Genomic DNA, 57,671 nt, shown 5'->3' on the forward strand with positions numbered 1-57,671 from the left:
GCGCCGTGCGGCGACCCGGACGAGCGCCTCGGCGATCTCGGCGCGTCGTTGGTCGTGGTCCACGCGCTTGGGCATCGCCTTGTCTCCGCTCGTCGGTCCCTGTGCCGCCGGCCTCTCGGGCCGCCTTCATGGTACGCCGGTATCACCATCATGGTACGGTCGTATCACGAAAATGGACGCTCCGGAGGTGGCCCGCCGTGCCCGAGACCGTGACCCCCGCCCGCAATCGCGCCGATGTCGGCCGCTACGTCAACGACGCTTTGCGCGACCGCTACTTCGCGGCCTGCGACGCGGTCTACGCCCTGGGCGTGCCCGCCCGCGCGGAGACGGATGTGGAGACGGCCTTCGGGACCACCCACGTCTACCGCTACGGCCCCGCCGATCCCGCGGCCGAGGCCCGTACCCCGGTCGTCCTGGTGCACGGGGCGGGCTCCTGCTCCGCCATGTGGTACCCGAACACCGCCGCGCTGAGCGCCGAGCGCCCGGTGTACGCGATCGACACGCCCGGCGACCCGGGCCGCAGCGTGCAGCGCGCACCCCTCTCCCGGCCCGAGCACGCCGCACAGTGGCTGGACGAGACGCTCGCCGGCCTCGGCCTGGACCGCGTCCACCTCGTCGGTTCCTCCTACGGTGGCTGGCTCGCCCTGAACCAGGCGCACCGCCGGCCCGGCCGCCTCGCCTCCGTCACCTTGCTCGATCCCGGCGGGCTGGAGAAGGTGGGGCTGCGCTTCTTCGTCTGGATCTTCGCCAGCCTCTTCGCGACGTTCGCGCCCAAGGCGCTGCGCCCGCGCCTGGCGGCCTGGTTGGAGCAGCCGGTCCTCGTCGTGCCCGAGCTGCGTGCCATGATCCGCTCCGGCGTCCGCGCCTACCGCGTCCGCCGCCCGGCGCCGCTGCCCCTCGCCGAGGACGAACTGCGCACCATCGGCACCCCGCTCTATCTGCTGCTCGGCAGGCGCAGCCTGCTCCTGCACCCGGGGCGGCAGGTGGAGCGGGTCCCGCGCCTGATAGCGGGCGCCCGGGCCGAGATCGTCGCGAACACCGGCCACGGCCCGCAGATCGACCACGCGGAGGAGATCAACCGCCGCATGCTGGAGTTCATGGACTCCGTCGGCTGACGGCCGTCGGGGCCGCCGCCCACGGGCCGGACATACGAAGACGCCGGGCGGGCTGGAGGAATCCAGCTCGCCCGGCGTCCTGCGGACCCGGTGGGTCAGGCGGTCTCGCCGCCCAGGTGGTGGACCCGGACCATGTTGGTGGTGCCCGGGATGCCGGGCGGGGAGCCGGCCGTGATGATCATGGTGTCGCCCTTGCTGTAGCGCTGGAGCTTCAGCAGCTCGGCGTCGACGAGGTCGACCATCGCGTCCGTGTTGTCCACGTGCGGCACGACGTAGGTCTCCACGCCCCAGCTCAGCGCGAGCTGGTTGCGGGTCGAGGCGTCCGTCGTGAAGGCCAGGATCGGCTGGGCCGCGCGGTAGCGGGACAGGCGGCGGGCCGTGTCACCGGACTTGGTGAAGGCGACCAGCGACTTCGCGCCCAGGAAGTCCGCGATCTCGCAGGCCGCGCGGGCGACCGAGCCGCCCTGCGTGCGCGGCTTCTTGCCCGGCACCAGCGGCTGCAGGCCCTTGGAGAGCAGCTCCTGCTCGGCGGCCTCGACGATGCGGGACATCGTCCTGACCGTCTCGATCGGGTACGCGCCGACGCTCGACTCGGCCGACAGCATGACCGCGTCCGCGCCGTCCAGGATCGCGTTGGCGACGTCGGAGGCCTCGGCGCGGGTCGGGCGCGAGTTGGTGATCATCGACTCCATCATCTGGGTCGCGACGATCACCGGCTTGGCGTTGCGGCGGCACATCTCGATGAGGCGCTTCTGCACCATCGGGACCTTCTCCAGCGGGTACTCCACCGCCAGGTCGCCACGGGCCACCATCACGCCGTCGAAGGCCATGACGACCTCGTGCATGTTCTCGACGGCCTGCGGCTTCTCGACCTTGGCGATGACCGGCACCCGGCGGCCGACCTCGTCCATGACGCGGTGGACGTCGTTGACGTCCTTGGCGTCGCGGACGAAGGACAGGGCGACCATGTCGCAGCCCATGGCGAGCGCGAACTTCAGGTCCTCGATGTCCTTCTCGGACAGCGCCGGGACGTTCACCGCCGCGCCGGGCAGGTTGATGCCCTTGTGGTCGGAGATGACACCGCCCTCGATGACGATCGTCTTCACGCGCGGGCCGTCGACCTCGGTGACCCGCAGCTCGACGTTGCCGTCGTTGATCAGGACCTGGTCGCCCTTGACGACGTCGCCGGGCAGGCCCTTGTACGTCGTGCCGCAGATGGTCTTGTCGCCGGGCACGTCCTCGGTGGTGATGACGAACTCGTCACCGCGCACCAGCTCGACGGGGCCGTCCGCGAAGGTCTCCAGGCGGATCTTGGGGCCCTGGAGGTCGGCCAGGACGCCCACGGCGCGGCCGGTCTCCTCCACGGCCTTGCGGAGGCGGTTGTACCGCTCCTCGTGCTCCGAGTGGGTCCCGTGGCTCATGTTGAAGCGGGCCACGTTCATACCGGCCTCGATCAGCGTCTTCAGCTGGTCGAAGGAGTCGACGGCGGGGCCCAGGGTGCAGACGATTTTGGAACGGCGCATGGGGCAGATCCTATCGGTTTGTTTCGGAGCGGAATATTCGAGCTGTGGGAACGGCCAAGGCCATGCCGGTGATCAAGCGCTGACCAGGGCGTAAGCCTGGGTGGCGATCTCGAGCTCCTCGTCGGTCGGGACGACGGCCACCGCGACCCGCGCGTAGTCGGGCGAGATCAGCCGCGCCTCACCGGAGCGGATCTCGTTGAGACCGGCGTCCACGACCAGGCCCAGCTCCTCCAGGCCGGCCACGGCGGCCTCGCGCACGGGCGCGGCGTTCTCGCCCACGCCCGCCGTGAAGGCCACGGCGTCGACCTTGCCGAGCACCGCGTAGTAGGCGCCGATGTACTTCTTCAGCCGGTGCACGTAGATGTCGAAGGCGAGCGCCGCCCGCTCGTCGCCCTCGTCGATGCGCCGGCGGATCTCGCGCATGTCGTTGTCGCCGCACAGTCCGATCAGACCGCTCTTCTTGTTCAGGAGCGAGTCGATCTCGTCGACGGACATCCCCGCGTTGCGGGACAGGTGGAGGATCACCGCCGGGTCGATGTCACCGGAACGGGTGCCCATGACCAGGCCCTCCAGCGGGGTCAGACCCATGGAGGTGTCGACGCAGCGGCCGCCCCGGACCGCGGACGCCGAGGCGCCGTTGCCCAGGTGCAGGACGATGACGTTGACCTCGGAGGGGTCCTTGCCCAGCAGCTTCGCCGTCTCGCGGGAGACGTAGGCGTGCGAGGTGCCGTGGAAGCCGTAGCGGCGGACCATGTGGGCGTCGGCGGTCTCGACGTCGATCGCGTAGCGCGCGGCCGACTCGGGCATCGTGGTGTGGAAGGCGGTGTCGAAGACCGCGACCTGCGGCAGGTCGGGGCGGAGCGCCTGGGCGGTGCGGATGCCGGTGATGTTGGCCGGGTTGTGCAGCGGCGCGACCGGGATCAGCCGCTCCATCTCCGCCATCACCTCGTCGGTGACCACGGTCGGCGCCGTGAACTTCTGCCCGCCGTGCACCACGCGGTGGCCGATCGCGGCCAGCTCCGGGGAGTCCAGGCCCAGGCCGTCGGCGGTCAGCTCCCGGGCGACGGCCTTCAGCGCGGCGTCGTGGTCGGGCATCGGCTCCTGGCGCTCGCGCTTGGCGCCGCCCGTCGCCAGCGGGGTGTGCGCCAGCCGCGAGGTCTCCTCGCCGATGCGCTCGACCAGCCCGACGGCCAGCCGGGCGCCGTCGGCCATGTCGAGCAGCTGGTACTTGAGGGAGGACGAGCCGGAGTTGAGGACGAGGACGCGGGTGGCGTTGGCAGTCATGTGGGCTTTCCGTGTGGGGGTTCTCGGGGCTGTGAGGGGTACGGGAGCGGGGACGGGGCGCGCCGCCCCGTCCCCGGCGCCGTGTTACGGCTCGGTGCGCTCGCCGCGCTGCTCGCCCTGCGCCTGGATGGCGGTGATGGCGACGGTGTTGACGATGTCCTGAACCAGCGCGCCGCGGGACAGGTCGTTGACGGGCTTGCGCAGGCCCTGCAGGACCGGTCCGACCGCGACGGCGCCGGCCGACCGCTGCACGGCCTTGTAGGTGTTGTTCCCGGTATTGAGGTCGGGGAAGACCAGCACGGTGGCCTTGCCCGCGACCTCGGAGCCGGGCAGCTTGGTCTGGGCCACGGCCGCGTCGACGGCGGCGTCGTACTGGATCGGGCCCTCCACCAGCAGGTCCGGGCGGCGCTCGCGCACCAGCTCGGTGGCCTTGCGGACCTTGTCGACGTCCGCGCCGGAGCCGGAGGTGCCGGTGGAGTACGACAGCATCGCGATCCGCGGCTCGACGCCGAACTGGGTGGCGGTCGCCGCGGACTGGATGGCGATGTCCGCGAGCTGCTCGGCGTTCGGGTCGGGGTTGACCGCGCAGTCGCCGTAGACCAGGACCCGGTCGGCCAGGCACATGAAGAAGACCGAGGAGACGATCTGCGCGCCCGGCGCCGTCTTGATGATCTCGAAGGCGGGGCGGATGGTGGCGGCGGTGGAGTGCACCGCTCCGGAGACCATGCCGTCGGCCAGGCCCTCTTGGACCATCAGGGTGCCGAAGTAGGAGACGTCGGCGACGACGTCGTGGGCGAGCTCGACGGTCATGCCCTTGTGGGCCCGCACCTTCGCGTAGAGCTCGGCGAAGCGCTCGCGCAGCGGCGAGGTCTGCGGGTCGATGAGCTGGGCGCCGGCCAGGTCGATGCTCAGCTCGGCCGCCCGCTTGCGGATGGCCTCCTCCTCGCCCAGCAGGATCAGGTCGCACACGTCACGGCGCAGCAGCACGTCGGCCGCGCGCAGCACGCGCTCCTCGGTGCCCTCGGGCAGGACGACGCGGCGGCGGGCCGAGCGGGAGCGCTCGATCAGCTCGTGCTCGAACATCATCGGGGTCACGCGGCTGGAACGGGCCACGGAGATACGGTTCGTCAGCTGCGCGGTGTCCACGTGCCGCTCGAACAGGCCGAGGGCGGTCTCGGCCTTGCGCGGCGAGGACGTCTCCAGCTTGCCCTCGACCGCGAAGAGCTCGGCCGCGGTCGGGAATGAGCCGCCCGGCACCGAGACGACCGGGGTACCGGGGGCCAGCCGGCCGGCCAGCGCCAGGATGTCCGGGCCCGGCCGCTCGTCCAGGGTCAGCAGCACTCCCGCGATGGGCGGGGCGCCCGCGCTGTGCGCGGCGAGCGCGCCGACGATCAGGTCCACGCGGTCGCCGGGGGTGACCACCAGGCAGCCCTCGGTCAGGGCCGGCAGGAAGACCGGCAGCATGGCGCCGCCGAAGACGAAGTCCTTCGCGTCGCGCGAGAGGCCCGCGTCGTCGCCGAGCAGCACCTCGGCGCCCAGCTTCTGCACGATCTGCCGCACGGTCGGCGCGGAGAGCGAGTCGTCCTCGGGCAGCGCGTAGCACGGCACGGGCAGGCTCGCGGAGAGCTGCTCGGCGATCGCCTCGCGGTCGGCCGGGGCGACCCGGTTCACGACCAGGGAGACGACGTCGCAGCCCAGCGTCGCGTAGGCACGGTAGGCGTTGCGGGCCTCGGCCCGTACGGACTCGGCCGACTGCTCCTGGCCGCCGACGACCGTGATGACGGACGCGGCGAACTCGTTCGCCAGCCGTGCGTTCAGGGCCAGCTCGTCGGGGAGCGTGGTGCCGGCGAAGTCGGTGCCGAGGACCAGCACGTACTCGTACTGCCGGGCCACCGTGTGGAAGCGCTCGACGAGGCGGGAGACCAGCTCGTCGGTGCCGCGCTCGGCCTGCAGGGCGGCGGCCTCGCCGTAGGTCAGGCCGACGACGCTCTCGGCGGACTGCGACAGCCGGTAGCGCGACCGCAGCAGGTCGAAGAGGCGGTCGGGGCCGTCGCCGTGGAAGAGCGGGCGGAAGACGCCCACCCGGTCGACGTGGCGAGTCAGGAGCTCCATGACTCCCAGCTCGATGACCTGGCGCCCGTCGCCGCGGTCGGTCCCGGTCACGTACACGCTGCGCGTCACGCGTGCTCTCCTTGATGCTTCGCCGAGTGTTCTTCGGAAGAAAATAAACCCGTTAAGGTGGCCTTGCCCTCTTGACAATACCTGCGCCCGTGGATAAGGCGCGCGTCAGTGTGGTGTCGGGGGTGCGGCAGTACCGGCCGGCCCGTGAAACAATCGGCCCCGGCTCACATGTACCAGTAGCGAGCAGGAGACACAGCACGATGCGCATCGGAGTCCTCACCGCGGGCGGCGACTGCCCTGGCCTGAACGCTGTCATCCGCTCGGTCGTGCACCGCGCGCTTGTCGGCCACGGTGACGAGGTCATCGGCTTCGAGGACGGCTTCAAGGGCCTCCTCGACGGCCGCTTCCGCAAGCTCGACCTGGAGGCCGTCAGCGGCATCCTGGCCCGCGGCGGCACCATCCTCGGCTCGGCGCGCCTGGAGCGGGCCCGGCTGCGCGAGGCGTGCGAGAACGCCAAGGACTTCTCCCGCGAGCACGGCATCGACGTCCTCATCCCCATCGGCGGCGAGGGCACGCTGACCGCCGCGCGGATGCTCTCCGACGCCGGTCTGCCCGTCGTCGGCGTGCCCAAGACGATCGACAACGACATCTCCTCCACCGACCGCACCTTCGGCTTCGACACGGCCGTCGGCGTCGCCACGGAGGCCATCGACCGCCTCAAGACCACCGCCGAGTCCCACCAGCGGGTGATGGTCGTCGAGGTCATGGGCCGGCACGCCGGCTGGATCGCCCTGGAGTCCGGCATGGCCGGCGGCGCCCACGGCATCTGCCTGCCGGAGCGCCCCTTCGAGGTCGACGACCTGGTCAAGATGGTGGAGGAGCGCTTCGCCCGCGGCAAGAAGTTCGCCGTCATCTGCGTCGCCGAGGGCGCGCACCCGGCCGAGGGCTCCATGGAGTATGCCAAGGGCGCCATAGACCAGTTCGGCCACGAGCGCTTCGCCGGCATCGGCACCAAGCTCGCCGTGGAGCTGGAGAAGCGCCTGGGCAAGGAGGCCCGCCCGGTCATCCTCGGCCACGTCCAGCGCGGCGGCACCCCCACCGCGTACGACCGCGTCCTGGCCACCCGCTTCGGCTGGCACGCGGTCGAGGCCGCCCACCGCGGCGACTTCGGCAAGATGACCGCGCTGAAGGGCACGGACATCCGGATGGTGCCGCTGGCGGACGCGGTGACCGAGCTCAAGCGCGTGCCGGAGAACCGGATGGACGAGGCCGAGTCGGTCTTCTAGACCCCTCCCGCCACCCCTGACACGACTGTGGGCCACCCCTCGGGGTGGCCCACAGTCGTGTCAGAGGTCACTTCTTCAGCAGCTCCGCGATCCCCGCGAGGTCCTCCGCGCCGTGCCCGTCGGCCACGCGCCGCTCCATCAGGGCCCGCAGGGCGGTGAACAGGTCGGGCCGGATGCCCTGCTCCTCGGCCGTCGTGATCAGGTTGCCGAAGGCGGCCGCCTGCATGCCGATGTTCGACACCACCCCTTGCGTGTAGTCGCCCGTCCCGATCTGCTGGGCGGCGTGCGGGATGCCTTCCGCCATGGCGGCGATCCACGCGCTCAGCATCGGCGCGAAGTCGGCGGCCGGCACCTGCTCCGTGCCCACCAGCGCCAGGGCGTGGATGACGCCCGAGAACATCCCGTACATCCCGCTCAGCAGCGCGATGTCGTACAGCGCGGCCAGTCCCGCGTCGGTGCCGACGAACGTCGCCGCGCCCAGGCGCTCGAGCACCGGCCGGTGCGCGTCGAAAGCCTCCCGCGCCCCGCTGTACAGGACGAACGCCTGCTCCGTGCCGATGCCCGGCGGGACGGCCATGATGCCGCCGTCGAGGTAGGTGATGCCGTGGGCGGCGGCCCACCGGGCGCTCTCCCGGGCCTGGGCCGGGGTGCCGTTGGTGAGGTTGACCAGGGTGCGGCCCGCCAGCGCCGGCGCGACGGGGCCCAGGGTGGCGTGGACCGAGTCGTGGTCCAGCAGGCAGACCACGACGAGCTCGCCCGCCGACGCGGCGGCGGCGACGTCCTCGGCACGGACCGCGCCCAGGGCGAGGAGGGGGTCGGCCTTGGCGGCGGTGCGGTTCCACACGGTGGTGGGGTGGCCGTTCGCCAGGAAGGCGGTGGCCAGCGCCGTGCCCATGGCGCCGAGACCGAGAACGGTGACGGGGGAGGCAGAGGTGTTGCTCATGTGCTGAGGGCTCCAGGTGTGCGGTGCGAAACGGCTGTGGCGCGCCTCCATCAGATTTGCCGATGGGGCGCGCCACGCCAAGTACGCACCTATAAGTGGGCACTTACCTGGAGGTGAGTGGGGCTACTGCGCCCCGATCGACTCCAGCATGTTGAGCCGGGCCGCCCGGCGGGCCGGCCAGAGGGCGGCCAGCACACCGACCGCGAGGGCCAGCAGCAGGAAGACCGCGATCCGCGCCCACGGCACGACCATCTCGTACTGCGGGAAGGACGAGCGCAGCAGGTGACCGCCGGACCAGGCCAGGAAGATGCCGACCGCCACGCCCATGACCGCGCCGAACATCGCGATCGCCACGGACTCCAGCCGCACCATCCGCTTGACCTCGCGCCGCGCCAGGCCGATCGCGCGCAGCATCCCGATCTCCCGGGTCCGCTCGAAGACCGACATGGCCAGGGTGTTGACGACGCCGACGACGGCGATGACGACGGCCATGCCCAGCAGGCCGTACATCAGGTAGAGGACGTCGTCGATGTCGCCGGCCTCGGCACGGCGCAGGTCCTCCTGGCTCTGGACCTTGATGGCCGGGTTGCCGCCGAGGGTCTCCTTGATCTTCTCGCGGAGCTCACCCGCCTTACCGGGGGCGGCCTTCACCAGGACCTCGTCGTCGCGCACCCTGTCCAGGTGCGGGTCCACCAGGGAGGGGGTGGCCAGGACGGCGGCGTAGACGTCGTTCTCCGCGTAGACCGCGGCGACCTTGGGGGCGGCCTTCTTGCCGTCGTAGAAGGACATCGGCAGCGTGGCACCGACCTTCAGGCCGCGCTTCTTGGCGTACTCGTCGGAGACCGCGACCGTGCCGTCGCGCACATCGGCGGGGGAGCCGCTGACCCAGCGCACGTCGACCACCTTGCCGACCGCCGAGGGGTTGGTGGCGCGGACCAACGCCGGTACGTCGTCCGACTGGAAGCCGACCGAGCGCATCGGGACGGCCGCGGCGACGCCGGGCTCCTTGGCGAGGGTCCGGGCGATGTCGGGGGAGAGGCCGCCGAAGTGGCCCGAGGTGACCTTGTAGTCGGCCGTCAGGGCCTGCTGCCCCATCTTGGCCACCCCCTGGTCGGCGGAGACCGCGACCACGGTCAGGCCCGTGATCAGGGAGAGGCCGATCATGAGGGCGGAGGCGGTGGCGGCGGTGCGGCGGGGGTTGCGCAGCGCGTTCTGCCGGGCGAGCTTGCCGCTGACACCGGTCAGCCGGCCGGTGACCTTGGCGAAGAGGTGCACGAACGGGCGGGAGAGCAGCGGGGCCAGCACGATGACGCCCGTCACCGTCAGGGCCGCGCCGGCCATCGCCGTCTGCAGGCCCTTGGTGTCCTTGAGTGTGGTGACGTACAGCATGATCGCCACGCCGAGGCCGGCGAGCACGGCGCCGATGCTGTTGCGGACGACGAGGCTCCGCACGGCCGGCGGCTGCTCCACGGTGGCCAGCGCCTCGACGGGGGCGATCTTCGCGGCCTTGCGGGAGGGCAGCCAGGCGGCGAGCACGGTCACCACGACACCGACCGCGAGGGCGGAGAGCACGGCGGTCGGCTCGATGACCAGCGGACCGTCGGGCAGGCTCGCGCCGGCCGAGTTCAGCGCCGAGCGCAGTCCGACGGCGACGCCGAGGCCCAGGACGAAGCCGGCGGCGGAGGCCACCAGGCCCAGCAGCCCGGCCTCGATGAGCACCGAGCGCACGACCTGGCGGCGCGAGGCGCCCACCGCGCGGAGCAGGGCGATCTCCCGGCTGCGCTGGGCGATGAGCATGGTGAAGGTGTTGGCGATGATGAAGACGCCGACGAAGAGCGCGATGCCGGCGAACGCCAGGAAGGTGCTGCGGATCGAGCTGGTCTCGTGGTCGATGGCCTTGGACTCGTCGGCGGCCAGCTTCTTGCCGCTCTGCGCCTCGAAGGTCTGCGGCAGCACCTTGCGGACCTCGGCGGTCAGCTTCTCCTGGTCGGTGCCGGGCGTCGCGGCCACGACGACCTCGCTGAACTCGCCGGGCTTGCCGAAGAGCTTCTGCGCGGTCGGGGTGTCGAACAGCGCGAGGCTGCCGCCCGCGCTCACGCGCGGGTCGTCGGTCTCCACGATGCCGACCAGCTTCTTGGTCATCACGGGACCGTCGACGGCCAGCCGTACGGTGCCGCCGACCTTGGCGCCGGTCTTTTCGGCCGTCTTGGCGTCCAGGGCGATCTCGCCCTCGGCGGCGGGCCCGCGGCCCTTGACGACGGGGTAGCGGCTGTCCTTGCCATCCTTGCCGGGCACGTAGTTGGCGCCGGAGCTGCCCCATTCGCTGCCGGCGGGGTTGTTCTGCCGGTCCGCCACCATGGCGACGCCGTTCACGGACGGGCGCACGGAGGCCACGCCGGGCAGGGCGCGGATGGTGTCGACGACGCGGGAGTCCAGCGGCCGGCCGTCCGTGGCGGCGGTGCTGGGCGGGCCGGCGGTCACGGAGACGGCCACGTCGTCGAGGCTCTTGGCCATCTTGTTGCGGAAGGCGGCGCCGACGGAGTCGCTGAATATCAGGGTGCCGGAGACGAAGGCGGTGCCGAGCAGGACCGCGAGAGCGGTCATCATCAGCCGGGTCTTGTGCGCGAGGAGGTTGCGCAGGGCGGTACGGAACATGGTGTGGGGATCAGTCCTGGAGGTCGTCGGGTCCGGCGGGGATCAGCTCGTGCGGCCCTTGGCGTCGAAACGCTTCATGCGGTCCAGGACGGCGTCGGCGGTGGGCTCGCGCAGCTCGTCGACGATGCGGCCGTCGGCGAGGAAGACGACGCGGTCGGCGTAGGAGGCGGCGACGGGGTCATGGGTGACCATGACGACGGTCTGCTGCAGCGCCCGCACGGACTCGTGCAGGAAGCCCAGCAGTTCGGCGCCGGAGCGGGAGTCGAGGTTGCCGGTCGGCTCGTCCGCGAAGATGATCTCGGGCTTGGCGGTGAGGGCGCGGGCCACGGCCACGCGCTGCTGCTGGCCGCCGGACAGCTGGCTCGGCCGGTGCGCGAGCCGCCCGGACAGGCCCAGCGTCGCCACGATCTGCCGCAGCCACTCCGGGTCCGGCTTGCGGCCCGCGATGTCCATGGGGAGCGTGATGTTCTCCAGCGCGGTCAGGGTGGGCAGCAGGTTGAACGCCTGGAAGATGAAGCCCACCTTGTCCCGGCGGAGCCTGGTCAGCTGCCGGTCGCCGAGCGAGCCGAGCTCGACGTCGCCGATCCGGGTGGAGCCGGAGGAGATCGTGTCCAGGCCCGCCATGCAGTGCATCAGCGTCGACTTGCCGGAGCCGGACGGCCCCATGATCGCCGTGAATTCGGCCCGGCGGAACTCGACGGAGACCGAGTCCAGGGCGGCCACGCGGGTCTCACCCTGCCCGTAGACCTTGCTCAGCCCGGTGGCGCGAGCGGCGATGACGCCGGCGGGCGTGTGGGAGGGGGCGTAGGCGGCCGTGTGGGACACGAGGTCTCCTCCGGGAGGTGTGTGGGGGGTGGGAACGTTGGAATCAACAGTTCCAATTCTCGGAGCGGCAGCCTCGCCGGGCGTCAGCCGTACGGCCGGAAATCGGCGTCACACCCTGGGACTGTGGTGCCGGTGGGGCGTAGTACCGCAGACGGACGCCGTCATCCTCAAGACGCACCCGGCGGGTGGGTCAGCCCTTGACCGCGCCCCCGAGCGCGAAGCCCGCGCCCATGCGGCGGGCGATGAGCGCGTACAGCACGATCACGGGCGTCGAGTAGAGGATGGAGAAGGCCGCCAATTGGCCGTACGCCACCTGCCCGTAGTTGCCGAAGAAGGTGAAGATGGTGACAGAGGCGGGCAGTTGGTCGGGGGAGAGCAGCAGCATGAACGGGACGAAAAAATTGCCCCATGTCATGATGAAGCAGGAGATGGCCACGACCGACAGCCCCGGGCCCATCAGCGGCAGGATCACCCGCACCAGCGTCTGCAGCCGGCCCGCGCCGTCCGTCCAGGCGGCCTCCTCCAGGATGACCGGCACGCCGTCCATGAAGTTCTTCATCAGCCAGATCGCGAAGGGCAGCTGGGCCGTGGCGAGGAAGAGCGCGGTGCCGTGGACGGTGTCGATGAGGTTGATCCGCACGAACAGCCCGTAGACGGGCACCATGATCGCCGTCAGGGGCAGACAGGTCGCGAAGAGCACCCCCAGCAGATACGGCCGGGTGACGCGGGAGCGGTAGCGCGAGAGCGGGTACGCGGCCAGGGCGGCGCACACGATCGTCACCAGGGTGGCGCCACCGCACAGCAGCAGGCTGTTGAGCATGGGCCGGAAGGTGATGTCCTCGGTCAGCACCGCCGAGAAGTTGCCGAGCGTGGGGTCCTCGGGCGCGCGCACCCGCAGCCCCGCCCCGGCATCGGCCGAGGCCAGCAGGAGCCACACCAGCGGCACGGCGAAGGCGCCCGCCACGACGAGCAGCGCGGCGTCGGCGGCGAGCCGGTGGGACCGGTCGGGGCGGTGGCGGCGAGGGCGGCGGGCGAGGGGCGGGCGCATGGCACCTCCGGGCGCGACGTGCGCGGACAGCCGCTCGGAGGGTAGCGCGGCACGGGGGTGCGGGGGCAGGGGGCCGGGCCGCACCTCTCCCCGCGCCCTGTCCCCGGACCGGGGCCGGGGCGCTCGTCGCCGCGGGCGCCGGCGCCCGCCTACTTCGCCGGCGAGTAGATGTGGCCGGCGAACTCGGCGATCTGGGCGTCGGGCAGGTGGCGGGCCAGGTCGGCCTCGCTGATCATGCCCACCAGGCGCTTGTTCTCGATCACCGGGAGGCGGCGGATCCGGTGGCTCTCCATCTCGTGCAGAACCTCCTCGACGTCGGCGTCGGCGTCGATCCAGCGGGGGGTGCCCTCGCAGAGGTCGGCGGCCGTGCACTTGGACGGATCGTGCCCCTGGGCGAGGCACTTCACGACGATGTCGCGGTCGGTGATGATGCCGCACAGCCGCCCGTTGTCGTCACTGACCGGCAGGGCGCCCACGTTGAGCATCTGCATCACCTGGGCCGCGCGGGGCAGGGTCTCGTCGCGGGTGATCCACTGCGCGCCCGGGTGCATGATGTCCTTGGCCTTGGTCATGGTCTGTCCGCCTCCTCAGCAGGTGTCGGAGCCGCGGTCTGCCGGACGGCAGTCAGCGGGCGTAGACCAGTTCCGCGAACTCGGCGATCTGGTCGTCCGTGAGGTGCTGGGCCAGGTCGGCCTCGCTGATGATGCCGACGAGACGCTTGTTCTCGATCACCGGAATCCGCTTGATGCGGTAGTTCTCCATCTCGTGCAGGACGTCCGAGACGTCGGCGTTGGCGTCGATCCAGCGGGGGGTGCCCTCGCAGAGGTCGGCGGCGCGGCACTGGGAGGGCTCGATGCCCTCGGCGATGCACTTCACGACGATGTCACGGTCGGTGATGATGCCGCACAGCCGCTCGTTCTCGTCGGCGACCGGCAGGGCGCCCACGTCGAGGTCCTTCATCAGCTGGGCCGCGACGTCCAGGGTCTCCGTCTGGGAGATCCACTTGGCGCCCGGGTGCATGATGTCCTTGGCTGTCGTCATGATCTGCCTCCTCTGAGTGCGTATGCCTCTCGAGTCGTCCTGTCTTGGACAGCACTCTCATCGTCTCCCGCACCCTGGCCCCCGGCTATCGGAGGGTTACTCCGGTCAGGGGCACACCGCGCCCCCGGCCGGCCGGGCCGCCCTGCCCCCGCACGCCGGGGGCGTACGAACGCCCGTGCCGGGCGCGTGTCAGTGGCCGGTGCCAGACTGAGTTCCGGCCGGGGAAACCCGGCGGAATCCGTCGAAGGGGCACACCACCATGCTCACTACTGACTTTGTCACCGGCGCACCCTGTTGGCTCGACCTCGGCAGCCCGAACACGCGGGGTGCCGCCGACTTCTACGGTGAGGTCTTCGGCTGGGACTTCCGCCCCGCCGGGCAGGAAGCGGGCGGCTACGGTTTCTTCCAGGTGGACGGCAAGCACGTCGCGGCCCTCGGCCCGCTGACGGAGGAGGGCGCGAGCTCGGCCTGGACCGTCTATTTCCGGACACCGGACGCGGACGCCACGGCCAAGGCCGCCGAGCAGGGCGGCGGCACCGTGCGCGTGGCGCCGTTCGACGCGATGGAGGCCGGACGGATGGCCTGCCTCACCGACCCGCACGGCGCCGAGTTCGCCGTCTGGCAGCCCGCGGCCCTCCAGGGCCTGGAGAAGGTCACCGACCAGGGCTCCCTGTGCTGGGCCGAGCTCCACACCGGCGACCCCACCGCCGCCAAGGCCTTCTACCGCGGCCTGTTCGGCTGGCGCTCCGAGGACGTCAAGGTCCCCGGCATGACCTATACGGTCCTGTCCACCGCCGCCGGCGAGGACCAGCAGAAGGCGTCCTTCGGCGGCGTCGTCCCCTTCCGCGAGCCCGCCGAGAAGCCGCACTGGCTGCCGTACTTCGAGGTTCCGGACGTCGACCAGGTCGTCGCCCGGACCGAGGGAAACGGCGGCTCCGTGCTGATGCCGGCCGCCGACGCCCCCGACATCGGGCGCATGGCGTGGCTGGCGGACCCCTACGGCGCCCCCTTCGCGGTGATCAAGAGCGTGACGCCGCCGGTGGAGCCGACGCCTTCGTCGGGCTGACGGGCACCGGGCCGGCCGGCCCGGCGCCCGGAACCCGGCCTTACCGGACGAGCCCGATCGCCTCGATCTCGATCATCCACTCAGGGGCGGCGAGGGAGGAGACCTCGACGAACGACTCCGCGAGGTGGGGCTTGTCCGGGAAGTGCTCCGCGCGCAACTTCGCGTAGACGTCCTGCTGGGTGATGTCGGTGACGAACACGGTCGCCTTGACCACGTCGGCCAGGCTGGAGCCCGCGTTCGTCAGGACTGTCGACAGGTTGGCGAGCGCCTGACGGGCTTGCGCCTCGAAGTCGCCGGCACCGACCGTGGCCCCCTGGGCGTCGATCGGGGCCTGTCCCGAGGTGAAGACCAGGTTCCCGACCCGGACGCCGAGTGAGATACCGGCCGACTCGTACCAGTCGGGTTCCGCGGAGACGCGCACACGCTCGGCGGCGGGCTGTGTAACGGACATACTGCTGACGCTCCCTCAAAAACGATGCACACGATGCACACACGATGCACGCACGACAGCCACGGGATGACGAGATCCATTCCCGAGGATCGCGCCGGCGGGCGCGATGGCAGGATGTGAGGATGACGGCGAACGAGCCCTGGGCAGGGCTTCCCGGTGACCTGCTGGCGGCGAGGACACGGGTGTACGACCCGAGCGGCTTCGCTTGCTCACGGCCGGTGCCCGAACCGGAGAGTGCCGAGTACGCGGCCCACGGGTTCACGCTCGACGGGATGGCGGTCAGGTTCCGCGTGGCCAGGACCACCCCGACGAAGGTCGGCCAGTTCGTCACCGTGTGGCAGCGGTCGGCGGAAGGCCCGATCCGGCCGTTCGACGCCGAGGACGGGATCGATCTCTTCGTCATCAGCAGCCGTGACAGCGGCCACTTCGGACAGTTCGTGTTTCCGCGAGAGGTGCTGTGCGAGCGCGGCATCGTGTCCAGGAACGGCACCGGCGGGAAGCGAGGGTTCCGTGTCTACCCGCCGTGGGTGACCACGACCAATCGTCAGGCACGCGGCACTCAGGCGTGGCAGGTGAACCACTTCCTGCCTCTCGGGGAGAACGGGCCTGTCGACAGGGAACGTGCCCAGGCCCTCTACCACCCGTAACCAGAGGCTGTTCAAGGGGATTTACCTGTCCGAAACAGGCGCTCGGCAGAATCCCGCAGCGTGAAGATCGAACAGGTGGACTGGGCGGACCCGACAGCCGCCGCGCTGCGTGCCCGGCAGCGGGCCGAGATCGCGGAGAGATACGGCACCCCGGACAGTGAGCCCGGGGTGGCGCCGTCGGCGGCGGACATCGCGGCGTTCTTCGTGGCGTACGAGGACGGCGGCACCGCGGTGGGGTGCGGAGGGCTTCGCTATCTGGGGGACGGGATCGGCGAGATCAAGCGCATGTATGTCGCCCCGCCCTGGCGTGGCTCGGGTGTGGCGCCGCTGATTCTGCGCGGGCTGGAGGAGTGGGCCTCAGGGCAGGGATGGACCAGTCTCCGGCTGGAGACAGGGGACGGCCAGCCCGACGCCGTCCGCTTCTATACGCGTTCCGGCTATGAGCGGATCCCGAACTTCGGCGCCTATACCGGCGTGGAGAGTTCCTGGTGCTTCGAACGGCCGCTTCAGGTCTGACCCGGGCCCCAGGCGGTGTCAGGCCCGGGCCGCGCTCAGGCGGACGACGTAGACCTCCTCCACCACTCCGTCCGGGAAGAGCCCGGCCAGGTGGTCGCGCTCCTGGGCGAGGAACGCGCCGGAGCGCTCCTCGCCGTGGACGAGGAGGGCGGAGTGGCTGCCGAGGTTGGCCATGTGCGTGTCGAGGGACACGCGCCGGGTCCAGCGCATATGGCGGGTGACCAGGTCGAGGCCCGTGGGCAGCACGCAGGGCGTCCGGTCGTACGCGTCGCCGAAGAAGCGGCGCAGGCGCGCGTCCTGATCGGCGAGCCAGGGCAGTGAGGTGTCGAAGTCGTTCCACCACAGCGCGAGAACACCGCCCGGGCGCAGGACGCGCAGGGCCTCGGGGACCGCCCGGCCCGGGTCGGTCCAGTGCCAGGACTGGGCGTAGGTGAGAAAGTCCAGGGAGGCGGTGGCCAGCGGCAGGTGGTTGCCGTCGCCGCGGACGAGGGGAACTCCGGGCAGGTCGCGGCGGAACTGCGCGGCCATGCCGTCGCCGGGCTCGACGGCGACGACCCGCGCTCCGCGGGCGTGTAGGAGGGCGGTGGCCAGGCCGGTCCCCGCGCCGACGTCCGCGACCCGGGCACCGGACAGGGGGCGCCCGGCGATCTCCTCCACGGCGTCGAAGAGGGCGGGCGGGTACGAGGGACGGTTCGCGGCGTAGAGTGCCGCGACCGCGTCGAAGGCGCGGGCGCGCGGGGCATGCGTCATCGGATCATCCTCGCCCGTTCCCGCGCCGCCCGGTACCCCGTTCTCCGGCCGGGCTCAGGTCTCCTCCCGCAGCAGCCGGACGTACACCGCCGCGAACACCGCGCCCACCAGCAACAGCAGCAGCGCCACCGCGGTTCCGTAGCCGATCAGTGCCTTGAGGAACGCCTGGTCGTACATGAACACCGGCAGGGTCTGGCTGCGGTTGCCGGGGCCGCCGCGCGTCATGGCCCAGATGAGGCCGAAGACGGAGAGCGTCTGCAGGGTGTTGAGCATCAGGTTCGTGCCGATCGAGCGGCGGATCATCGGCAGGGTGATGTGCAGGAAACGGCGCGCCCCGCTCGCGCCGTCGACCTCCGCCGCCTCGGTGACGTCCCGGGGGATCTCCGCGAGGGCCGCGGAGTAGACCAGCATCGAGAAGGCCGTGCCGCGCCAGACGTTGGCGAAGGAGACGGCGAGGATGGGCAGCGTGAACAGCCAGTTCTGCTGCGGCAGATGCAGCCACTCCAGGATGGCGTTGAGGGTGCCGCGCCGGTTGAAGAAGGTGTAGAGCAGGAAGCCCGCCACGATCTCCGGCAGCACCCACGCCGCGATCACGATCGTTCCCGTCAGCGTGCGCACCCCCTTGGACGCGCGCCGCATCAGGGCCGCCAGGGCGAAGCCCAGCGCGTTCTGCCCCACGATCGAGGACAGGACCGTGAAGAGGAGGGTCAGCAGCACCGCGTTGTGGAAGTCCGGGTCCGCGAAGGCCCGGCGGAAGTTGGCGAAGCCGACGAAGGAGGCCGACGCCTGGCCGGTCAGCTGGGTGTCGGTGAAGGCCAGGTAGACGCAGTACGCGACGGGGCCGGCGAGCAGGAGCAGCAGCAGGGTCGTCGCCGGGGCGAGGGGCAGCCAGCGCACGGCGGTACGGGCGCGGCGGGCCACCGGGCCCGGGCCCGGCGGCACGGTCACGGTCGCGGCGTCCCCTCCCTCGACCGGCCCCCTCATCGCGTCACACCCGACGCGCCCGCGATCGACGTCAGCCGGTCGTCGTAGCGGCGCGCCGCCTCCGCCACGTCGGCGTCCCCGGTCGTCACCGACTCCATCGCCTCCTGGATCGCGTGGGAGACCTGCGGATACACCGGCAGCGCCGGGCGGTAGTGGGTGATCCCGACCAGGCTCGTGAAGAATTCGATGCCCGGCATCGACTCGCGGTACCGGGGGGCCGACGCCACGTCGTCCCGTACGGCGATCTGCCCGTCGCGCACGGTCCAGTCGGTGGCGTTGGCGGTGGTCTGCAGGGTCTCGATCACCTGCCAGGCCAGGTCCGCCTTGGTGGACTTGGCGCTGATGGACCAGGTCCAGCCGCCGGAGAGGCTGACGCGGCCCGGCGCCCCGCCGTCCTTCGTGGGGAAGGCGGCCCTGCCCATCACCTGGGACCACCGCGGCCAGGGCTCGGCGCCGGCGGGCAGCCAGTTCTTGGCGAGCCAGGAGCCGTCGAGGGCGATGGCCAGCTTGCCCGAGGGCAGCCACTCGGTGGCGACGACGGTGGCGACGTTGGGGTCGAGCGCGTCGGAGGGGTCGGGGCCCAGCTTCTCGGAGTAGACGGTGCGGACGAAGTCCAGGGAGTCCTTGAAGCCCTGGCCGCCCATCACCCACTTCTTGTCCGCGGGCCGGTAGAGGGGGTCGGGCCCCGTCCCGTACAGCAGCATCTCGAAGCCCTGCATGGTGGCGGCCTCGCCCGGGCCCTTGCCGGTGTAGACGTTGAGGGGAATGACGCCGGGGACCTTGCGTTTGATGGTGCGGGCGGCCTCGAGGACGTCGTTCCAGGTGCGCGGCCGCCAGTCCTGGGGCAGCCCGGCCTTGGCGAAGAGGGTCTTGTTGAACCACAGGCCGCGGGTGTCCGTGCCGTCCGGCACGCCGTACGTCCTGCCGTCCTCGGCCTTCACCGACGCCTTCGCGGTGCGCTCGAAGCGGTCCCACGCCTTCCACTGCGCCAGCTTGTCGTCCAGCGGTCTCAAGTAGCCGCTCTTGATGTCGGAGTTGATGAGAAACGTATCCTCACGGACGACGTCCGGGGCCGTCTTCGGGGACCGCATCATCTGCTGGATCTTGGCGTAGTAGTCGTCCTGCGACGCCTGGACGGGGACGAGTTCGAGCTTCTTGCCCGGGTGCTCCTTCTCGAACTGCTTCTTGATCACGGCCAGGTAGTCGTCCATGATCCGGACCTTGTTGTCCGTGCTGCGCGGGTAGGCGATCTTCACGGTGCCCGGATCGCCGCCCGAGCCACCGCACGCCGTCAGGGACGCGGTGGCAAGAGCGGTGACGAGGGTGGCGACGAGGAGTACGGGGGTGGTGGGGCGCACGGCACGACCTCCTGCACCTTGGGATGTCGAGTCCTAACGTTCCCCCGGCGGCCCCGCCGCACGCGTGCCGCCCCGCCCGGCCGCCCCGCGGCGTCAGCGTCGGCTGAGCCAGCTGTAGCGCAGCTCGGGGCGGCCCACCTGGCCGTACTGCGGGGCCCGGGCGGCGCGGCCGGTGTCCACGAGGTGCTCCAGATAACGGCGGGCGGTGATCCGGGAGATGCCCACGGCGGCCGCGGCCGCGCCCGAGGAGACGCCGCCGGGGCCGGCGGCCCGCAGGGTCTCGGTGATCGACTGCAGGGTGTCCGGGGCCAGCCCCTTGGGCAGCGCGGCCGGCTGCGGGGCGCGCAGGGCCGCCAGCGCCCGGTCGACCTCCTCCTGGCCGCCGGCCTCCCCGGCGGCGGAGTGGAACTCCGCGTACCGCACGAGGCGGTCGCGCAGGGTGGCGAACGTGAAGGGCTTGAGCACGTACTGCACGACGCCGAGCGAGACGCCCTCGCGGACCACGGCCAGGTCACGGGCCGAGGTCACGGCGATGACGTCGGCGGTGTGCCCGGCCGTGCGCAGCGAGCGCAGGAGCTGCAGGCCGTGCCCGTCGGGGAGGAAGAGATCCAGCAGGAGCAGGTCGACCGGCGTCCGCTTGAGGAACTGCGAGGCGTCGCCGCGCGTGTGCGCGACCCCGGCGACCGTGAACCCGGGCACCCGGCCCACGTACAGCGCGTGCGCGGCGGCGGCCACGGGATCGTCCTCGACGACCAGGACGCGGATCGGTGGCGCGGCCGCCGCTCGGGGCGGGCCGGCGCAGGGCCCGGTGCTCATGCGGTGGCTCCTTCGGGGGTACGGACGCGCAGCGGCAGCCGGACGGTGAACTCGGCCCCGCCGGCGGGGGAGCGGCCGAGGGTGACGGTACCGCCGTTGCGGCGGGCGGCCTGCCGCACGAGGGCCAGGCCGAGGCCGCGGCCGTGCGGTGCGATGCCGGGCGACTTGGTGGACCAGCCCCGGCGGAACACCTCCTCCACGGCCTCGGGGGCGACGCCGGGGCCCGAGTCGCCCACCCGCAGCAGCAGTTCACCGTCGCCGTCGGCGCTGTCACCGCTGTCATCGTCGTCGGCGCGGGCCGTGCGGATGGCCACGGTGACACGGGCGGCGCCGCGCGATCCCGTGGCCGCCTCGACCGCGTTGTCGATCAGATTGCCCAGGATGGTGACGAGGTCGCGGGCGGGCAGGCCGGGCGGCAGGAGGCCGTCGTCGATGTGGGTGTCGTCGGTCAGGACGAGCTCCACGCCGTGCTCGTTGGCCTGGGCGGCCTTGCCCAGCAGCAGCGCCGCGAGGACGGGCTCGGCGACGGCGGCGACGACGCGGTCGGTCAGCGCCTGGGCGAGCTCGAGCTCGGCGGTGGCGAACTCCACCGCCTCCTCCGCCCGGCCGAGCTCGATGAGGGAGACGACGGCGTGCAGCCGGTTGGCCGCCTCGTGGGCCTGCGAGCGCAGCGCCTCGGCGAAGCCGCGTACGGAGTCCAGCTCCCCCGACAGCGCCTGGAGTTCGGTGTGGTCGCGCAGGGTGACGACCGTGCCGCGCCGCTCGCCGCTGGAGACCGGCGAGGTGTTGACGACGACGACGCGCTCGGCGGTCAGGTGCACCTCGTCGACGCGCGGCTCGGAGGCCAGCAGCGCGCCGGTCAGCGACGCGGGCAGCCCGAGGTCGGTGACGCGCCGCCCGACGACGTCGCCGCGCAGGCCGAGGAGTTCGCGGCCGCCGTCGTTGACGAGCGCGACGCACCGCTGCCCGTCGAGCATCAGCAGCCCCTCGCGTACCGCGTGCAGGGCGGCCTCGTGGTAGTCGTGCATGCGGCTGAGCTCGGCGGCGTTCATGCCGTGGGTGTGGCGGCGCAGCCGGGTGTTGAGGAGGTAGGTGCCCGCGCCGCCCAGGGCCAGGGCGGCCACCGCCATGGCCAGTAGGGCGGCGACCTGGCGGCGCACCTCGGCGCTGATCGCGTCGACCGTGATGCCCGCGCTGACCAGGGCGGTCACCTCGCCGCCCGGCTCCTCGCGCACCGGGGCGACGGCCCGTACGGACGGGCCCAGCGTGCCGGTGTACGTCTCGGAGAACGTACGGCCGCGCAGGGCGGGGCCGGTGTGGCCGAGGAAGCGGTCGCCTATGCGGGAGGGGTCGGGGTGGGTCCAGCGGACACCACGCGGGCTCATGATCGTCACAAAGTCGACGCCCGTGTCGCGGCGGACCTGCCCGGCGTACGGGCCCAGCGCGCCGGCCGGGTCCGGGCCGCGCACGGCGGCCCGTACGGCCGGTGAGGCGGCGACGGCGGTGGCGGCCGCGGTCACCTGGCGGCGGGCCGCCTCCTGCGCCTGCCGGCGGTCGGAGACGTAGGTGAAGACCGCGCATCCGGCCACCACGACGGCGACCAGCACGATCTGCATCGCGAAGAGCTGGCCGGCCAGGCTGCGGGGGCGGCGTATGCGAGGTGTGCGCATGGCCGACAGTGTGCACTCCGGCGCGTTCGTGAACGTAATGCACGCAAGGGTGACCGCCGTCACAACGCCGTGCATAGTCACCGCGACCCCCTTTCGTCGGGAGAACGGGGTCCGGGGACCACGCGACGACGCGGGGGTCCTTCGATCGAGCCGGGACGACGAGGAGACCATCGTGGCAGTGCAGTCACCGCCGCCGGAGCCGCAGCAGGCGGGCAGAAGAGCCGACCGTACGCACTACCTGTACATCGCGGTGATCGCGGCGGTGCTCGCGGGCATCGCGGTCGGCTTCGCCGCGCCCGGGGTCGCGGTGGAGCTGAAGCCGCTGGGCACGGGCTTCGTGAGCCTGATCAAGATGATGATCTCGCCGGTCATCTTCTGCACGATCGTGCTCGGCATCGGGTCCGTGCGCAAGGCCGCCAAGGTCGGCGCCGTCGGCGGCCTCGCCCTCGGCTACTTCATGGTCATGTCGACCGTGGCCCTCGCCATCGGTCTGGTCGTCGGCAACCTCCTCGAGCCCGGCAGCGGGCTGCACCTGACCGACTCCCTCCGGCACGCCGGCGAGGCCCAGGCCAAGGGCGCAAGCCACGAGTCGACGGCCGACTTCGTGCTCGGCATCATCCCCACCACCATGGTGTCCGCCTTCACCGGCGGCGAGGTGCTGCAGACCCTGCTGGTGGCGCTGCTGGCGGGCTTCGCGCTGCAGGCGATGGGCCCGGCCGGCGAGCCGGTCCTGCGGGGCATCGGCCACCTGCAGAAGCTGGTGTTCCGCATCCTGGCCATGGTCATGTGGGCGGCTCCGGTGGGCGCCTTCGGCGCGATCGCGGCGGTGGTCGGGGCCACGGGCATCGACGCGCTGAAGTCCCTCGCCGTCATCATGATCGGCTTCTATGTGACCTGTCTGCTCTTCGTGGTGGTGGTGCTCGGCGCGCTGCTGCGACTGGTGGCGGGGATCAACATCTTCACGCTGCTGAAGTACCTGGGACGGGAGTTCCTGCTGATCCTGTCGACATCGTCGTCGGAGTCGGCGCTGCCGCGACTGATCGCGAAGATGGAGCACCTGGGCGTCAGCAAGCCGGTCGTCGGCATCACGGTGCCGACCGGCTACTCCTTCAACCTCGACGGCACGGCGATCTATCTGACGATGTCGTCGCTGTTCGTGGCGGAGGCCATGGGCCAGCCGCTGTCGCTGGGACAGCAGGTGTCGCTGCTGCTCTTCATGATCGTGGCGTCGAAGGGCGCGGCGGGCGTGACCGGCGCGGGCCTCGCCACCCTCGCGGGCGGCCTGCAGTCGCACCGTCCGGAACTGGTCGACGGCGTCGGGCTGATCGTCGGCATCGACCGCTTCATGAGCGAGGCGCGGGCACTGACGAACTTCGCGGGCAACGCGGTGGCGACGGTCCTCGTGGGGACGTGGACCAAGGAGATCGACCACGGCCGGGTGCGCGAGGTGCTCGCGGGGCGGGTGCCGTTCGACGAGGTCACGTTGACGGATGACGGGCACGGGGCGGTGCCGGCGGCGCGGGCCGGGGAGAAGGAGACGGTGGCTGTCTGAGTCGCGTTGCGGTGAGAGGGATGGTGCCCCGGGCCCGCCCTTTCACCGTTTCTTGTCCTCAAGCGCCGGACGGGCTGAGATTCAGCCCGCCCGGCGCTTCCCGTTACCCGATACGGGCCACCAGCGCCGTCGCCTCGGCCGCCGGTACCCCCGCCGCCGTCAGGGCGGTCACGGCGGCGGAGCGGCCGCCCTCGGCCGACGGTACGAGGCCGTCGTTGACGGCCTGCAGGACGCCGAAGAAGATCTGTTCCCGGACATAGGCGAGCGCGAGCGGCGGCAGCGGCGAGGTGAAGCGCCCCTCGTCCAGGCCGCGTTGCAGCATGGCCGCGCACTCGCGCCGTACCGGCTCCAGGCGCCGGTGGATGCCCTCCATCGTGACGCTCCGCTGCGCCAGCGAGAGCAGCAGGCGGTAGCCGTCGGCGATCTCCCAGACGGCCAGCATCGAACGTGCCAGGGCCTCGCCCGGGTCGGTCACCCCGCGCAGCGCCTCGGCCTGGGCCGCGGCCACCGTCTCCGCCGCGTCGTCGACGAGGGCGCCCATCAGCGCCTCCCGGCTCGGGAAGTGACCGTAGACCGTGCGCCGTACGACGCCCGCGGCGCGGGCGATCTGGTCCATGCTCGCGTCCCCGTCACGCAGCAGTTCCGCCAGCGCGACGTCCATGATGCGGCGGCGATTGGCATCGGCCCTGCCGGTCGTCCTGCCGGTCATCGGTTCTCTTCTCGCTCGGGGCGGGGCCCTCATGGCCGGTTCGCCGCCCTTCATTTTGCACACGCCCGTGCACTCCCGTAATTTGCACACCAGTGTGTAATTGCACAGCACTGTGCAAGTCGTGAAAGGGGGGCCGATGGGCCTCGTGATGTCGACACCGGTCGACAAGATGGACGGTCCGTACACGAAGCGCTGGGCGGCGCTGGGCGTGCTCTGCCTGAGCCTGCTGATCATCGTCATGGCGAACACCTCGCTGACGGTCGCGGCCCCCGACATGGTCAAGGACCTCGGTCTGGGCAGCTCCGACCTGCAGTGGGTCATCGACGGCTACACCGTCCCCTACGCCGCGCTGATGCTGATCCTCGGCGCCGTCGGCGACAAGTACAGCCGCCGCGGAGCGCTCGTTCTCGGCCTCGTCGTCTTCGGTGCCGCCTCCGTCGCGGGCTCGCTGGTCGACAGCTCGACCGGCGTCATCGCCGCCCGCGCCGTGATGGGCGTCGGCGCGGCCATGATCATGCCGGCCACGCTGTCGCTGCTCGCCGCGACCTTCCCGCGGGCCGAGCGCGCCAAGGCCATCACCATCTGGACCGCCACCGCCGGTCTCGCCATCGCCGTCGGCCCGCTGGTGGCCGGCGCGCTGCTGGAGGACCACGGCTGGGCGTCGACGTTCCTCATCAACGTGCCGATCGCCGCCCTCGGCATCGTGGGCGCGCTGCTGCTCGTACCGCCGTCCAAGGCGGAAGGTGTCGACAAGATCGACTACATCGGCGGCGCGCTGTCCGTCGTCTGGGTCGGCTCCCTCATCTACATGATCATCGAGGGTCCGCACTTCGGCTGGGGCGCCAAGGCCATCGCCGCGGCCGTCATCGCCGGCATCGGCCTCGTGCTGTTCGTCCTGTGGGAGCTGCGCCACCCGCGCCCCGTCCTGGACGTGCGCCGCTTCACCCAGCGCGCGTTCGCGGGCTCGACGATGGCCGTCGCCCTCTTCTTCCTCGCCGTCTTCGGCGCCTTCTACTACCTCACGCAGCACCTGCAGTTCGTGCTCGGCTACTCGCCGCTCGACACCGGTGTGCGGATGCTGCCGCTGGCCGGCGCGGTGTTCGTGGGCGGCGCCCTGACCGCGCTGCTCACGCCCAAGGTCGGCATGAAGGTCACCGTGGCGCTGGGCATGACCGTCGGCACCGTCGCCGTCGCGCTGCTCACCCGCGTCGACGCGTCCTCGACCTACGACGACTTCGTGCTGCCCCTGGTGGTCCTGGGCCTGGCCATCGGCCTGTCCCTGTCGCCCTGCACCAACGCCATCATGGGCTCGTTCCCTGAGGACCAGCTGGGCGTCGGCGGCGCCGTCAACAGCACCTCCATCGAGATGGGCGGCTCCCTGGGCATCGCCATCCTCGGCACCGTGCTGGCCAAGACCTACTCCTCCAACCTCGCCGACGCCGCCGCCCAGGCGGCCGCCGCCGGCGGCCCGAAGCTCCCGGAGAAGGCGCTGACGGCCGCGCAGGACTCGGTCGGCGCGGGCCTGTACGTCGCCCAGGAGGTCGGCAAGCAGGTCACGGCCGGTGCCGCACCGAAGGTCGGCGCCGAGAAGGCCGCCGCCCTCGGCGCCCAGCAGGCCCAGACCGTGGTCGAGGCCGTGCACAAGGCGTTCTCGGACGCCGTCGCCCACACCAGCCTCGTCGGCGCGATCGTGCTGGGCGCGGGCACGGTGCTCGTCGCCCTGCTGCTGCCGGGCAAGGGCGGTCCGAAGGCTGCGTCCGAGGGCTCACAGGAGGCCGGTGCGACGGTGGCGGCTGACGGTGAAAAGAAGACGGAAGCACGCGTCTGACTTTTGGCCGCTGTCATGTGCCCCGCACCCTGAATGGGGTGCGGGGCACAGACGTTCACGCACTAGAACAGCGAGTTCCACTGGCCAAGCGGGTCGCGCTCCAAACGGCTCCTGGCGGCGGGCGCTTCTGTGCGGTCGATCAGGAGCGGTGTCACCGCTCGCCCCGGCGTTGTCCTCTGCCGTACGTGGGGAGCGCTGCCGCGCGCACTGAGCTTGGAGAGCAATATCCCCGCGTGGTGTTCGTCACCGGCTACACGAAGAGCCGCCGCAACGGTGAGGATTGCGTCCGGGGCGCGGTCGGCGAGCACGGTGGTCAGGACCCATTCGATGTCGTCGTGCAGACCGTGGCTGTGGAGTTCGGCCACGAGGGGCGGTATTCCCACGGCCGGGCGGAGCCGGCCCGCTGCGGACAGAATCTGATACGCGTCGGCATGGTGACCTGCCGCACGAAACGCGGCCACCACCTGCAATAGGCGACCTGCGGACCGCGACCTACCGACAGTGGTCAGAACTCGGTACGCGTCATCCTCGCGGCCGGTTCCCCGGAGCGCCGTGACTATCGAGGGGAGGGCTCTGGCGAGGCGGATTCGGGCGACAGCAGCCAGCACCAAGTCCGCGTCGATGGAGTCGCCCAACGTGCGTAGGTGCGACAGCACGTCCAAGAGATAGGTGTCGGTCCCGGTCTGGCCGACGACGGCCGCGGACCGCATGGCATCGATCACCCGGCCCGCATCGCGTGCGGAGCTCATTGCCAGGGCTGTCTCCCCGGGGGGAGTACGCATGAGCAGCGGAGGCTCGACCCGGTAGTTGTCCGGGGAGTTGTCCAGGGCGTCGGTGCTGATGGTCGGGTTGTCCGGTGCGGAAACGTCCTCCTGGCGGAGTTCGTCGGCGAGTCGGTCGAGCCGGTCTGCTCCGTCGTCCAGGTGGGATGCGGCCTTGGCGAGAGCGAGGTCGATGTCGTCGGCGGCCGCGTCGGCCGAGTGGTCGGTCGCGGGTGAGACCTCGCCCTCGGAATCGACAGCCGGGTCCGTGTCGAACAGACCGGGGTGACGGCGCCGCAGCTGTTCCAGCTCGTCGGTCAGAGCGCGGACCTGTTCGGCGGCCTGTTCGGCCAGCCGATCTGCCTTATGCCGTTCGTTGCGGGCCCGTTCCAGCTCGGAATCCGCTTGCGCACGCTGGGTCTCGCTGCGCTCCAGCCGCTCACGGATCTGCCGCAGCAGCTCGCTCTCCGTGCCCGAGGTGTGCAGCCGGTCGCGCTCAGCGTGCAGGGTGGCGATGTCGCGCCGTAGCTTCTCGACCATGGTGAGCAGCAACAGCACCATCTGATGGGCGTTGTTGCGCTCCTGCTCCAGCTCCGTGACGCGCTCAAGGGCGCGCAGCAGCTTGTCGGAGACGACCAGCGAGTGCCGCTGCACGGCCACCAGCTCGCCCGTCAGTCTCTCTGTACCCCGCTCGGTACCGTCCTGGCCGGGTGACGCGGGCGGGTTCGTAGCGATCCGCCGGTCCGGCGCGCTGCAGATCCTCTCCCAGTACGGCAGTGCTTGCGCCAGCAGGTGCTTGCGGCTCGGGTCGTCCGGTGAACAGGCATCGGCCACGGCCTCGACGAAATCCCACCGGGGGTTCACCCCTGCCAGCCGGTCCGCCACTGTTGAGCGCGCCGGTATGTGTCCGTTCTCGAAGTGTTCCGGCTGCAGAGCCTGCGTCAGGTCCTCGACCCGCAGTCCGGCTTCGTCCAGCCACGTGCGCAGCACTTGCGCAAGGGCGTTCGCGTCATCCGAAGTCCCGCGCGGCGGTGCCCACGGTCTTGTCCGGCGCCTCCCGTCTCCCACCATCTCTCCTTGTCTCTCCCGGACAACCCTGCTTGTCCGCCGTTGTCCGGCTGATCGCCCGTACTAGTGGACTGGTCCGTCCGGGCAGGCGAATCTTCACGTCGAGCAGCCCCTAGGGAACGAAGGGCATGGCCGGTCCGTCCGGTGCTCCATCGGAAGCGTGGCCATGGTGGGATGCCTGCCAGGAGACCCCTGTTGCATGTGCGACCTACTGAACCACGTCGATGCCCACTGCGGGCACCAACTGCCCTGCTCTGGTGCTGGATTGTGTAGAAGTGATCACTGATTCCGATCGGATTCAGAGCGTGAAGTGATCACAATTGCACGGACGGCAAATTCCCTGCCGAACTCCTGCACGTTCGGTGGCTCTGCGTCGCTTATACGAGTGGAGGCAGCAGTCTCCGGCGCCGCATAGGGGGACTCGGCGTCTCCCCGCCACCGACACACCACCCACTCCGAGGAGAGAGAAAGTGCACCAAGACATCGCGGCGCAGTGGCTCGACATCGCTCTGGCCGTCCGGCTCTTCGGGCCCGACGCCTTCCGATTGCTCCGCCGCTTACTGACTGCCGGTGTCCGTGTGGGGATCGACGGCCTCGGAGGTTCGCCGCTCCATGCCGACCATGCTCTTCGCCGGCGTGGAGGGCACGGTGGCTGACCACCCCGCCGAGGACTCCGGCGGCGCTGTGGGGGCGCCCGGCGGGAGAAGGAAGATCACGTCAATGGCGCATTGGCCGGACGCGGCCAGGACGTCGTACTGGGCCTTCCATGCCGACCGGCGGCAGGCGTACATGAGCTTCGCCTACCTGCAGCTGGGCTCCGATGCGGATACGGAGGAGGCGGTGGACGCCGCTTTCGACGCCATCATGGATAAATGGTGCGTCATGCTAAGGATGAAGTACCTCGAGCAGTATGCCTGGAAAATCCTCAAGCATCGCATCATCGACCAGGGTCGACGCCGGCGGCGTCGGGCTGAGCCGATGGATATCGCAGCCTTCGAGGCCGCTCTACGCGACACTTCCGAAGATCCGTTCGAAGTGCTCGCTGACTCCATACAACTTTACTCGGCAGTAGGACAATTGACGGAACGTCAGCGTGATGCGGTCGTACTCCGCTACGGGATGGGCTACACAACGTCCGAGGCGGCGGCCCTCATGGGTGCGGAGGAGGCCACCGTGCGCTCACATCTCAGTCAGGCGCGTCGCCGACTGGCTCGCTTGCTGGAAGCCGAGAGCACCGGCAGCGACGCACCGCGGAAGGGAACCTCATGACCGACGGCCCGGCACCCGAGCCGCCCGGCAGGTTGGAAAGCCTGCTCGCCCGTGCCCGAACCAGGGACCGTTATGCCGGGTACGACGTGGCGGGCGCCGAAAGCCGCCTCATGCGGCGCAAGGCGGCCCGCCGTGGGTGCTTGTCGCGCGACGGACTCCGCTCCACACCCCGTGTGGTGGTCGTCTCCCGGCCTCCGGCTTGGACCGAGCCGGCCCGGGGTGGCGGCTGCGACGGTGATCGGGCGTGGTCGGATCTCACATCGATGAGCTTGGTCGTCCTTCACGCGCCGAGCGCCGACCGCGACCTGGAGCGATTCGTCCAGGCACGCTACGCGGACCGTACGGGTGCACTGGTCTTCGCCTGCCTCCTTCATCTTGCCGATCACGGCGACGGCGCACGCTTTTGGTGGCAGTTCGCCGCCGGCGCCGGCGATTGCACTGCCGAGTACTGTCTTTTCCTTGATCACGCCCGTCGGGGGGAGCACCACGACGCGGATCTCTGGGGTGACAGATCGGTCTGTCACGACTTCGCGCCGGACCGCCTCTGGGGCGACCGCGCGGCGGCGGCCACCGCCGCGGTCCGGCTCCCGCACGACTTCACTGTCCATATCACCGAGCGGCACCACCCCGATCTCGGCCTCATTCCCTTGCCTGAGCCCTCCATCCTCCAAGAACTGCGTGATCTGACATCCACCCCGGTGGACAACAGCCGGGACGGTGGGTAGCGCAGACCGGAGTCAGGTCACACCGGCCGCAGCCACACCGTGGCCAGTGGGGGGAGGGTCAGCGTGACGCTCGCCGGGCGGCCGTGGCTGCGGACGGCCTCGCCCTTCACGGGGTCGGTGGTGGTCACCCCGCTGCCGCCGTACCGCGCCTCGTCCGTGTTGAGGTACTCCTCCCACACCGTGTCCGCCGCCGGGACCCCCAGTCGGTAGCCGTGGCGCACCACCGGCGAGAAGTTGCTGACGGACAGCAGCGGGGAGCCGTCGGCGGCCAGGCGCAGGAAGGCGAAGACGTTGTCCTCGTGCGCGTGGCTCTCCACCCACTGGAAGCCCTCCGGCACCGTGTCGCACTCCCATAGCGCGGGCGCGGCGCGATAGCGCGCGTTGAGGTCGCGCACCAGGTCGCGTACGCCCCGGTGGTCGGCCTCCGCGGAGTACGAGGGGTCCAGCAGCCACCAGTCGGGGCCGTGACCCTCGGCCCACTCCGCGCCCTGGGCGAACTCCTGGCCCATGAACAGCAGCTGTTTGCCCGGGTGGGCCCACATGAAGGCCAGGAACGCCCGGTGGTCGGCGCGCTGCTGCCACCAGTCGCCCGGCATCTTGGAGACCAGCGAGCGCTTGCCATGCACGACCTCGTCGTGCGAGATCGGCAGCACATAGTTCTCGCTGTAGGCGTAGACCATCGCGAAGGTCATCTCGCCGTGGTGGTACTTGCGGTGGACCGGCTCCTTGGAGACGTACTCCAGCGAGTCGTGCATCCACCCCATGTTCCACTTCAGCCCGAAGCCGAGGCCGCCGAAGCCGCCCGGGCCCACGTGGTGGGTGGCGCGGGTGACGCCGTCCCAGGCGGTGGACTCCTCCGCGATCGTCACGACGCCGGGGCAGCGGCGGTAGACGGTGGCGTTCATCTCCTGCAGGAAGGCGACCGCGTCGAGGTTCTCCCGGCCGCCGTGCTCGTTGGGCGTCCACTGGCCCGGCTCACGGGAGTAGTCCAGGTAGAGCATCGACGCCACGGCGTCGACCCGCAGGCCGTCGATGTGGAACTCCTGGCACCAGTAGACGGCGTTCGCCACCAGGAAGTTACGGACCTCCTTGCGCCCGTAGTCGAACTCCAGCGTGCCCCAGTCCGGATGCGCGGCCCGCAGCGGATCCTGGTGCTCGTACAGCGGGCGGCCGTCGAACTCGGCCAGCGCCCAGTCGTCGCGCGGGAAGTGCGCCGGAACCCAGTCCATGAGCACCCCGATGCCGGCCCGGTGCAGGGCGTCGACCAGGTACTTGAAGTCGTCGGGCGTGCCCATCCGCGCGGTCGGGGCGTAGAAGCCGGTGACCTGATAACCCCACGAACCGCCGAAGGGGTGCTCGGCGACGGGCATCAGCTCCACGTGCGTGAAACCGAGGTCCTTGACGTACGCCGGGAGCTGCTGGGCCAGCTGGCGGTAGGTCAGCCCCGGTCGCCAGGAGGGCAGATGCACCTCGTAGACGGAGAACGGCGCCTGGTGCACCGGGCGGGCGCCGCGCTGGTCCATCCACGCGGAGTCGCGCCACAGGTGGTGCGAGGCGTGCACGATCGAGGCGTTGGCGGGGGGCACCTCGGTGCGCCGGGCCATCGGGTCGGCCCGCATCGTGTGCGAGCCGTCCGGGCGGGTGATCTGGAACTTGTACAGCGCCCCCTCGCCGACGCCCGGCAGGAACAGCTCCCACACGCCCGTGGCGCCCAGCGAGCGCATCGGATAACCCGTGCCGTCCCAGTAGTTGAAGTCGCCGACCACGCGCACGCCCTGCGCGTTGGGCGCCCAGACCGTGAAGCGGGTGCCGGCGACGCCCTCGTGGGTCATCGGCCGGGCGCCCAGCGCGTGCCACAGCTCCTCGTGCCGGCCCTCGCCGATGAGGTGCAGGTCCAGCTCGCCGAGGGCGGGCAGGAAGCGGTACGGGTCCTCGGTCTCCAGCTCGGCGTCCTCGTAGGCGACCGCCAGCCGGTAGCCGGCCGGGACCTCGCTCAGCGGCAGCGCGGCGGCGAACAGCCCGTCGCCCTCGTCGTACAGCTCCGCGCGCAGCCCCCGGGCGGTGACCGCCACCGAGCGCGCGTACGGGCGCAGGGCACGGAACACGATCCCGCCGGGCACGGGATGCGCCCCCAGCACGCCGTGCGGGTCGTGGTGCGCGCCGTGCAGGAGCCGGCCGCGCGTGGCGTCGTCCAGTGGCTCGGCGCGGCGTACGGCCCCGGCGCCCGCCGCGGCGGCCGCGCCGGGCATCGCGCGGGACGCCCGTACGGCGGGGGCGGGCGCGGGCCGGGGGAGGGACTCGGCGGCGCCGCGTGGCGGCGGGTCCGCGCAGGGGCCGGTGGGCGATCCCTGGGCGGTCCGCCCGGGCAGGAACGTCGCGGGAACGCCGCCGCCTCCGTGGGGCGCCGGCGGTGGACTGGTCGGCGGTCGTGCAGTCACTGGGTGGTCCTCCGGGTTCGGGATCCGGTCGGCGTCGACGTCATACGGCCGCCCCGCCCGTGGCCCGGTGGCCCTCCGCGAGCCGGCGGATCGCGGACATCGGGACGGAGAGCCAGTCCGGCCGGTGGCGGGCCTCGTAGAGCACTTCGTAGACGGCCTTGTCCGTCTCGTGCGCCCGCAGCAGCCGGGGGTCCTCGCGCGGGTCGTGGTGGACGGCGGCGTAGCCCTCGCAGAACGCGGCGCGGGTCCGCTCGGCCCAGTCGCCGGCCGCCGCCCGGCCCACCGCCGCCGCGTAGTCGAAGGAGCGCAGCATCCCCGCGATGTCCCGGGCGACGGGCTGCGGCCGGCGGCGCTCGGCCAGCGGGCGCGCGGGCTCGCCCTCGAAGTCGATGAGGGACCAGCGCCCGTCGGCGGCCGTGCGCAGGGCCTGTCCCAGGTGCAGGTCGCCGTGGATGCGCTGGGCGCGCCAGGTGCGGCCGCCCCGGCCGAGCGCGGCGAGCTCCTCGTAGGCGGCGCACAGCGCGTCCCGGTACGGGCGCAGGGCGGGCACCGCGGCGACCGCGGCGTCCAGGCGGCGGGTCATGCCGGTGGCGAGGTGTTCGAGCTGGGGGCGGCGCAGGACGACGGTGGGCAGCGCCTCGGCCAGCGCCAGGTGGACCTCGGCGGTGGCGTGGCCGAGGGCGCGCGCGGAGGCGGTGAAGTCGGCCTGCACGGCGAGGGCGCCCAGGGCCAGCTGCCAGCCGTCGGCGGAGCCCGGCAGGAATGGCTGGAGCACGCCCAGCGTCATGGGCTCCACGGGCCCGCCGTTGCCCACTGCCCCGGGCGTCCCGGACGGACCGGAGAGACCGGAGAGACCGGAGAGACCGGAAAGGTCCGCTTCGAACCAGGCGGCCGGTGCCGGTACGCGCGAGCAGCCGGTGTTCGCGAGTGCGCGGGGCAATTCGAGGTCGGGGTTGAGGCCGGGGCCGACCCGGCGGAAGAGCTTGAGGATATACGTTTCGCCGTATACGGCCGAGGAGTTGGACTGTTCGGCGCCCAGCAGCCGGGGTGTCAGGCCCGGCGAAATGGTCGCGTCCGGTTCGCGGGTGAAACGCAGCGGGCCGAGCCGTCCCGGTACCCGCAGCCGCTCCAGGAGCAGGGTGGCGAGCCGGGGGTCGGCGAGCCCTTCGTAGAGGGTGCGGTCGCGCAGCGGCCCGGCGGCGGGGCGGCCGATGAGCGCGGGTGCCAGGTGCGGGGGCAGGACGTCCCGCACGCCGAGCAGCAGCTGGTAGCAGTCCTCGGCCGGGGCCGGGTGCCCGGCGGAGGCCGGCTGCTGGGCGCGCAGGAGCAGGTGCAGCAGGCCGGGGGCCGTGCCGCCGTAGGGGCGGGGCAGCAGTTCGGTGGCCGCGACGAGCGTGAAGCCGGTGATGGGGCGGCCCTTGCCCGCGAACCAGCGCTGACGGGGCAGCCACTCGACGAGCAGGGGGGCGAGCGAGGCGAGCAGGTGCGCGCCGGGCGGCTCCGCGGCCGCGGGGCCCGCGGGGCGTGCGGGGGCGGTCGTGGGCGTCGAGGGGCCCGGGGCCGGCTCCCGGTGTGCGGTGGTCTCCCGGCGGGGCGGTGCAGCGTCCGACATGCGTCGCGTCCTTTCCCCGGGGCACACGGCAGTTTGGGCAAAGTGTCCCGGATTGCGGCTATGGCCCGTGCGCGGTGCGGGACGTGTCGGGCGAGGATCGTCCGTACGGTCAGCGCCTGCGGCCCCTGTGTGCGGTCTCGTGCGGCTGCCGCAGTCGCTCACTGCGGCCCGTGCGTACGTGCAACCGTGCAATCCGTGCTGTGCTGCGACTGGTGCGGGCATCCGTGCGGGTCCCGGCGGACCCGCGGGGGATCCGTGCGACGCGGGCGGTCTCTTCCGGCCGACCGTGCGCAGTAGTACCGGTGCCCAGGGTCCGGCGGGGGAAACCGCCCGGGCGCGGCCGGCCTGAACGGCCGTCCGCGCGCGGCGGGACGATCAGGGGGTGGGGGACGGGTCGTTGCGGCGCAGCCGGAACCAGTAGAAGCCGTGGCCGGCCAGGGTCAGCAGGTAGGGCAGCTCGCCGATGGCCGGGAAGCGGACCCCGCCGATCAGCTCGACCGGGTGACGGCCGTTGAACGACCGCAGATCCAGCTCGGTCGGCTGTGCGAAGCGCGAGAAGTTGTTCACGCACAGGACGAGGTCGTCGTCCCCTTCCGCCGACGGGGCCTCCCGGAGGAAGGCGAGGACGGCCGGGTTGCTCGACTGCAGTTCGGTGTACGAGCCGAGTCCGAACGCGTGGTTCTGCTTGCGGATCTCGATCATCCGGCGGGTCCAGTGCAGCAGCGAGGAGGGGCTGCTCATGGCCGCCTCGACATTGGTGACCTGGTAGCCGTAGACCGGGTCCATGATGGTCGGCAGGTACAGCCGCCCCGGGTCGCAGGAGGAGAAGCCGGCGTTGCGGTCGGGCGTCCACTGCATGGGGGTGCGCACCGCGTCGCGGTCGCCGAGCCAGATGTTGTCGCCCATGCCGATCTCGTCGCCGTAGTACAGGATCGGCGAGCCGGGCAGCGACAGCAGCAGGGCCGTGAAGAGCTCGATCTGATTGCGGTCGTTGTCCAGCAGCGGCGCCAGTCGGCGCCGGATGCCGATGTTGGCGCGCATCCGGGGATCCTTGGCGTACTCCGCCCACATGTAGTCGCGCTCTTCGTCCGTGACCATCTCGAGCGTGAGCTCGTCGTGGTTGCGCAGGAAGATGCCCCACTGGCAGCGCGAGGGGATGGCGGGCGTCTTGGCCAGGATCTCGGAGACCGGGTAGCGCGACTCCCGCCGCACCGCCATGAAGATGCGCGGCATGACGGGGAAGTGGAACGCCATATGGCATTCGTCGCCGCCCTTTTCGTAGTCGCCGAAGTAGTCGACCACGTCCTCGGGCCACTGGTTGGCCTCGGCCAGCAGCACGGTGTCCGGGTAGTGGGCGTCGATCTCGGCGCGCACGCGCTTGAGGAACTCATGGCTGCGCGGCAGGTTCTCGCAGTTGGTGCCCTCCTCGGCGAAGAGGTACGGCACCGCGTCCAGCCGGAAGCCGTCGATGCCCAGGTCCAGCCAGAACCGCAGGGCGGCCAGGATCTCCTCCTGTACGGCCGGGTTCTCGTAGTTGAGGTCCGGCTGGTGGGAGAAGAAGCGGTGCCAGTAGTACTGCTTGCGCACCGGGTCGAACGTCCAGTTCGAGGTCTCGGTGTCCACGAAGATGATGCGCGCGTCCTGGTACTGCTTGTCGTCGTCGGCCCATACGTAGTAGTCGCCGTACGGACCGTCGGGGTCGGTGCGGGACTGCTGGAACCAGTCGTGCTGATCGCTCGTATGGTTCATGACAAAGTCGATGATGACGCGCATGCCGCGCGTGTGCGCGGCGTCCACGAACTCCACGAAGTCCGCGAGGTCACCGAACTCGGGGAGCACCGAGGTGTAGTCGGAGACGTCGTAGCCGCCGTCCCGCAGGGGGGACTGGAAGAACGGCGGCAGCCACAGGCAGTCGACGCCCAGCCACTGCAGATAGTCCAGCTTGGCCGTCAGTCCCTTGAGGTCGCCGATGCCGTCGCCGTCGCTGTCCTGGAAGGACCGCACGAGGACCTCGTAGAAGACGGCGCGCTTGAACCAGTCGGGATCCCGGTCCTTCGCGGGTGTGTCCTCGAAGGTGTCCTGCACGGGCTCGTTGACGATCATGGTGTGGGTGACCCTCCGATCGGTGAGGACGGTCGCAGCGAGAACACGTGCGCGGGCGCCATGGAACGGCCCGGCTCGAGGCGCACATAGTTGTCCCTGCCCCAGTGATAGGTCTCTCCGGTGAGCTCGTCGCGCACCGGGACGGACTCGTGCCAGTCGAGGCCGAGCTCCGGCATGTCCAACGAGACCGTCGCCTCCTGGGTGTGGTGGGGGTCGAGGTTGACGACCACGAGGACGCAGGAGGAGCCGGAGCGCTTGGAATAGGCGATGACGGCGTCGTTGTCCGCGTCATGAAAGCGCAAATTCCGCAGCCGGCGCAGGGCGGGCTGGCGGCGCCTCAGCCGGTTGAGCGCCGTGATCAGCGGGGCGATGCTGCGGCCCTCGCGCTCCGCCGACTCCCAGTCGCGCGGCCGCAGTTCGTACTTCTCCGAGTCCAGGTACTCCTCGCTGCCCTCGCGCACGGGGGTGTTCTCGCACAGCTCGTAGCCGGCGTAGACGCCCCAGGTGGGCGAGAGGGTCGCGGCGAGCACGGCCCGGATCTCGAAGGCCGCCCGGCCGCCCTGCTGGAGATAGGCGTGCAGGATGTCCGGCGTGTTCACGAACAGGTTCGGCCGCATGCAGGCCGCCGACTCCCGTGACAGCTCCGTCAGATACTCGGTGATCTCGTGCTTGGTGTTGCGCCAGGTGAAGTAGGTGTACGACTGCTGGAACCCGATCGCGCCCAGGGTGCGCATCATGGCGGGCCGGGTGAAGGCCTCGGCGAGGAAGAGGACGTCCGGATCCGTGCGGCCCACCTCGGCGATGACCTTCTCCCAGAAGAGCACCGGCTTGGTGTGCGGATTGTCGACCCGGAAGATCCGCACGCCGTGCGCCATCCACAGCCGCAGCACGCGCAGCGTCTCGGCGACCAGCCCGTCGAAGTCCTCGTCGAAGGCGAGGGGATAGATGTCCTGGTACTTCTTCGGCGGGTTCTCGGCGTAGGCGATCGAGCCGTCGGCCCGGTGGTGGAACCACTCGGGGTGCTTGCCGACCCACGGGTGGTCGGGGGAGCACTGCAGCGCGAAGTCGAGCGCCACCTCCATGCGCAGCTCCCGCGCCCGCGCCACGAAGCGGTCGAAGTCCTCGAACGTGCCCAGGTCGGGGTGGAGGGCGTCGTGCCCGCCGTCGGCGGAGCCGATCGCCCAGGGGCTGCCCACGTCGTAAGGGCCCGCGCTCAGCGCGTTGTTGGGGCCCTTGCGGTAGGAGGTCCCGATGGGGTGGACGGGTGGCAGGTAGACGACGTCGAAGCCCATGGCCGCCACCGCCGGCAGGCGCTGGGCGGCCGTACGGAAGGAGCCGCTGCGCGGCGGGCGGCCCTCGCGCAGCAGCGCGCCCTCCGACCGCGGGAACAGCTCGTACCAGGAGCCGAACAGGGCCCGTTCGCGCTCGACGAGCACCGGCACCGGCCGTGAGACGGTGACCAGCTCGCGCAGGGGATGGCCGGTCAGGGCCGCCGTGACTTCCGGGACGAGAGCGGCGGCGAGCCGGTCCACGGCCGGCCGGCTCTCGTCGCGCAGCGCGTCGACCGCGGCCAGCACCGCCTCCCGGCCCTCGCTCTTCGGTACGCCGCCCGCGGCGCGCTCGTACAGCCGCGCGCCCTCCTCCAGCACCAGGGCGCTGTCGATCCCCGCCGGAATCTTGATCCGCGCGTGCTCCCGCCAGGTGGCGACCGGATCCCCCCACGCCTCGACCGCGTAGGTCCAGCGGCCCTCGCGGTCGCAGGTGACCTCCGCGCCCCAGCGGTCGGTGCCCGGCGCCAGCTCCCGCATCGGCGTCCAGGGCCCGCACCGGCCCGCGGGGCCGCGCAGCACGACGTTCGCGCCCACCGCGTCATGGCCCTCGCGGAAGACCGTGGCGGTGACCTCGAAGGTCTCACCCACCACTGCCTTGACGGGCCTTCGGCCGCAGTCGACGAGCGGGCCGAGGTCCAGGACGGGGATACGACCGATCATGGGATCACCTGGCGAATCGACGGGAGCCTGGGCAGGTCTGGGGAGTTCTGTACTTTCTATCTGTTCCGTCGGCAGTCGGCGGGGTGCGGGCATGACTGCTCCTGTCCGCATTCACTCGGGTGGGCTGAAGAGGGAAATCCAAACTCAAGGTCGCGCGGGAGGGAAGAAAACCGGGCAGGGGGAACGGGGACCGTGAGCAGCGCGGCGGACGGGCGGCTGTGCATACCGGGTGAGCTTTCCCACCGGTCCCGCCCGGGCATGCCCGGACCGAATGAACTACTCGTGCGTAGCCCCCGTGGCACCGCGTGCGGAGGCCGGCCGTTCCTCCGTCACCCGTACGGAGTCTGCTCGACGGGCCGATCGCGTGCAATGTGACGAAAGGGGGTAATCGGCGGCCGGGCGGGGGAACGGGCGCACAGCACCGCCTTCGAAGGTCGTAGCGGCATTTGGCCTTGGACAGTGCTGCTGTACGCGGGACGTAAATCTGCCTAGTACTTTCTGCAGCCCGCCGCCTCGGGTGATCGCATCAGCCGCTCCGCCCGCCGGACCCCTTCGGTGCCGGGTACGGCCGTGACCGGTCAGGCGGAAGGGGGCACTTGTCCGCTTGGGGGCGAATGGCGGGCGCCGCGCCGCTAACGTCGGGGGAGTGAAGGCCATTCGTCGATTCAGCGTGCGTCCCGTCCTTCCGGAGCCCCTACGACCGCTTCAAGAGCTGGCGCGCAATCTGCGCTGGTCCTGGCACCCCGAGACCCGCGAACTGTTCCAGTCCGTCGACCCCGAGGGGTGGCAGGCCGCCGGTGGCGACCCGCTGCGGCTGCTGGGTTCCGTGTCCGCCACCCGGCTGGCCGCCCTCGCCGAGGACCGCCGCTTCCGGCGGCGGCTCGCGGCGGCCGCCGATGATCTGCACGACTATGTGACCGGCCGCCGGTGGTATCAGGACCAGCCCCCCGGACTTCCCGCCGCCGTCGCCTACTTCTCCCCCGAGTTCGGCATCACCGCGGCCCTGCCGCAGTACAGCGGCGGCCTCGGCATCCTCGCCGGGGACCACCTGAAGTCCGCCAGCGACCTCGGCGTCCCCCTCATCGGGGTCGGACTGCTCTACCGCCACGGCTATTTCCGGCAGTCCCTCTCCCGCGAGGGCTGGCAGCAGGAGCACTATCCCCTGCTCGATCCCAACGAGCTCCCGCTGTCCATGCTCCGCGAACCCGACGGCACGCCCAGCCGGGTCACCCTCACCCTCCCCGGCGGCCGGTGCCTGCGCGCCTCCATCTGGAAGGCCCAGGTCGGCCGGGTGCCGCTGCTGCTCCTCGATTCCGACGTGGAGGACAACGGCCCCGGCGAGCGCGACGTCACCGACCGGCTCTACGGCGGGGGCAGCGAGCACCGGCTGCTGCAGGAGATGCTGCTGGGCATCGGCGGGGTACGGGCCGTGCGGACGTACTGCCGCCTGACCGGCCACCCCGAGCCGGAGGTCTTCCACACCAACGAGGGGCACGCCGGCTTCCTCGGCCTCGAACGCATCCGCGAACTGGTCGAGGCCGGCGCCGACTTCGACGCCGCGCTGGAGTGCGTACGCGCCGGCGCCGTCTTCACCACCCACACCCCCGTCCCCGCCGGCATCGACCGCTTCGAGGGCTCCCTGGTCGCCCGGCACTTCGGCGAGGACGGCGAGCTGCCCGGCATCGACGTCGGGCGGGTGCTGGCGCTGGGCCGGGAGGACTACCCCGGCGGCGAGGCCAACCTGTTCAACATGGCCGTCATGGGCCTGCGCCTGGCCCAGCGCGCCAACGGCGTCTCCACCCTCCACGGCCAGGTCAGCCGGGAGATGTTCGCCGGGCTGTGGCCGGGCTTCGACGCCGAGGAGGTACCCATCACCTCCGTCACCAACGGCGTCCACGCCCCCACCTGGGTGGCCCCCGAGGTCTTCCGGCTCGGCGCCCGGCAGATCGGCATGGCCCGCGCCGAGGACGCGCTGTCCCTCGGCGGCTCCGAGCGCTGGGACTCCGTCGCCGACATCTCCGACGCCGAGATCTGGGAACTGCGGCGCACCCTGCGCGAGCAGCTGGTGGATGAGGTACGGGAGCGGCTGCGCGCCTCCTGGCGGGCGCGCGGCGCCGGCACCGCCGAACTCGGCTGGATCGACGGCGTCCTCGACCCGGACGTCCTCACCATCGGCTTCGCCCGGCGCGTGCCCTCCTACAAGCGCCTGACCCTGATGCTGCGCGACCGCGAACGGCTCACGGAGCTGCTGCTCCACCCCGAGCGGCCGCTCCAGATCGTCGTCGCGGGCAAGGCCCACCCGGCGGACGACAGCGGCAAGCGGCTCGTCCAGGAGCTCGTCCGCTTCGCCGACGACCCGCGCGTACGCCACCGCATCGTCTTCCTGCCGGACTACGGCATGGCGATGGCCCAGAAGCTCTACCCCGGCTGCGACGTCTGGCTCAACAACCCGCTGCGCCCGCTCGAGGCGTGCGGCACCTCGGGCATGAAGGCCGCGCTCAACGGCTGTCTGAACCTCTCCGTCCTGGACGGCTGGTGGGACGAGTGGTACGAGCCGGACTTCGGCTGGGCCATTCCCACCGCCGACGGCGCCGGCATGGACGAGGACCGCCGCGACGACCTGGAGGCGACGGCGCTGTACGACCTGCTGGCCCAGCGGGTGGCACCGCGCTTCTACGACCGGGGCACGGGCGGGCTGCCGGGACGCTGGATCGAGATGGTCCGCCGGACGCTGGCCACGCTGGGGCCCAAGGTGCTCGCCGGGCGCATGGTGCGCGAGTATGTGGAACGGCTGTACGGGCCGGCCGCCGAGGCACAGCGGGCCCTGGACCCCACGGCGGCGCGGGAGCTGGCCGCCTGGAAGGCGCGGGTGCGCTCGGCGTGGCCGGCCGTGGCCGTCGACCATGTGGAGGCGGTCTCCGACGCGCCCCTGAACGGGACGGCCGAGCTGGGCTCCACGGTCTCGCTGCGGGTGAGCGTGACGCTGGGCGAGCTGGACCCCTCGGACGTGGAGGTGCAGGCCGTCGCCGGGCGGGTTGACCAGGCCGACCGGCTGACGAGGACGGTCGCCTTCCCGCTCAAGGCGACCGGCGCCCCGGGCCTGGACGGCCGGCGGCTCTACGAGGGCCCGCTGACCCTGGACCGCACGGGCCCCTTCGGCTACACCGTGCGCATCCTGCCCGCCCACCGGCTGCTGGCCGACGGTGCGGAGCTGGGGCTGGTGGCGGTGCCGTCGGAGGCCACGGGGGAGGCGGCCGGGGTGCTGATGCGCTGATCCGGACGCGATGAGACGCCGTCCGGGGGAGGTGGGCTCACCCCGGACGGCGCCCGGTTCGGATGGTGGTGCGGGCCGTCACCGGGTCAGAAGCTGAGCTTCCAGCTGTTGACGGTGCCGTCGTCGTTGGCGTAGACGTCCTGGACCTGGAGCTTCCAAGTGCCGCTCGCGGAGACGCCGGAGGCGTCCACGGTGTACGACTCCTGGACGTCCGCGTCGGAGTCCCAGGCGTCGGAGTCCTTCAGGTTCCAGGTCTTGCCGTCCGGGGCGACCAGGTCGATCTTGAGGTCACCGCGGTAGGAGTGCGTGATGTTCACGTCCACCTTCAGCGCCGAGGAACCGTTTCCGCTGCGGGTGACGACGATCGGCGAGGTGACGGCCGAGCCGCCGTCCGGGATCGCGACCGGGGTGCTGTTCTCGAAGACGCTGCCGCCACCGGAGGTGTTCACGGTCCACTTGAAGGAGGCGGTGCCCGTCTTGCCGCCGGAGTCCTTGACCGTCACCGTCACATTGCTGGTGCCGGTGGTGGTGGGGGTGCCGCTGATCAGACCGGTCGAGGAGTTGATCGACAGGCCGGCGGGCAGGCCGGTGGCCGAGTAGGTCAGGGAGCCCGTGGTGGAGCTGGACGCCTTGATCTGCAGGGAGACGGCCGTGTTCACGATGGAGGTCTGGTCGCCGGGGCTGGAGACGGTGACGCCGGTGGAGACGCGGCTGCCGACGTTGATGGCCGCCCACGCGTTGGCCGTGTTGTTGTACGTCGCGCTGCCGACGCCGAAGAGCTCACCGGCGGCCCACAGCGTCGCCTCGCGCGCGCCCGCGTAGTTGGTGTTGGACTGCATGCGCTGGCTGAGCGCCTTCCACCAGATCTTGGCGGCGTTGTCCCGGCCTATGGCGGTGACCGGAAGCCCGTCGGAGGTGGGGGAGTCGTACTTGACGTTGTTGATCGTCTTGGGGCCGCTGCCCTCGGAGGCCAGGTAGAACCAGTGGTTGGCCGGGCCGGAGGAGTAGTGCACGTCGATGGAGCCGATGCCGGAGTACCAGCTGTCCTTCGACCGGCTGTCCTTGCTGGGCTTGTCCATGTAGCGCAGCGGCGTGCCGTTGCCGTTGATGTCGATCTTCTCGCCGACCAGGTAGTCGCCGACGTCGTTGGGGTTGTTCGCCCAGAACTCCACGGCCGCGGCGAAGATGTCGGACGTCGCCTCGTTGAGGCCGCCGGACTCGCCGCTGTAGGTGAGGTTGGCGGTGGCGGAGGTGACGCCGTGCGTCATCTCGTGGGCGGCCACGTCGATGGAGGTCAGCGGCTTGGCGTTGCCGGAGCCGTCACCGTAGGTCATGCAGAAGCACTGGTCGGACCAGAAGGCGTTGACGTAGTTGTTGCCGTAGTGGACCCGGCTGTACGCGCCCTTGCCGTCGCCCTTGATGCCGCTGCGCCCGTGGACGTTCTTGTAGTAGTCCCAGGTGAGCTGGGCGCCGTAGTGCGCGTCGACGCCGGCCGTGGCCGCGTCGGAGGTCTGGCCGTTGCCCCAGACGTCGTCGGAGTCGGTGAACAGCGTGCCGGTGCCGGAGGAGCCGCGGTTGAGGTTGTAGGTCTTGTGACCGCCGCGCGTGGGGTCGTCGAGCTTGTACGAGCCGCTGGAGCCCGACGTGCCGATGGTGACCTGGCCGCTGTACTTGCTGTTGCCGGTGCCCTGCTTGACGCCCTGGTACTCGAAGAGCTTCTTGCCGGTCTTCGCGTCCGTGATGACGTGCAGCTCGTTCGGCGTGCCGTCGTGCTGGAGGCCGCCGACGACGGTCTCGTAGGCGAGGACGGGGGTGCCGTCGGCCGCCCAGATCACCTTGCGCGGCGCCCGGTCGGCCTTGGTGGCCTTGGAGCCCTTCGCGGCCGCGGACTTCAGCGCGTCCTTCTCGGCGGTGGCGGCGGCGAAGGACGCGGTGGTGGTCGCCACCGCCATGCGGGCCTTGGTCGCCTTGGCCACGGTCTTGACCTTGCCGCCCTTGGTCGCGTCGACCACCAGGTCGCCGCCGAGGACGGGCAGGCCCTCGTAGGTGCGCTCGTAACGGGTGTGCAGCGTGCCGTTGACATCCCTGCTGACGTCGCGGACGACCAGCTGCTCCTTCGCGCCCAGGCCCAGCGCCCTGGCGGTCTCCGCCTTGGTCGCATTGGCCTCGCGGATCAGCTCCGCGCGCTGGGAGGGGGAGAGCTTCGCGGGCAGGGCGCCGGGGTCGGCCTTGGCGAGGAGCGGCCGGCCCTGACCGGCCTGTTCGCCGTCCGGTCCGGCGCTGGCGGATCCGGCCTGGACTCCTACGGCGAGCATCGCCGTGACGGCGACGAGCGCGCCGGTGGCGACGGCGCGTCGATGGGGGGTGGGTCTCACACTGACTCCTTCTGCGGTGGCCACCTCGAGGTGGGTGTGGCCGGTGGGCTACCGGACGGCGAGATGGCCGTCCGGGCAGAGCACGGCAGAACAAATGGAGAAAGGGGGGAAATGAGTTAATCGATCCGAGCGCGGGTGAGGTGGGGAAAGTGGGGGGCCTTCCGAGCCGGTTGTGGTGAAGAGTCCCACCGCCGTGAGGCGGGTGTCAGGAGCGCGTCAACAAGTTGGCCGGAAAATGTCCGTTGGCCAAAGATCGATGTCCGTATAACGGGCGCTCAGACCAGGCTGTCCCGCCAGGCCCGGTGCAGGTCAGCGAAGCGCCCGGCACCCGCGACGAGGTCGGCCGGAGTGCCGTCCTCCACCACACGCCCGTCGGCCATCACCAGCACCCGGTCGGCGATCTCCACGGTCGACAGCCGGTGCGCGATGACCACCGCCGTGCGCCCCCGCAGCACCGTGTGCATGGCGCGCTGCACCGCCCGCTCACCGGGGATGTCGAGCGAGGACGTCGCCTCGTCGAGGATCAGCACGCCCGGGTCGGCGAGCAGCGCCCGGGCGAAGCCGACCAGCTGGCGCTGGCCGGCGGAGATGCGGCCGCCGCGCTTGCGGACGTCCGTGTCGTAGCCCTCGGGCAGGGCGCAGATGAAGTCGTGCGCGCCGATGGCCTTGGCGGCCCGCTCGATCTCGGCACGCGTCGCGTCGGGGCGGCCGACGGCGATGTTGTCGGCGATGGTGCCGGAGAAGAGGAACGCCTCCTGCGTCACCATCACCACACCGCGCCGCAGCTCCGGCCCGGCCAGCTCGCGCAGCGGCACGCCGTCGAGCAGGACGCGGCCCTCGGTCGGGTCGTAGAAGCGCGCCAGGAGCTTGGCGAGCGTGGACTTTCCCGCGCCCGTCGCTCCGACGACCGCCACCGTGCTGCCGGCCCGCAGGGTCAAATCGAAGCGGGGCAGCACCTCGCCGCCCGTGCGGTAGGCGAACCGCACCCCCTCGAAGACCACGTCGCGGCCGGGGCTGCCGGCCGGGCGCGCGGGCAGCGGCCGGGGGACGGCGGGCTCGGGCACGGACGGCTCCATGGCGAGCAGCCCCGCGATCTTCTCCAGCGAGGCGGCCGCCGACTGGTAGGAGTTGAGGAACATCCCGAGCCGGTCGATCGGGTCGTACAGCCGGCGCAGGTACAGCACCGAGGCGGCGAGCACCCCCAGGCCGAGGCCGCCGGAGGCCACCCGGTGGGCGCCCCACACCGTGATCGCCGCCACCGAGGCGTTGGCCACGAGCCGGGAGGCGAGGATGTAGTGGGCCATCGCCAGCGTGGTGTCGGTGTTGGTCCGCTGGTGCGTGCGGTTGAGCTCCTCGAAGTGGGCCTCGTTGGCCGCCTCGCGGCGGAACGCCTGGACGGGCCGGATGCCGTTCATCGTCTCCGTGAACTTCACGATCACGGCCGCGATGGCCGTGGAGCGTCTGCGGTGGACGACGAGGGAACGGCGCCGGTAGGAGCGCACGAGCAGGGACAGCGGGGCGCAGGACAGCAGGGCCGCGGCCCCGATGCCCCAGTCCAGGTAGAGCAGCGTCGCGCTGACGTAGAGCACGGACAGGGCGACGCCGATGAGCTCCTGCAGGCCGTCGTTGAGCAGCTCGCGGATCGACTCGACGTCGGTGGTCGTGCGGGAGATCAGCCGGCCGGAGGTGTAACGCTCGTGGAAGTCCACGCTCAGGGCCTGGCCGTGGCGGAAGATCCGGGCGCGCAGCTGGAGCAGGGCGTCCTGGCCGACGCGGGCCGAGAGCCGGACGAACGCCAGCTGCAGCAGCCCGGAGGCGAGCGCGCACAGCGCATAGCCCACGGCGACGGCGACCAGGGGCCCGTGGTCGCCCCGGCGGACGGCGGGCACGCCGTGGTCGATGGCGTACGCGACGAGCAGCGGGCCCGCCTGCACGGCGGCCTGCTGGAGCAGCAGCAGGACGGCCGCCAGCCGTACCTTCCCGCGCGCGGGGGCCAGCAGGGAGCGCAGCAGCGCGCGGGAGGCGCCCTTGGGCGTGGGCAGCACGTCCCGGTCGAAGGGGTCGGTCATGACGGATGCTCCAGGCCGGACATGAGGGTGGCGTACTCGCCGTTGCGGTGCAGCAGTTCCTGGTGGGTGCCGACCGCGGCGATCCGGCCGCGCGAGAGCAGCGCGACCCGGTCGGCGAGCAGGACCGTGGAGGGGCGGTGCGCGACGACGAGGGCGGTGGTGGTCGCCAGCACCTTGCGCAGCGCCGCCTCGACCAGGGCCTCGGTGTGCACGTCGAGGGCGGAGAGCGGGTCGTCGAGGATGAGGAAGCGGGGCCTGCCCACGACCGCGCGGGCCAGGGCGAGCCGCTGGCGCTGCCCGCCGGACAGGCTCAGGCCCTGCTCGCCGACCTGGGTGCGGTGGCCGTCGGGCAGGTCGTGCACGAAGTCGGCCTGTGCGACGGCCAGGGCGCGCAGCAGCTCCTCCTCGCCGGCGTCCGCGGCGCCCATCAGGACGTTCTCGCCGGCGCTGGCCGAGAAGAGGGTGGGCTCCTCGAAGGCGACGGAGACCATCGTCCGCAGCCGCTCGCGCGGCAGCGAGGTGATGTCCCGGCCGTCGAGGGTGATCCGGCCCGCGGTCACCTCGTGCAGGCGTGGCACGAGGGCGGTGAGGGTGGTCTTGCCGCTGCCCGTGGCACCGACGAGGGCCATGGTCTCGCCGGGCCGGATGTGCAGGTCGACACCGCGCAGCACGGGCGGTTCGCCCGGCGGCGCGTCGGGATAGCGGAACGTGACCCCTTCGAGGCGGAGCCCGTCCTCACCTCCGGGGCTCCGCCCCGCACCCCGGTCCGACCTGGGCCCGGCCTGCCGGCCGACCGTGGCCGCCGTACCCGCCGCGTCGGCGGCCGGGGCGTCCATCACCTCGAAGAAGCGGTCGGTCGCCGTCGCCGACTCGTTCGTCACCGCCAGCAGGAAGCCGATCGACTCGACCGGCCAGCGCAGGGCCAGGGCCGTCGACAGGAACGCCACCAGCGTGCCCGCCGACAGCTCGCCCCCGGCGACCTGGGCCACGCCCAGGACGAGCGCCGCCCCCACCGCCAGCTCGGGCAGGATCATCACCAGCGCCCAGAGCGTGCCCAGCAGCCGCGCCTTGTGCAGCTCCGTCTCCCGCACCCGCGCCGAGAGCGCGGCGAAGGCCCGCTCCTGGCTGCGGTGCCGGCCGAAGCCCTTGATGACGCGGATGCCGAGGACGCCCTCCTCGACGACCGTCGTCAGGTCCCCGATCCGGTCCTGGGCCGAGCGGGCCGCCCGGGTGTAGCGCTCCTCGAAGACGGAGCACAGCACGATCAGCGGCACCACCGGCGCCAGCAGCACCAGGCCCAGCGTCCACCGCTGCTGGAGCAGGATGACGAAACCCGCCACGATCGTCACCCCGTTGACCAGCAGGAAGGTCAGCGGGAAGGCCAGGAAGATGCGCAGCAGCATCAGATCGGTCGTGGCGCGCGAGAGCAACTGTCCCGAGGGCCAGCGGTCGTGGAAGGAGATGGGCAGCCGTTGCAGGTGGCGATAGAGCGCTGCCCGCATGTCCGCCTCGACCCGCGCCAGCGGCCGCGCCACGATCAGCCGCCGCAGCCCGAACAGCCCGGCCTCCGCCGTGCCCAGCAGCAGCACCGCCAGCCCGCCCAGCCACACTCCCGACGGGTCGTGGGCGGCCACCGGCCCGTCCACCATCCATTTCAGGGTCAGCGGGATGAGCAGGCCCAGGCAGGAGGCCAGCACCGCCGCGAGCGCGGCGACCGCGAGCCGGCCACGCACGGGGCGTACGTACGGCCACAGGCGCAGCAGCGAACGCACCGCCGAGCGGCGCTCCGGTCGACTGGCTAAGTCACGGGTCGTGGTCATCACAGGGGAGACTACGGTCCGCCACTGACACCGTTCACTCGGTTTTCGGGCCCGGGTCCGGGGGCCCGGGCGCCGGGTCGGCCCCTTCCCGCACCACCCGCCACAGCAGCACCGAACGGGCCCGTACGGAGATCCGGCTGCCCGCGTCCCGGCGCAGGCCAGGGGCGGTTCGCTGGTCCTCCAGGGCGGTGTTGACCAGGAGTTCGTAGGACCGGGCCCACGGCGGTCCGGGCAAGGTGTAGCGGATGGGGCGCGGACCGGCGTGCAGGACGGCGAGGAAGCTGTCGTCGGTCACCGGCGCGCCCTGCCGGCCGCGCTGTGGGATGTCCCGCCCGGAGAGGTACATGCCGAGGGTGGAGGCGGGCGCGTACCAGTCGGCCTCGGTCATCTCCGTGCCGCCCGGCGTGAACCAGGCCAGGTCCCGCAGCCCGTCGGTGCTCTGCGGGCGCCCGGAGAAGAAGCAGCGGCTGCGCAGCACGGGGTGGGCGCGGCGCAGGGCCAGCAGCCGCGCGCACAGGTCGGCGAGCGCGCGCCAGCCGGGATCCTCCAGCAGGGACCAGTCGATCCAGCCGGTCTCGTTGTCCTGGCAGTAGGCGTTGTTGTTGCCGCCCTGCGTCCGGCCCATCTCGTCCCCGGCCACCAGCATCGGCACGCCGGTGGACAGCAGCAGGGTCGTCAGCAGGTTGCGCAGTTGCCGCCGGCGCAGGGCCAGGACGCGGGCGTCGCCGGTCTCGCCCTCGACGCCGCAGTTCCAGGACCGGTTGTCGCCGGTGCCGTCCCGGTTGCCCTCGCCGTTGGCCTCGTTGTGCTTGCGTTCGTAGCTGACCAGGTCGCGCAGGGTGAAGCCGTCGTGCGCGGTGACGAAGTTGACGGAGGCGTAGGGGCGCCGGCCACCCCAGGCGTAGAGGTCGCTGGAGCCCGACAGGCGGTAGCCCAGGTCCCGTACGTCCGGCAGGGCACCGCGCCAGAAGTCGCGCACGGCGTCGCGGTAGCGGTCGTTCCATTCGGTCCACAGGGGTGGGAAGGCGCCCACCTGATAGCCGCCGGAGCCCACGTCCCAGGGCTCGGCGATGAGCTTGACGCGCCGCAGCACGGGGTCCTGGGCGATGACGGCGAGGAACGGCGAGAGCATGTCCACATCGTGCATCGAGCGCGCCAGCGCCGCCGCCAGGTCGAAGCGGAAGCCGTCGACGCCCATCTCCGTCACCCAGTAGCGCAGGGAGTCGGTTATCAGGCGCAGGACATTCGGCTGCACGACGTGCAGGGTGTTGCCGCAGCCGGTGTAGTCGGCGTAGCGGCGCGGGTCGGACTGCAGCCGGTAGTAGCGGCGGTTGTCGATGCCGCGCAGTGAGAAGGTCGGCCCGAGCTCGCCGCTCTCGGCGGTGTGGTTGTAGACCACGTCGAGGATGACCTCGATGCCGGCCGCGTGCAGGGCCCGCACCATCCGCTTGAACTCGCCGACCTGCTCACCGCGCGTGCCCGAGGCGGCGTAGGCGGCGTGCGGGGCGAAGTAGCCGATGGAGTTGTAGCCCCAGTAGTTGCGCAGTCCGCGCCGCAGCAGATGGTCCTCGTGGGCGAACTGATGCACCGGCAGCAGCTCCACCGCCGTCACCCCCAGCCGCACCAGGTGTTCGACGGCGGCCGGGTGGGCGAGCCCCGCGTAGGTGCCGCGCAGCCGCTCGGGGATGCCGGGGTGGCGCATGGTGAAGCCGCGCACGTGCAGCTCGTAGATGACGGAGTCGGGCCACGGGGTCTTCGGGCGGCGGTCGTCGGCCCAGTCGTCGTCATCGGCGACGACCACGCCCTTGGGGACGTAGGGGGCGGAGTCCCGGTCGTCGCGGACGGTGTCGGCGACGTGCTGCTGGGGCCAGTCCCGTACGTGTCCGTAGACCTCCGCCGGCAGCGGTCCGCCGCCGTGCCGGCCGCCGAATTCGCCGTCCACCGCGCGCGCGTACGGGTCGAGCAGGAGTTTGGCGGGGTTCCAGCGGGCGCCGGTCCAGGGGTCCCAGCGGCCGTGGACGCGGAAGCCGTAGCGGCGGCCGGGCAGCACGCCCGGCACGAAGCCGTGCCATATCTCGTGCGTCAACTCGGTCAGGGGATGACGGGTTTCACCCCCCTCCGGCGTGTCGTCGAAGAGACAGACCTCCACCGCCTCCGCCCCGCCGGCCCACAGCGCGAAGTTCGTGCCCGCCACACCGGCCGGGCCGCCGCTGGTGTCCTTGAACCGCGCCCCGAGCGGCTCCGGGCTGCCGGGCCACACGGCCGGCACCGCCGTGAAGGCCCCCGTGGGTCCGGTGGGCCTCGGGCGGCCGTTGACGGCGGCCGGTCCCGGGCAGCCGTGGGGCGGCCGTCCCTGCCCGAACTCGCCGTCCTGTCGTGCCTCTTGCTCGGGTGCGCTCGACACGTGTTCGCCTCCGGCGGCTCTCGGGTAGCGCGCCGGGCACCCGGCGTCCCGGGACCGGGTGTCTGGCGATTGTGTCCTTCTCCCCCTTCTTCCCAGATCCACGCATGCGCTCACACGTGTGATCGGGCGCAGCAAGCGAGTGCAGCCACGTTTCCCGCGGGGGAGCTCGTCGTTGGGCCCGGTGTGACACTTGCCCTCACGCGCGCGGCACGGGGAATCGCCCTGTCGGCGTTCCTGGCCGCACTCGCCGGGTGCGCCACCGTCGCTCCGAAGACCGCCCTCACGGACGACGCGCGCCCGGCCGCGGCGGGGGAGCTGATCGTGGTCACTCCCCGGGACCGGGCCCGGGGCGTGCCGGCGGCGCAGCGGCTGGAGGTGCGGGCGCCGCACGGCCGGCTGGAGCGGGTGCGGGTGGCCGGGCTCCGGGCCGGCGCCCCGTCGGCGGTGCCGGTCGCGGGGCGGATCTCGGGCGACGGGCACACCTGGCGGCCGGCGTCCGACCGCCCCCTGGAGCTCGCCGCCCGCTACACGGTGGAGGCGGTGGCCCGCGACGCCTCGGGTCGCCGGACGACCCGTCACACGGGCTTTTCCACCTACGTTCCGCGGCACCGGGTCATCGGCTACTTCACGCCCGAGGCGGAGAGCACCGTCGGCACCGGCATGATCGTTTCCTTTGGCTTCAGCCATCCCGTCACCGACCGGGCCGCCGTCGAGCGCGCGATCCGGGTGACGTCCCGTCCGCCGACGGAGATCGCCGGTCACTGGTTCGGGCCCGCGCGTCTGGACTTCCGGCCGCGTACGTACTGGCGGCCCGGCACCCGGGTCACGATGGACCTGCGGCTGCGCGACGTGCGGGCCGCGGAGGGCGTCTACGGCAGCCAGCGCAAGACCGTGGGCTTCACGGTGGGCCGCAGCCAGTTCAGCCGGGTGGACGCGGCCGGGCACACCATGGACGTCGTCCGGGACGGCAGGCCGCTGGCCAGCCTGCCCATCACGGCCGGCGCCGGGGGCAACGACACGTACAACGGCAAGATGGTGATCACCGAGAAGTTCCCCATGACCCGGATGAACGGGGACACAGTGGGCTTCGGCGGCGAGTACGACATCTCGGACGTTCCCCATGCGATGCGGCTGACCGGCTCGGGGACGTTCCTGCACGGCAACTACTGGGCCGGCCCGCGCACCTTCGGCACCCTGAACACCAGTCACGGCTGCATCGGCCTGCCCGACGTGCGGGGCGGCAGCCCCACCAGCCCGGCCGGCTGGTTCTACGGCCAGTCGCTGATCGGCGACGTGGTGGAGGTCGTCGGCTCCCGGGAACGGGTGGTCGCGCCGGACAACGGGCTCGGCGGCTGGAACCTGTCGTGGGAGCAGTGGCGGGCCGGTTCGGCCCTTCGCTGAGTTCCGGTTTGACCTGGCCGGAATCTGCCGCTTCACTTCGGTCACCGCCTTCACCACAGGCGCACGGTTCGTATCACCGCCCCCATTTGGGACTGAACGGTGACATTCGCGAGGGTCAGCGTGGTCGGTGGCGTGTGGTTATCTATCGACAAGCGCGCCTGTCGCGCTCAGGGGGCGCCGCGTGGCCGCGGGCCGTGCGAGGGGAGAACAAGGGTTGTGAAGACGCAGCCGATATCGGGGAGCCGGGGCCGGCGCACAGGGCTGTCCGCCTTGCTGCTCGGAGCGGTGCTGACGCTGGTCAGCGCGTGTGACAGCGGCGGTGGGGACGGGAAGGGCGGCGAGAAGGTCGCCAAGGGCCCGTCCGAGGCGGTCGTGAACATCGCCCCCAACGACGGCGCCAAGGACGTCGCCACCAGCGGCGCGCTCAAGGTGACGGCGGACAAGGGCAGCCTGACGTCCGTCAAGGTGGCCGACGCCAAGGGCAACGCGATCGACGGCAAGATAACCGGCGGTGGCGCGGCCTGGGAGCCGTCCAGCCACCTCGCGGCCTCCACGAAGTACACCGTGGACGCGATTGCCAAGGACAAAAAGGGACGACCGTCCGCGAAGCACGCGGCGTTCACCACCCTTACCCCGCAGAACACGTTCGTCGGCTACTTCACGCCGGAAGACGGCAGCACCGTCGGCGTGGGCATGCCCGTATCGATCAATTTCAGCCGTGGCATCACCGACCCCAAGGCCGTCGAGCGGGCCATCAAGGTGACCGCCGAGCCGGCCGTGGAGGTCAAGGGCCACTGGTTCGGCAACGACCGCATCGACTTCCGCCCCGAGAAGTACTGGGCGGCCGGCACCAAGGTGACGGTCCACCTGAACCTCGACGGCGTCCAGGGCCGCGAGGGCGTGTACGGCTCGCAGAACAAGACCCTGAAGTTCACGGTCGGCCGCAGCCAGGTCAGCACGGTCGACGCCAAGACCCACCAGATGACGGTCGAGCGGGACGGCAAGGTCCTCAAGACCGTCCCGATATCCGCCGGCGCCCCCTCCAGCCCCACGTACAACGGCCAGATGGTCGTCAGTGAGAAGCACGACGTGACGCGCATGAACGGCGCCACCGTCGGCTTCACCAAGGCCGACGGCAAGGGTGAGTACGACATCCCCGACGTGCCGCACGCGATGCGCCTGTCGACCTCCGGCACCTTCCTGCACGGCAACTACTGGTCCGGCTCCTCCACCTTCGGCTCGGAGAACGCCAGCCACGGTTGCGTCGGTCTGGAGGACCAGCGCGGCGGCGGCGACCCGAACACCCCGGCGGCCTGGTTCTACAACAACTCGCTCATCGGTGACGTCGTGATCGTCAAGAACTCCGACGACAAGACGATCAAGCCGGACAACGGCCTCAACGGCTGGAACATGCCGTGGTCGGAGTGGGGCAAGAGCAGCCCCCAGGAGAGCTGACGGCTCATCGCCCCCGCGGCCCGGCGCACTGTGACCAAGTGCACCGGGCCGCTTGTCGTTAACCGGCGCTAACCTGCTGTCATGACTGTGCACCTTGAGGTAGCCGAGGGCGTCGGTACCGTCCGACTGGACCGTCCGCCGATGAACGCGCTGGACATCGCCACCCAGGACCGGCTCCGGGAGCTCGCCGACGAGGTGACCCGCCGCGCGGACGTCCGGGCCGTGGTCATCTGGGGCGGGGAGAAGGTGTTCGCGGCCGGCGCGGACATCAAGGAGATGCAGCACATGGACCACGCCGCCATGGTGGCGCGGTCGCGCGGGCTTCAGGACTCCTTCACCGCCGTGGCCCGCATCCCCAAGCCGGTGGTCGCCGCCGTCACCGGATACGCCCTGGGCGGCGGCTGCGAGCTCGCGCTCTGCGCGGACTTCCGGATCGCCGCCGACAACGCCAAGCTCGGCCAGCCCGAGATCCTGCTGGGCCTCATCCCGGGCGCGGGCGGCACCCAGCGGCTCGCCCGGCTCATCGGCCCGTCCAAGGCCAAGGACCTCATCTTCACCGGCCGTCAGGTCAAGGCCGACGAGGCGCTCGCCCTGGGCCTCGTCGACCGCCTGGCCCCGGCCGCGGAGGTCTACGAGCAGGCGCACGCGTGGGCGGCCCGGCTCGCGGCCGGCCCCGCCATAGCGCTGCGCGCGGCCAAGGAGGCGGTGGACGCCGGCCTGGAGACCGACATCGACACCGGGCTGGCCATCGAGCGCAACTGGTTCGCGGGGCTGTTCGCCACCGAGGACCGGGAGATCGGTATGCGCAGCTTTGTGGAGGACGGTCCGGGCAAGGCCAAGTTCGTCTGACCTGCTGGGGATTGGGGGAGAGCGCCCGGAAGGGCGCCCTCCGCAGGGTGCCTCTTGTGGGGGAATTCCCCGCTCGGCGCACGACGCCCCGGACGGGCCTGTCCGGCGCGTCCCGCGATCTCCTCGGCGCGCCGGGACGCCGCAGGTCAGTCGGGGTTTCCCGGCGCGCCTACGGCCTCTGGCATATGTCGGCCGACGGCTGCGGAGGTACGGCCTCCGCTGAATCGAATCCCCCCGTTCCCCTCCGTGACGCCTTGCGGGCGGCCATGATGGGGGGCATGGCGGGCCTGGAGGGAATGGAGCAGCCACGGCAACGGGTCGGCACGGTCGCCCCGGTGCGGTGGACCCCGACGGTTGAGGATGAGCTGGCGCTCAAGGCGTTCGAAGTATTCGGCGATCCGACCCTCGGTGAGATCCGGCTGCCCTCCCGTCCGGAATCCGCTGTCGCGGCCCGCCGCCTGACCCAGACCGTGGTGCTGCGTCACTGGGGTCTCTCCGCACAGGTCGCCGAGCACGCGGTGCTGCTGGTCTCCGAGCTCGTGGGCAACGCCGTGCGCCACACCGGGGCCCGCTGCTTCGGGCTGCGGATGCTGCGCCGGCGCGGGTGGCTGCGGATAGAGGTGCGCGATCCGTCCCGGGGGCTGCCGTGTCTGCTGCCGGTGCGGGAGATGGACACCAGCGGGCGCGGGCTGTTCCTCGTCGACAAGCTCTCGGACCGGTGGGGCGTGGACCTGCTGGCGCGGGGCAAGACCACGTGGTTCGAGATGCGCGTGGTGGACCGCTGAGGTTCCCCCGGTCCCCATCCGGCCCGATGTCCGCGGACGTACGAAGAGGCCCCCATCCGTCGTCGTCGCGACGTGGCGGGGGCCTCTTCGTATGGCCGCGGGAAATTGGGGTGTGCCCCACGGCGGTTGACGACCTGGCCCGGGTCAATGGGGGTCGTTGCCCCGACTATGTCACGCCAGGTAGCGATGAGCCAACGTGAGACCTCTGTAATCCAAGGTGAGCTGCGCCACGGGCCTTGCAATCCATGCATGAGGTCGGGCAATTGCTTATTTTTATACAGAGTGGTCGGGGGCCTTGCGGGGGCGCCGGTAGCCGGGTGTGATGTCCCCGTGACGAGTGCCGCGTACCCGCCCACCCACTGGATCCCGGCCAGCAGCGCCAACTACACGGGCTCGACCCGGCCGGACGCGTACCCGGTCGAGTACGTCGTGGTCCATGTGACCCAGGAGACCTTCCCCGACGCCATGCGGATCTTCCGCAACCCGCGCTCGAAGGTCTCGGCGCACTACATGGTCGCCTCCGCCGACGGCTACATCGGCCAGTTCGTCCGCGAGCGGGACATCGCCTGGCACGCCGGCAACTGGGACTACAACACCCGCAGCATCGGCATCGAGCACGAGGGCTGGATCGACCGCCCCGAGTACTTCACCGATGCCCTCTACCGCGCCTCGGCGAAGCTCACCGCCGCCGTCTGCGCCCGCCACGGCATCCCCCCGACCCGCGAGCGCATCATCGGCCACGACGAAGTGCCCGGGGCCACCCACAAGGATCCCGGCCGGCACTGGGACTGGGACCGTTATCTGGCGCTGGTGATCGGCGGCTAATCTGTGCCGGTCAAACAAGCACACAAGGGGAGGCCCACATGGCTGACATCGACGCCGCGCGTACGGCTTTTGACCGTTTCGACGTGGACGGCGACGGGTTCATCACGGCGGCCGAGTACAAGAGCGTGATGGCTCAGCTCGGTGACCACAACGTCACCGAGACCGTGGCCCAGGCGCTGATCAACAAGAAGGACGGCAACGGCGACGGCGTGCTGTCCTTCGACGAGTTCTGGGCCTCCCTGAACCGCTGATCCCGCCGTGTTACGCACCGGGCCCCCGGGTCAGCGCCAGCCCCGCCGCTGCGCGCTGGCCCGACGCCGCCGGTCGTTGCACAGCAGGCACCGCCCCCACCCCGGCGGCAGCGGGTCGTCCTTGTCCCCGTACAACGGGTCCACCGCCCCCCGCGGATGCTCCGCGCACCCCGTCGCGCCTATCCCGGCCCCCAGCGCGCTCGCGGCCGCCAGCGCCCGCCGCAGGGCGTCCAGCAGCTGATCGGCCTCATGGGGCGCGGGCTTGGCGTCGAGGGCGAAGGCGATGTCCGAGGCGGTGTTGAGCGCGCTCTGGAGTTCGCGCAGGTCTGCGTAACTCATGCCCGTGAGCGTACGCGTCGCCACTGACAAAGCCGCCGGCGCTGACAAAGCCGCCAACGCCGACGGCCCGCCGGGCCCCGGTGGTCCGGGGCCGGGCGGGCCGGCGGTCGGGGGCGGTGGCCGCCGATCAGCACTCGATGACGTTCACCGCGAGACCGCCGCGGGCCGTCTCCTTGTACTTGACCTTCATGTCCGCGCCCGTCTCCTTCATGGTCTTGATGACCTTGTCGAGGGAGACGTGGTGGCGGCCGTCGCCGCGCAGGGCCATGCGGGCGGCGGTGACGGCCTTGGCGGCGGCCATGCCGTTGCGCTCGATGCAGGGGATCTGCACCAGGCCGCCGACCGGGTCGCAGGTCAGGCCGAGGTTGTGCTCCATGCCGATCTCGGCGGCGTTCTCGACCTGCTCCGGGGAGCCGCCGAGGACCTCGGCGAGGCCGCCGGAGGCCATCGAGCAGGCGGAGCCGACCTCGCCCTGGCAGCCGACCTCGGCGCCGGAGATCGAGGCGTTCTCCTTGAAGAGCATGCCGATCGCGCCCGCGGCCAGGAGGAAGCGGACCACGCCGTCCTCGTCCGCGCCCGGCACGAAGTTCATGTAGTAGTGCAGCACGGCCGGGATGATGCCCGCGGCGCCGTTGGTGGGGGCGGTGACGACGCGGCCGCCCGCGGCGTTCTCCTCGTTCACGGCCATGGCGTAGATCGTGATCCACTCCATCGCGCGGGCCTGCGCGTCGCCCTCGGCGCGCAGCTGGCGGGCGGTGTTGGCGGCGCGGCGGCGCACCTTCAGGCCGCCGGGCAGGATGCCCTCGCGGGACAGGCCGCGGGCGACGCAGGCCTGCATGACGCGCCAGATCTCCAGCAGACCCTCGCGGATCTCGGTCTCCGTGCGCCAGGCCTTCTCGTTCTCCATCATCATCGCGGAGATCGACAGGCCGGTCTCCCGGGACATCCGCAGCAGCTCGTCACCGGTGCGGAAGGGGTACTTCAGCACGGTGTCGTCCAGGACGATCCGGTCCGCGCCCACCGCGTCCTCGTCGACGACGAAGCCGCCGCCGACCGAGTAGTAGGTCTTCTCCAGCAGGGGGGCGCCGGACTCGTCGTAGGCGAAGAGCGTCATGCCGTTCGCGTGGTACGGCAGGGACCGGCGGCGGTGCAGGATCAGCTGCGTGGGCTCGTCGAAGTCGATCTCGTGCGCGGTGCCTATCTCGGCGCCGAGCAGCCGCAGCCGCTTGGTGGAGCGGATGCGCTCGACCTCGTCGTCGGCGGTCTCGACGTCGACGGTGCGGGGGGAGTGGCCCTCCAGGCCCAGCAGCACGGCCTTGGGCGTGCCGTGGCCGTGGCCCGTGGCGCCCAGGGAGCCGAAGAGCTCGGCCCGCACGGCGGTCGTCTGCGCCAGCAGACCGTCCTTCTTCAGGCGGCCCACGAACATGCGGGCGGCCCGCATCGGACCGACCGTGTGCGAGCTGGACGGACCTATGCCTATGGAGAAGAGGTCGAAAACGGAGATGGCCACGTCGGCGGACTCCTGGCTTGTGATCGGCTGGGCGGGGGCGGATTGCTCCTCCACGAGCGTAACCCCTCACCCACCTGTCTCGATGGCCGAGATGGAGCCGTTACGCACCCGTCTCACCATGCGAACCCCCGCCGGGGCGATCACCTGGCCTTCGTATCG

General features: G+C 71.5%; 45 protein-coding genes (2 of these 45 only partly in view). 16 read left to right on the top strand and 29 right to left on the bottom strand.

Features of this window, described 5'->3' with window-relative positions:
- On the bottom strand, positions 1 to 75 hold the beginning of the coding sequence (locus tag ABZ956_RS02915; protein ID WP_361885927.1) for a TetR/AcrR family transcriptional regulator. It extends 525 nt beyond the left edge of the window; only the first 75 of its 600 coding nucleotides appear in the window; its start codon is at positions 73 to 75; its stop codon lies off the left edge, out of view.
- A gap of 122 nt (positions 76 to 197) precedes the next feature.
- On the opposite strand from ABZ956_RS02915, the gene ABZ956_RS02920 reads away from it, so the two are divergent.
- Positions 198 to 1,115 (top strand): alpha/beta fold hydrolase, encoded by a 918-nt coding sequence (locus ABZ956_RS02920; RefSeq protein ID WP_361885930.1) that lies wholly within the window; start codon positions 198 to 200, stop codon positions 1,113 to 1,115.
- A 95-nt stretch (positions 1,116 to 1,210) separates the two neighbouring features.
- Here the strand turns inward: ABZ956_RS02920 and pyk are convergent, their stop codons facing one another.
- The 3 genes from pyk to pta all read right to left on the bottom strand — a co-directional run bounded on the left by pyk (position 1,211) and on the right by pta (position 6,103).
- A complete protein-coding gene (pyk, locus tag ABZ956_RS02925; protein WP_361885933.1) occupies positions 1,211 to 2,638 on the bottom strand; it encodes a pyruvate kinase in 1,428 nt (475 codons plus the stop codon).
- Between the two features lie 72 nt (positions 2,639 to 2,710).
- Positions 2,711 to 3,922, bottom strand: coding sequence for an acetate kinase (locus tag ABZ956_RS02930; RefSeq protein ID WP_361885936.1), 1,212 nt, complete (start codon positions 3,920 to 3,922; stop codon positions 2,711 to 2,713).
- Positions 3,923 to 4,006: 84 nt separating this feature from the next.
- Positions 4,007 to 6,103 carry a phosphate acetyltransferase gene (pta, locus tag ABZ956_RS02935; protein ID WP_361885938.1) on the bottom strand — a complete coding sequence of 699 codons (2,097 nt, stop codon included), beginning with the start codon at positions 6,101 to 6,103 and terminating at the stop codon, positions 4,007 to 4,009.
- A gap of 200 nt (positions 6,104 to 6,303) precedes the next feature.
- On the opposite strand from pta, the gene ABZ956_RS02940 reads away from it, so the two are divergent.
- Positions 6,304 to 7,329, top strand: coding sequence for an ATP-dependent 6-phosphofructokinase (locus ABZ956_RS02940; protein ID WP_361885941.1), 1,026 nt, complete (start codon positions 6,304 to 6,306; stop codon positions 7,327 to 7,329).
- Positions 7,330 to 7,396: 67 nt separating this feature from the next.
- On the opposite strand, the gene ABZ956_RS02945 is transcribed toward ABZ956_RS02940, so the two are convergent.
- The 6 genes from ABZ956_RS02945 to ABZ956_RS02970 form a co-directional block, all read right to left on the bottom strand.
- Positions 7,397 to 8,272, bottom strand: a complete 876-nt coding sequence (locus ABZ956_RS02945) for an NAD(P)-binding domain-containing protein (RefSeq protein WP_361885944.1) — start codon at positions 8,270 to 8,272, stop codon at positions 7,397 to 7,399.
- Between the two features lie 123 nt (positions 8,273 to 8,395).
- Entirely contained in the window at positions 8,396 to 10,927 is a 2,532-nt protein-coding gene (locus tag ABZ956_RS02950) for an FtsX-like permease family protein (protein WP_361885947.1), read from the bottom strand.
- 42 nt (positions 10,928 to 10,969) lie between these two features.
- Positions 10,970 to 11,752, bottom strand: a complete 783-nt coding sequence (locus ABZ956_RS02955; RefSeq protein ID WP_361885950.1) for an ABC transporter ATP-binding protein — start codon at positions 11,750 to 11,752, stop codon at positions 10,970 to 10,972.
- A 190-nt stretch (positions 11,753 to 11,942) separates the two neighbouring features.
- Positions 11,943 to 12,800 carry a carbohydrate ABC transporter permease gene (locus ABZ956_RS02960; RefSeq protein WP_361885953.1) on the bottom strand — a complete coding sequence of 286 codons (858 nt, stop codon included), beginning with the start codon at positions 12,798 to 12,800 and terminating at the stop codon, positions 11,943 to 11,945.
- 149 nt (positions 12,801 to 12,949) lie between these two features.
- On the bottom strand, positions 12,950 to 13,372 hold the full coding sequence (locus tag ABZ956_RS02965; protein ID WP_361885956.1) for a CBS domain-containing protein: 423 nt from the start codon (positions 13,370 to 13,372) through the stop codon (positions 12,950 to 12,952).
- A gap of 52 nt (positions 13,373 to 13,424) precedes the next feature.
- Positions 13,425 to 13,841, bottom strand: a complete 417-nt coding sequence (locus ABZ956_RS02970; protein ID WP_361885959.1) for a CBS domain-containing protein — start codon at positions 13,839 to 13,841, stop codon at positions 13,425 to 13,427.
- A gap of 259 nt (positions 13,842 to 14,100) precedes the next feature.
- Here ABZ956_RS02970 and ABZ956_RS02975 point away from each other — a divergent pair, with 259 nt between their 5' ends.
- Positions 14,101 to 14,907, top strand: coding sequence for a VOC family protein (locus ABZ956_RS02975; protein ID WP_361885962.1), 807 nt, complete (start codon positions 14,101 to 14,103; stop codon positions 14,905 to 14,907).
- 40 nt (positions 14,908 to 14,947) lie between these two features.
- Here ABZ956_RS02975 and ABZ956_RS02980 read toward each other — a convergent pair whose 3' ends face one another.
- Positions 14,948 to 15,358 (bottom strand): RidA family protein, encoded by a 411-nt coding sequence (locus ABZ956_RS02980; protein ID WP_361885965.1) that lies wholly within the window; start codon positions 15,356 to 15,358, stop codon positions 14,948 to 14,950.
- 122 nt (positions 15,359 to 15,480) lie between these two features.
- Here ABZ956_RS02980 and ABZ956_RS02985 point away from each other — a divergent pair, with 122 nt between their 5' ends.
- Together ABZ956_RS02985 and ABZ956_RS02990 are read left to right on the top strand one after the other, a co-directional pair.
- Positions 15,481 to 16,005, top strand: a complete 525-nt coding sequence (locus ABZ956_RS02985) for a MepB family protein (protein ID WP_361885967.1) — start codon at positions 15,481 to 15,483, stop codon at positions 16,003 to 16,005.
- 60 nt (positions 16,006 to 16,065) lie between these two features.
- On the top strand, positions 16,066 to 16,521 hold the full coding sequence (locus tag ABZ956_RS02990) for a GNAT family N-acetyltransferase (RefSeq protein ID WP_361885970.1): 456 nt from the start codon (positions 16,066 to 16,068) through the stop codon (positions 16,519 to 16,521).
- An 18-nt stretch (positions 16,522 to 16,539) separates the two neighbouring features.
- Here ABZ956_RS02990 and ABZ956_RS02995 read toward each other — a convergent pair whose 3' ends face one another.
- The 5 genes from ABZ956_RS02995 to ABZ956_RS03015 form a co-directional block, all read right to left on the bottom strand.
- A complete protein-coding gene (locus ABZ956_RS02995) occupies positions 16,540 to 17,271 on the bottom strand; it encodes a class I SAM-dependent methyltransferase (protein ID WP_361885973.1) in 732 nt (243 codons plus the stop codon).
- Between the two features lie 54 nt (positions 17,272 to 17,325).
- Complete coding sequence (locus ABZ956_RS03000; RefSeq protein WP_361885976.1) at positions 17,326 to 18,219, bottom strand: sugar ABC transporter permease; 894 nt, start codon at positions 18,217 to 18,219, stop codon at positions 17,326 to 17,328.
- A gap of 32 nt (positions 18,220 to 18,251) precedes the next feature.
- Positions 18,252 to 19,613 carry an extracellular solute-binding protein gene (locus ABZ956_RS03005; RefSeq protein WP_361885979.1) on the bottom strand — a complete coding sequence of 454 codons (1,362 nt, stop codon included), beginning with the start codon at positions 19,611 to 19,613 and terminating at the stop codon, positions 18,252 to 18,254.
- A gap of 93 nt (positions 19,614 to 19,706) precedes the next feature.
- Entirely contained in the window at positions 19,707 to 20,429 is a 723-nt protein-coding gene (locus ABZ956_RS03010; RefSeq protein ID WP_361885982.1) for a response regulator, read from the bottom strand.
- Positions 20,426 to 22,099, bottom strand: coding sequence for an ATP-binding protein (locus ABZ956_RS03015; protein ID WP_361885984.1), 1,674 nt, complete (start codon positions 22,097 to 22,099; stop codon positions 20,426 to 20,428). Before ABZ956_RS03015 ends, ABZ956_RS03010 begins: the two co-directional genes overlap by 4 nt.
- 172 nt (positions 22,100 to 22,271) lie before the next feature.
- Between ABZ956_RS03015 and ABZ956_RS03020 the strand changes: the two genes are divergently transcribed.
- Positions 22,272 to 23,651: a cation:dicarboxylase symporter family transporter gene (locus ABZ956_RS03020; protein WP_361885987.1), complete on the top strand. Its 1,380-nt coding sequence runs from the start codon at positions 22,272 to 22,274 to the stop codon at positions 23,649 to 23,651.
- Between the two features lie 103 nt (positions 23,652 to 23,754).
- Here ABZ956_RS03020 and ABZ956_RS03025 read toward each other — a convergent pair whose 3' ends face one another.
- Positions 23,755 to 24,360, bottom strand: coding sequence for a TetR/AcrR family transcriptional regulator (locus ABZ956_RS03025; RefSeq protein WP_361885990.1), 606 nt, complete (start codon positions 24,358 to 24,360; stop codon positions 23,755 to 23,757).
- 136 nt (positions 24,361 to 24,496) lie between these two features.
- Between ABZ956_RS03025 and ABZ956_RS03030 the strand changes: the two genes are divergently transcribed.
- Complete coding sequence (locus tag ABZ956_RS03030) at positions 24,497 to 26,188, top strand: MFS transporter (RefSeq protein WP_361885993.1); 1,692 nt, start codon at positions 24,497 to 24,499, stop codon at positions 26,186 to 26,188.
- Between the two features lie 62 nt (positions 26,189 to 26,250).
- Here ABZ956_RS03030 and ABZ956_RS03035 read toward each other — a convergent pair whose 3' ends face one another.
- Positions 26,251 to 27,939 carry a hypothetical protein gene (locus ABZ956_RS03035; RefSeq protein WP_361885996.1) on the bottom strand — a complete coding sequence of 563 codons (1,689 nt, stop codon included), beginning with the start codon at positions 27,937 to 27,939 and terminating at the stop codon, positions 26,251 to 26,253.
- A gap of 690 nt (positions 27,940 to 28,629) precedes the next feature.
- On the opposite strand from ABZ956_RS03035, the gene ABZ956_RS03040 reads away from it, so the two are divergent.
- On the top strand, positions 28,630 to 29,286 hold the full coding sequence (locus ABZ956_RS03040; RefSeq protein ID WP_361885999.1) for a sigma-70 family RNA polymerase sigma factor: 657 nt from the start codon (positions 28,630 to 28,632) through the stop codon (positions 29,284 to 29,286).
- Positions 29,283 to 30,011: a hypothetical protein gene (locus tag ABZ956_RS03045; protein WP_361886002.1), complete on the top strand. Its 729-nt coding sequence runs from the start codon at positions 29,283 to 29,285 to the stop codon at positions 30,009 to 30,011. Before ABZ956_RS03040 ends, ABZ956_RS03045 begins: the two co-directional genes overlap by 4 nt.
- Positions 30,012 to 30,028: 17 nt before the next feature.
- Here the strand turns inward: ABZ956_RS03045 and glgB are convergent, their stop codons facing one another.
- The 4 genes from glgB to ABZ956_RS03065 all read right to left on the bottom strand — a co-directional run bounded on the left by glgB (position 30,029) and on the right by ABZ956_RS03065 (position 38,155).
- Positions 30,029 to 32,260: a 1,4-alpha-glucan branching enzyme gene (gene glgB / locus ABZ956_RS03050; protein WP_361886666.1), complete on the bottom strand. Its 2,232-nt coding sequence runs from the start codon at positions 32,258 to 32,260 to the stop codon at positions 30,029 to 30,031.
- A gap of 229 nt (positions 32,261 to 32,489) precedes the next feature.
- Positions 32,490 to 34,061, bottom strand: coding sequence for a maltokinase (locus ABZ956_RS03055; protein ID WP_361886005.1), 1,572 nt, complete (start codon positions 34,059 to 34,061; stop codon positions 32,490 to 32,492).
- Between the two features lie 375 nt (positions 34,062 to 34,436).
- The gene (gene treS / locus ABZ956_RS03060) at positions 34,437 to 36,164 is read right to left on the bottom strand and encodes a maltose alpha-D-glucosyltransferase (RefSeq protein ID WP_361886008.1); all 1,728 of its coding nucleotides are present in this window, start codon (positions 36,162 to 36,164) and stop codon (positions 34,437 to 34,439) included.
- Positions 36,161 to 38,155, bottom strand: a complete 1,995-nt coding sequence (locus ABZ956_RS03065; RefSeq protein ID WP_361886011.1) for an alpha-1,4-glucan--maltose-1-phosphate maltosyltransferase — start codon at positions 38,153 to 38,155, stop codon at positions 36,161 to 36,163. The genes treS and ABZ956_RS03065 overlap by 4 nt, the downstream gene beginning before the upstream one ends.
- Before the next feature lie 646 nt (positions 38,156 to 38,801).
- Between ABZ956_RS03065 and glgP the strand changes: the two genes are divergently transcribed.
- Positions 38,802 to 41,429, top strand: a complete 2,628-nt coding sequence (glgP, locus tag ABZ956_RS03070) for an alpha-glucan family phosphorylase (protein WP_361886014.1) — start codon at positions 38,802 to 38,804, stop codon at positions 41,427 to 41,429.
- An 86-nt stretch (positions 41,430 to 41,515) separates the two neighbouring features.
- Here the strand turns inward: glgP and ABZ956_RS03075 are convergent, their stop codons facing one another.
- The 4 genes from ABZ956_RS03075 to glgX all read right to left on the bottom strand — a co-directional run bounded on the left by ABZ956_RS03075 (position 41,516) and on the right by glgX (position 49,962).
- Positions 41,516 to 43,804, bottom strand: coding sequence for a M4 family metallopeptidase (locus tag ABZ956_RS03075; RefSeq protein ID WP_361886017.1), 2,289 nt, complete (start codon positions 43,802 to 43,804; stop codon positions 41,516 to 41,518).
- A gap of 275 nt (positions 43,805 to 44,079) precedes the next feature.
- Positions 44,080 to 45,873, bottom strand: coding sequence for an ABC transporter ATP-binding protein (locus tag ABZ956_RS03080; RefSeq protein WP_361886020.1), 1,794 nt, complete (start codon positions 45,871 to 45,873; stop codon positions 44,080 to 44,082).
- Complete coding sequence (locus tag ABZ956_RS03085; protein WP_361886023.1) at positions 45,870 to 47,693, bottom strand: ABC transporter ATP-binding protein; 1,824 nt, start codon at positions 47,691 to 47,693, stop codon at positions 45,870 to 45,872. Before ABZ956_RS03085 ends, ABZ956_RS03080 begins: the two co-directional genes overlap by 4 nt.
- A 34-nt stretch (positions 47,694 to 47,727) precedes the next feature.
- On the bottom strand, positions 47,728 to 49,962 hold the full coding sequence (glgX, locus tag ABZ956_RS03090) for a glycogen debranching protein GlgX (RefSeq protein ID WP_361886669.1): 2,235 nt from the start codon (positions 49,960 to 49,962) through the stop codon (positions 47,728 to 47,730).
- 318 nt (positions 49,963 to 50,280) lie between these two features.
- On the opposite strand from glgX, the gene ABZ956_RS03095 reads away from it, so the two are divergent.
- The 6 genes from ABZ956_RS03095 to ABZ956_RS03120 all read left to right on the top strand — a co-directional run bounded on the left by ABZ956_RS03095 (position 50,281) and on the right by ABZ956_RS03120 (position 55,663).
- Entirely contained in the window at positions 50,281 to 51,498 is a 1,218-nt protein-coding gene (locus tag ABZ956_RS03095; protein WP_361886026.1) for an Ig-like domain-containing protein, read from the top strand.
- A 216-nt stretch (positions 51,499 to 51,714) separates the two neighbouring features.
- Positions 51,715 to 52,953, top strand: coding sequence for an Ig-like domain-containing protein (locus ABZ956_RS03100; RefSeq protein WP_361886029.1), 1,239 nt, complete (start codon positions 51,715 to 51,717; stop codon positions 52,951 to 52,953).
- Between the two features lie 81 nt (positions 52,954 to 53,034).
- Positions 53,035 to 53,802: an enoyl-CoA hydratase-related protein gene (locus ABZ956_RS03105; protein WP_361886032.1), complete on the top strand. Its 768-nt coding sequence runs from the start codon at positions 53,035 to 53,037 to the stop codon at positions 53,800 to 53,802.
- 278 nt (positions 53,803 to 54,080) lie between these two features.
- Positions 54,081 to 54,587, top strand: coding sequence for an ATP-binding protein (locus ABZ956_RS03110; RefSeq protein ID WP_361886035.1), 507 nt, complete (start codon positions 54,081 to 54,083; stop codon positions 54,585 to 54,587).
- Positions 54,588 to 54,836: 249 nt separating this feature from the next.
- Positions 54,837 to 55,412, top strand: coding sequence for an N-acetylmuramoyl-L-alanine amidase (locus tag ABZ956_RS03115; protein ID WP_361886038.1), 576 nt, complete (start codon positions 54,837 to 54,839; stop codon positions 55,410 to 55,412).
- Between the two features lie 38 nt (positions 55,413 to 55,450).
- On the top strand, positions 55,451 to 55,663 hold the full coding sequence (locus ABZ956_RS03120) for an EF-hand domain-containing protein (protein ID WP_361886040.1): 213 nt from the start codon (positions 55,451 to 55,453) through the stop codon (positions 55,661 to 55,663).
- A 30-nt stretch (positions 55,664 to 55,693) separates the two neighbouring features.
- On the opposite strand, the gene ABZ956_RS03125 is transcribed toward ABZ956_RS03120, so the two are convergent.
- From ABZ956_RS03125 to ABZ956_RS03135, 3 genes are all read right to left on the bottom strand, one after another.
- The gene (locus tag ABZ956_RS03125) at positions 55,694 to 56,002 is read right to left on the bottom strand and encodes a hypothetical protein (RefSeq protein ID WP_361886043.1); all 309 of its coding nucleotides are present in this window, start codon (positions 56,000 to 56,002) and stop codon (positions 55,694 to 55,696) included.
- A 127-nt stretch (positions 56,003 to 56,129) separates the two neighbouring features.
- Positions 56,130 to 57,512, bottom strand: coding sequence for an L-serine ammonia-lyase (locus ABZ956_RS03130; protein WP_361886672.1), 1,383 nt, complete (start codon positions 57,510 to 57,512; stop codon positions 56,130 to 56,132).
- Between the two features lie 140 nt (positions 57,513 to 57,652).
- A protein-coding gene (locus ABZ956_RS03135) for a M14 family metallopeptidase (protein WP_361886046.1) crosses the window boundary here: on the bottom strand, positions 57,653 to 57,671 show its 3' portion. The gene runs 1,103 nt beyond the window's last position; the window shows 19 of its 1,122 coding nt (coding positions 1,104–1,122); its start codon lies off the right edge, out of view; it ends in the stop codon at positions 57,653 to 57,655.

The sequence above is a fragment of the Streptomyces sp. NPDC046261 genome, assembly GCF_040646235.1.
In the GTDB taxonomy this organism is placed as follows: domain Bacteria; phylum Actinomycetota; class Actinomycetes; order Streptomycetales; family Streptomycetaceae; genus Streptomyces.

Excerpts from the sequence above, each read along its gene's own strand:
- pyk (WP_361885933.1), bottom strand. The coding sequence starts at position 2,638 with ATGCGCCGTTCCAAAATCGTCTGCACCCTGGGCCCCGCCGTCGACTCC.
- ABZ956_RS02930 (WP_361885936.1), bottom strand. The coding sequence starts at position 3,922 with ATGACTGCCAACGCCACCCGCGTCCTCGTCCTCAACTCCGGCTCGTCC.
- ABZ956_RS02940 (WP_361885941.1), top strand. The coding sequence starts at position 6,304 with ATGCGCATCGGAGTCCTCACCGCGGGCGGCGACTGCCCTGGCCTGAAC.
- ABZ956_RS02945 (WP_361885944.1), bottom strand. The coding sequence starts at position 8,272 with ATGAGCAACACCTCTGCCTCCCCCGTCACCGTTCTCGGTCTCGGCGCC.
- ABZ956_RS02950 (WP_361885947.1), bottom strand. The coding sequence starts at position 10,927 with ATGTTCCGTACCGCCCTGCGCAACCTCCTCGCGCACAAGACCCGGCTG.
- ABZ956_RS02960 (WP_361885953.1), bottom strand. The coding sequence starts at position 12,800 with ATGCGCCCGCCCCTCGCCCGCCGCCCTCGCCGCCACCGCCCCGACCGG.
- ABZ956_RS02965 (WP_361885956.1), bottom strand. The coding sequence starts at position 13,372 with ATGACCAAGGCCAAGGACATCATGCACCCGGGCGCGCAGTGGATCACC.
- ABZ956_RS02970 (WP_361885959.1), bottom strand. The coding sequence starts at position 13,841 with ATGACGACAGCCAAGGACATCATGCACCCGGGCGCCAAGTGGATCTCC.
- ABZ956_RS02975 (WP_361885962.1), top strand. The coding sequence starts at position 14,101 with ATGCTCACTACTGACTTTGTCACCGGCGCACCCTGTTGGCTCGACCTC.
- ABZ956_RS02980 (WP_361885965.1), bottom strand. The coding sequence starts at position 15,358 with ATGTCCGTTACACAGCCCGCCGCCGAGCGTGTGCGCGTCTCCGCGGAA.
- ABZ956_RS02985 (WP_361885967.1), top strand. The coding sequence starts at position 15,481 with ATGACGGCGAACGAGCCCTGGGCAGGGCTTCCCGGTGACCTGCTGGCG.
- ABZ956_RS02995 (WP_361885973.1), bottom strand. The coding sequence starts at position 17,271 with ATGACGCATGCCCCGCGCGCCCGCGCCTTCGACGCGGTCGCGGCACTC.
- ABZ956_RS03010 (WP_361885982.1), bottom strand. The coding sequence starts at position 20,429 with ATGAGCACCGGGCCCTGCGCCGGCCCGCCCCGAGCGGCGGCCGCGCCA.
- ABZ956_RS03015 (WP_361885984.1), bottom strand. The coding sequence starts at position 22,099 with ATGCGCACACCTCGCATACGCCGCCCCCGCAGCCTGGCCGGCCAGCTC.
- ABZ956_RS03025 (WP_361885990.1), bottom strand. The coding sequence starts at position 24,360 with ATGACCGGCAGGACGACCGGCAGGGCCGATGCCAATCGCCGCCGCATC.
- ABZ956_RS03030 (WP_361885993.1), top strand. The coding sequence starts at position 24,497 with ATGGGCCTCGTGATGTCGACACCGGTCGACAAGATGGACGGTCCGTAC.
- ABZ956_RS03040 (WP_361885999.1), top strand. The coding sequence starts at position 28,630 with ATGCCGACCATGCTCTTCGCCGGCGTGGAGGGCACGGTGGCTGACCAC.
- ABZ956_RS03045 (WP_361886002.1), top strand. The coding sequence starts at position 29,283 with ATGACCGACGGCCCGGCACCCGAGCCGCCCGGCAGGTTGGAAAGCCTG.
- glgB (WP_361886666.1), bottom strand. The coding sequence starts at position 32,260 with ATGCCCGGCGCGGCCGCCGCGGCGGGCGCCGGGGCCGTACGCCGCGCC.
- ABZ956_RS03055 (WP_361886005.1), bottom strand. The coding sequence starts at position 34,061 with ATGTCGGACGCTGCACCGCCCCGCCGGGAGACCACCGCACACCGGGAG.
- treS (WP_361886008.1), bottom strand. The coding sequence starts at position 36,164 with ATGATCGTCAACGAGCCCGTGCAGGACACCTTCGAGGACACACCCGCG.
- ABZ956_RS03065 (WP_361886011.1), bottom strand. The coding sequence starts at position 38,155 with ATGATCGGTCGTATCCCCGTCCTGGACCTCGGCCCGCTCGTCGACTGC.
- ABZ956_RS03080 (WP_361886020.1), bottom strand. The coding sequence starts at position 45,873 with ATGACCGACCCCTTCGACCGGGACGTGCTGCCCACGCCCAAGGGCGCC.
- ABZ956_RS03085 (WP_361886023.1), bottom strand. The coding sequence starts at position 47,693 with ATGACCACGACCCGTGACTTAGCCAGTCGACCGGAGCGCCGCTCGGCG.
- ABZ956_RS03105 (WP_361886032.1), top strand. The coding sequence starts at position 53,035 with ATGACTGTGCACCTTGAGGTAGCCGAGGGCGTCGGTACCGTCCGACTG.
- ABZ956_RS03110 (WP_361886035.1), top strand. The coding sequence starts at position 54,081 with ATGGCGGGCCTGGAGGGAATGGAGCAGCCACGGCAACGGGTCGGCACG.
- ABZ956_RS03115 (WP_361886038.1), top strand. The coding sequence starts at position 54,837 with ATGAGGTCGGGCAATTGCTTATTTTTATACAGAGTGGTCGGGGGCCTT.
- ABZ956_RS03120 (WP_361886040.1), top strand. The coding sequence starts at position 55,451 with ATGGCTGACATCGACGCCGCGCGTACGGCTTTTGACCGTTTCGACGTG.
- ABZ956_RS03125 (WP_361886043.1), bottom strand. The coding sequence starts at position 56,002 with ATGAGTTACGCAGACCTGCGCGAACTCCAGAGCGCGCTCAACACCGCC.